The organism is Pseudomonas sp. JC1203, assembly GCF_056175065.1.
Genome location: NZ_JBWCAM010000029.1, coordinates 1 through 53,382 on the forward strand (window position 1 = coordinate 1; position 53,382 = coordinate 53,382).

A 53,382-nucleotide genomic window follows, 5' to 3' on the forward strand; every position below is an offset into this window, starting at 1 on the left:
GACTCGCTTCGATCTCTCGTTAGCGGGAGGCGAATTCTACAGCAACCTGCGTTACTGTCAACCACCTTTTTCACCGCTTTCGACGTTAAGATCGAAACCTTTCGGAGCTGCTTACTTCGGTTAACTCATTGAAACTCAAGGAGTTTTCCGTTTAGGTTGCGCCGGAAGTGGGGCGAATTATAGAGAGATTCGGAGGCAGGTCAAGGGTTAATTTCGAGGAATTGTCTTTAAAGTCAGAAGCTTCCCCGCGGGCGACCGTGTGAAGGCCACCAGGTGCATGCCTGGGAATCTTCAAGCCTCACCACACCGAGCGCCGCCCGCGCGGCGCGACCCGGCCTCTGGCCGGTGCTACCCATTTGTTTCGGGCCAGTTATGTCAGTGGTATCTCCCGGGGCCGCTCTGTTTGCACCAAAGGAGATTTGCAGTGGGCAAACAAAGCGGACCCGGGAGATGGCATTGGTGTGATTGGCCCGAAACAAACGGTAGGAGCGGCCTGCGGCCGCGAAGCGCCGCGCGGGCGGCGCGCGATTGCATGAACACCATCAAAACAACGGCATGCACCCGGTGGCCGTTACGCAATCCAACCCCATCACGGATAACTGAACCTGCGCACCAACGTCAGCTCCCCCGGCGCACGCATTGGCACCAGGAACGTTTCCATCTTCTCACTCGGCGTGCCCTCCTCCGTGATCATCGTAATCTGTGCAGTGGTCAAGGGCTTCACCGCACTTTCCCCCTCTTCCCCTTCGCGGTAGCCACCGCCGAAGTAGTTCACATATATAAGGTACTGGCCTTTCTGCGGCGCCGGCATGGCGAATATCTCCGGGCCGTAGCCGGTGGTCACGTCGACGTCCAGCGCGGCGCCGTTGGGGGCGGTGCGGTCGCCGTACCAGATGTGTGCGCCATCCGGGGTGATGACGTGCAGGTCGAGGTCGGTGTTATCGCTGTCCCATGACAGCAGGATGCGCAGCCTGGCCGGGCTGGCGCTGCCGGTGTTGAGGAATTGCACGCGGCGCTTCTGCTGGCCGTCGGGGCTGCGCACTTCGACGCTGTTGGTACCGCTGGGGAATGAGAAGGGCCGGTCGAAGTGGCCGTTGCCATCCAGCTTCAATGGCATGGCGACACCATTGACGATGACCTTGCCGGGCTGGTCGGCGCTTTTCGGCATGCCCTTGATGTCCCCCATGATGCGTGCGGTATCCGCCTGGTCCGAGGCTGTGTTCACCGACGAGGCCGGGTAGTTGACGGTCTGGCGAAAGTGCTCGCCCTCTGGCGTGCCGCTGCGCCAGCCGCCCACAGGTGTATCCATGCTGATGGGATTGCCCGCCTGGGCGGCCGGCAGTGCCAGCAAGGCACCCAGGAACAGGGCAGTGGTAGAGATGCGCGGTGTCATGGCCTAGTCCAGGAGCAGGTGGCGGGCGAGCCCTTCGATGTAGCTTTCATCCTGGCCGTTGGGGTGGGCCTCAAATGCCAGGTGCAGGTATTCATGAGTCAGGTCGAGGCGGTCTTGAAGGGTAAGCACGCCACGTACGTAGATACGCTGGCGTTCACGGTCCACATGAGGCCGCCCGTACGCCAGGCGGCAAACCGCGAACGTACTGATTTCGTTGTAGCCCACTTCGTTATCCAATGTAGGGCGCCACTGGCGGCGTTGAGTCACCAGCCAGGCCTGGGCGGCAGGCAGCGCCTCGCAGGAAGCCACGGGATTGTCCTAGCGGCTGAGGCTCGCGCGCGGATAGGCACGCTGCAGGATGGTGTCGTAGCGCAGGCCGCTGTTGGCCTGCTGCACCGCCTGGGCCCAGGACAGTTTGTCGGGCCCCGGCGTGTCGGAATGGTAAGTAACCGGGCTGCCAGCCAACACTAGGTCGCTGGTCCAGGCGACGATACGGCGCGCATCATCACTGGCCGCACCCGGCGCTACCCGTTGCCGGCTACTGCTGTCCTCGATGCTCAGGCAATCGCCATTGCGCCCGGCGTTCTGCAGCAGGTAGGTGCGAATCGCCACCGCCAACGCCTTCGCCGCTTCTGCGGGCTGGCTCCTGGCTTCGCGCTGTAGCACCCGGGCGACGTACTCTTCCCGATCCAACCGGGCGACAAGCCGGGGCTGGCCGTTGCCTTGTTGCAGGTATAGGTCGCCGCTGCTGTTGATGTCCAGGTTATTGCCGTTGCTAAAGACCGCGCGGTAATGCCCTTGCAATACCCCGTCAGGTGCAGGGCTACCGGCAGCAGCAAGCACACTCTTGAGAGGGTACCGTGCAAACAGGTCAACCTCCACGCAACGACCAGTGTCCCGGGCCCATGGCGCGGGCAGGAACGCACCGAGCACTTCGGCGTAATGACCAAGGACCATCTGGCTGGTGCCAGTGCCCCCGACCCACACCGGCGTGCCATCCTGCAACCACCCGGCAAAGCCACCCTGCCGCGCCTTGGCGTCGCCATCTGCCAGCCAGCTCCAGGTCTTGACCCTCAAGCGGCCACCGAGACTGCCCACTGCCTGGCCATCGCCAGCATTGAGTACTACGTCCAGCAACAACTGCCTGGCCTGTTGCTGGGCGGGCAGCACGCGAAGGCTATCGAGCAACTGCGTGACCGGTACGCGGGTTTGCGGTTGCAGCTGGGCAATGTCCGCAAGCCAGGCCGGCGCATTGCGCGCTTGCCAGTAGCTGCGCCATTTGGACGGGTCTATGTGCAACCGCGCAGGCGCAAAGTACAGGCCGCAGGAATGCACCAGTGCCTGGTCCCGAGCGACGTTGCCGCCCGGGGTGCAGCAGTAGACTTCATCGCGGTCATGGCCCTGGCAGTCGTAGGCAGCTTCATCCTGACCGGTGTCTACCAGCCAGGCGTAGACAAACAGTTTCCACAAGCTGCCCAACGGCGTTTGCAGGCCGCTGGGCAAAGGCTCGCGGCTGACGACTTGGGTGCGGTTGAACTGCACCAGCTCATACCCCTGCCCATTTGACCAGGCCAGGCGCAAGGGTGCCTCTTCTGCCTGCGACAGCAAAGAGCACAGGCACAGCAGCACACCTATATAGAAACGCATCACTTGACCGTGACCTGGCCAAGCGCAACTTTCTTCTCTTCGGCTTTGTGCTGGGGTGCATACAGCTGGGTGTAGCGCACTGGCGGCAGGTTGAACTGGCCCTTCTGGGAGAAGCGCACCAAATGGCGGAACCGCAGCTCACCGCTGAGACTATCCACGGCGATACCGTAGGCCAACTGCCCCGGCTCGAAGCGTGCCTTTTCCAGCGGCGCAGCATCGGCAGCGCCCTGCCCCGTCAACTTGATGCCCCAGGTGGTTCGCTCTATGTCGGCGCCCGGCGGCAACGGCACTTCGAGCATGCCGTAACGCAGCGGCTGGCCCTTGGTGCTGACTGTGATCTCGTCCAGGTAGAGGCTGTCACTGGCCAGTGGTTTGTTGCCAACCGCTTCCAGCTTGAAGGTGAAAGCCTGGTCGCCCGGCACCAGCCGCAACAAACGGCGCTTGACCATCACGGGCAGGTCGTCGGGTGCGGCCTGCTTGCTGTCGAAGGTCAACAGCGCTCGCACCGGCCGCTCGCTGCCACCGTTCAAGGTGAGCGTGGTCGGCACCGCCTTGCCCTGCCACTGCCAGAAACCGCTGCCGGAAACACCCTGCTCCGCGTGCCAATCCGTACTCGGCGTCAACGCGCTGCCTTTGGCCGGCTGGGCCAGGCCATTGTGCAACCAGGTCAGCGCCAGCGCGCGCTCCAGGGTGGACTGCTGTGGTAGCAGGCGTTGCAGCAAGTCGCGCGTCTGCTCGGCATTGGCGGGTTTCAACGACAGGTCTAGCGCCGCGGCAAACGGCTGGCCGCTTGTAGCCACCCGCTGACGGGCATCCTCCAGTTGCCGGGTAAACGCTTCGGGCTGGGCAACCTTGCTCTGTTGCGCCAACGCGGCGGTCAGCACGCGAGCGCAGGCCAATCCCAACGCCGAGTCCGGGGCTTCCATCACCACGCTGTCTTCACCATCATCCAGCAGGTTGGCATTGGCACCCGGGCCCGCCTTGGCCAGGTCATCCATGAGGCCGCTGACCAGCGTGGCGACCGGCAGCTGCATTTCCCTGGCGAACGACAGGACCAGCGCCCGTTGCAGCAGCGGCGTATTGGCCGCCTGTTTGCCATACACGTCCATCACCCGCTGCCAGTGGCCCGGCGGCAGGGCCAGGCCCAATGCCTTGCTGGCGTGCCAATCGGCATAGTAGGCGTAGGCGGTGAGGAAGGCGTCCGGTGCCAGGTCCTCGCCCCACCAGGTGAACGCCGCTTCCGGGCCGGCCATCTGGATAAGGCGCAGGCGGCTGTTCTGCAGGATCAGGCGCAAGCGGTCACGCACGCTGGTATCGGCCGAGAGCGACGGATAAGCGATGCTCAAGGGCAGCAGCTGGCTGGCAGTCTGCTCCACCCCGCCCCACGGGTATTCCAGCAGGTCGTCGAGGCTGGCGCGGAACAGCGCTTGCGGGCTGTCGTCCAGGCGCAGCCGCAGGTTGCTGGCGTCCAGGGGCAGCGTCAGCGGTACGTCCCCGGCGCTCACATCCAGCGCTTGGGTATGTACCGTCTGCCAGCCGTCGGCGACGGTGTCGATGCGCACAGCCAAAGCGTCCTGGGGTTTGCCGTCCTGGTGCAGCTCAGCGCTCAGGTCGGCACTGCCGGCCGTACCCGTGCTGGCAAAGGTTGGGAGCGGGATATAGTTGATGCCCTTGGCGAGTGTGAGTGGCACCCGCTGCTCCTGGCCAAAGGCATGCACCAGCAGCTCGGCCTTGACTGGCTGCTCGGCCTCACTGAAAGCAAACAAGCCAAGGTCTGGATGATCACCGGCGCGGAAACGAGTGGGTCCGCTCCATTTCAGGTACAGCGGTTTTTCCGAGCGCAGGAACTGCTGACGCTGCCCGACCTGGCCATCATCGGCAATGGCCCGCGCAGTGATGCGCCAACGGGTCAGCGAGTCGGGCATGCGGAAGGTGAAGCGTGCGTGGCCGTTGGCATCGGTCACCAGCTCCGGCTGCCAAGCTGCGGTATCGACGTCTTCACGGCGCGGACGCTCCAGCACCTTCACTCCGCGTTCACTGCGGTTGGCCTTGCCCGGCGCCGCGGGGCTGCCGGGTAACGCCACGTCGTAGCTTATAAAGGAAAGGCTGGCGCTGGTGCGCACATTGTTACGGCGCGGATGGTAGAAGAACTGGTCAATACCCGGGGCAATTTCCGGCTGCAGGGCATAGACCATTTCATCGACGACGCTGACAGTAAGGTGCGCCGAAATCGGCTTGCCGACGAACCGGGTACCCAGGTCGACGGTGACGGTGTCACCTGGCTGGTACTGCGCCTTGTCGGTAGCAATGGCGATATCGATCTGCGGCGCCACTACCTTGATACCGGCGTTCTGGAAACTGTATTCCCCACCCTTGGTGTAGAGCACCGAGAAGGTCAGGTTTGGCGCAAAGCTGTCTTTAACCGGGATGTGCACGCGGTACTGAGTGGGGCTGATGGTGTCGACTTTCAGCCAATCGCCGCCTTTGGTGAGCAGCGCGGTAGCCTCGACCTTGTCGCGCTCCAGTGACAGCAGCGCATCACTGACCGGTTCAGGGAAAGTGACCAGCGCCAGCGCCTCATCACCCGCCTTGTACTCGGGCTTGTCGAGGACGATTTCCACGGTGCCGGGCACTGCCTTGACGCCATCGCCGGTCACCGAATGGCCGGTGGCGCCGAGGATGCGCTGGTGCTCGTCGACCAGGCTGAGGTTGTAGGTACCCGGCCGGTCGAAGGCCAGGCTGAAGCCGTTGTCGCCAGCCGCCAGCTTGCCGCCGCCGGAGGTCTGGTCTTCCAGGCGCACCCAGGTGTAGGCCGAAGGCTTGATAGGGGTAGGCTGCTCAGCTTGGTAGCTGAAGGCAACCTTGCCGCCCACGGCGCTGAAGCGCTCGGGCGCGGCAAGCCGGTACTGGGCGGCACCACGCTCGATGAGGATTTCCTTGGTGGTCTTGACCCGGTAGGCGGCGCCGTCGCTGGCAAACACGGTGAGCATGTAGCGGCTGGGTTTCTCGGCGGCCGGCAGCTCGATACTGGCATAGCCGTTGGCGTCGGTGGTCAGCTCGGTGCTGGTCAGCTCCACCGGGAACTGGCCCAGGTACTGCAGCTCGTTTTCCACCATGGACAACTGCTGGGCCCGCAGGCTGAGGGTCAGGCGTGCGTTGGCCACCGGCTTGCCGTCGGGATACATCAGCAGCAGCTTGCCTTTCACGGGTTCATTGGTGCGGAAGTCCTGCTTGACCAGGTCGAGGGAAATCTCGAAGTGCGGCTTGATGTACTCGGCAACCCGGAAGGCGCTGCTGTAAGCCTGGTCGCGGTAGGTGAACCGCAGCTCGTAACCGCCGGCCACGGCATTATCCGGCAGTTGGAAGCGGCCTTGGCTGCCAGCCTTGCCGTCCAGGTTCAAGTCCATGCCTTGCAGGGCGGTGCCAGCAGCATCAATGACGCTGACGTGCACCGCACCGGCAGTAGGCGATACCGAATCGCGAGCGTTCTTGAACTCACGGCCGACGATTTTCATCGACACCCAATCACCCGGCCGGTACAGCGGCCGGTCGGTGAAGGCGTAGAGCTTGGTGTCGTAGATCTCGCTGTCGTAATAGAAGTTTTCGGAGACGAACACGCCACCCTCGGTGTCCTCGCCAATCACGTAGGAACGTTCCGGGCTGGCGTGCTTGAGCCGCAGCAGGCCATCGGCATCGGTCTCGCCACTGCTCATCACGCCAAGGCCGTCAGTCCACAGCACCTTGACCTTGGGTACCGAGCTGCCTTCGTGCTTGCGCGCCGACCACACCAGCAATTCATCACCGGCGATCTTGCTGACTGCCACCGTATTGGAGACGAACACCACGGTGGTGGCGCGGTACTTGCCGATAAGCGCCTCCACCAGGTATAGCCCCGGCTTCAGCTTGCCCAACGGGATGTACACATTGCCCGGCGCCACGCTGATGAACTCGCTGGACGAGCCGGCCAGGTCCACGCCCTTGGGCGGCTGGATCGGCTTGGCTTGCCACAACGGGTAGCGGAATTGGGTGACCAGCGGCAGGCCCGGAATAGGCGCGTACTGCGGTTGCGCATCGTATTGGGTGGGAGCGGCGATGACGTTGCCCATCTTCAGTTCCGGCACCTGGTCGGTGACTTCCTTGCGCGACTCATAGGTAAACGCCCGTTGCATCACACGGCGAGACTTGCGGTACCAGTTGTCCCACAGGTAGGCCAGGGTGTTGGACAACCCTTCGCCCTTGAACTGGCCTTCGCTGGCAACGCGGTGCAGGTTCTTCTGGCGTTTCAAAAACTCCAGCGGCTGGTCGATGCGGTACACACGAATGTCGGCGCCGCCGTAGGGCTCCATGCGAAACCTGCGGTAGTCACGGCCCGGTGCTTCCAGGCGAACCATGGCCTGCTCATTGGTGGCGAAGCTGCTGTCGGCCAGCAGGAAGAAACTTTCACCGGCCAGGGGCGCATAGTCACTGCCCGGCACCGAATCTTCGGCACGCGCCACATTCAAGGGCGCCAGCAGGCACAACAGCCACAGGCACAGGCGCACCACCAGAGCAGCCTTCATCGGAGGAAATTGAGCCGATAGACACCGATGAAATTCGGGTTGGCTGCGTCGGGTATCCATCGGGTGTCCTTCCATGTCATGAGTTGCTGCACGCTTGCCGAGCGCATGCCGTTGTCGGTGGGGGTGGTGGTGCCGGTGTGATAGGCGATGTTGCGGCCCATCCAGATCATCAGGTGCTGGTCGTCGCCCTGGTCGAAGAACATCAGGTCGCCGGGGCGCGCCTGGTTCAGGTCGCGGCCGACCAGGTGGCTGTTGAACTGGATCAGCTTGATGGCGTTGACGTAGGGCCCGACCTTGCCGCCGCCTTGCTGCCACTGTTGCGCCAGGACGCGCTGGGCGTCGCTGAGCGCCAGCTCCGGCGGCAGGTAGCGGTTGGACAGGCCGTTGGCGCGCAGCCATTTGTCGTCATGCACTTTCAGCGCCTCATTCGCAGCGAAGCGCACCAGGCCCGCGCAGTCCTGCTGATACCAGCGCGGGCTGGGGCCCTGGGTCAGTTGCTCCTGGGCGATACGCACGAACCAGGCGCGAAACACCTGGGACTGCTGGGCATCCAGCCCGGGCGTTGGGGCGGCCAGCAACCGGGCACTGAACAATAGCGCCAGCGCCATCACGCCTATGCCTTTCACAAGGCACGCCATTGCAGCGGCAGCCATTGCCAATGCCCGTCGGGCTCACTGCCCTTGGGCAAGGTCAGGGCGTACCGACCATACCCGGCCAGCTTCTGCAGCTTGGGAAGCAGGTGGGTCTGGGCGGCATTGCGAAACACCGGCTCCATGTCCTGGGGCAGGCTGTCGAGGGTCTCCTGCTGCATCAATTGCGCCAGGGAATCGGGCCCCAGGTAAATGGACATCAGCGCGTCTTTGGGCGCTATGTCGGCCAGCGGCGCGACGTGTTTGTCCAAGGCGCCCATCGCCTTGCCCACCAGTGTGTCATCGAGGGAAAACAGCAGCGTCGAGCCATGCCGCGCCAGGCTGACCTTGAAGAAGCCCTTGCCGGTGATGCTGTCGGGCTGTTCGGCATCACGATTGCGATACTGACCGAAGTTGGAGCTGACCAGGCGCTGCCACTGATGGCCCTGGGGTGGCGTCTGTTCGCTGACCGGGAATTGGCCACCAGGTACCTTGCTTTCCCAGGCACCCACCATGCCGCCGAACAGCGCGCCCAGGTTGGCGTCGAGCTTGCTGCCGTCCGCCGTGTCCAGGCCGGCCACGAGTAACGGCGTGTACAGGTGGGAATCCGGGTACCAGCACAGGCCGGCGGCTCCCGTCATGTGCTCGGTCAGTGCCTTGGCGGTTTGCTCGTCGGCACCTAGCTTAACCAACAACGGCTGCTGTTGCTCGGTAGCCAACGGCAAGGCCACGCATGCACTGGCACCTACGGGCATGGCCTGCCAGATGGGATTGAAGTCCAGGTCGGGGGCGTTGTCGGTCTCGTCCAGCGCCAGGTAGCTGTGCCAGCCCTTGTCATCCATGTCCAGGCGGATGCCGGCGAAGGTCGGGATGAAACGCTGGTAGCCCATCGCAAGCACGCTGGCGTTGATGGCGATACGTTGCTTGAGCGCCGCGGCCATGGGCTGCAGGCCGAAGGCTCCAGGGAACAATTGGTTACCGCCGAGCAACGCCGCCAGCGCCTGGTTGGAGACAGCACCCGGGGCTACTTCACCATCGGCTTCCACGTCATGGAGTTTGTCCGGGTTGGACAGCACCACCAGCTTGTCGCCGCGGGACGCAAACAGCAGCGACTTGCTGGCGTTGTACGCCAGGCGGTAAAGCGGCACGTTTTCACTGCCCACCTTCAGTTCACCGACTTTGCTCAACTGCTGGTCATCCAGCGCCACGTGGGCCAACGGTTCAAGCAGCTTGGCCAGCCCGCCGCGGTCCATCACCAGCAAGAAATCCTTGAGGCGGCCATCGCCGCCACGCCACAGCGCCACGGTTGCCGGCTGATCGAAAAGCGCTTCGATGAGGTCATCCTGCAACTTGAGGTCATGTTCGTAGATGATCCGCCGCAGGCTGCCGACCAGCCCCAGGCGGTCACCGTGGGTTTCGTAATAGAAGACGAAGTCTTCGGTCAGCGTCTCGCGCAGGAACGGCACGCTGAGCAGGTCCCGGGGCAACTGGCTGAGCGCGCGGGTTTCCAGTAGCGCGTCGGGGCGGCTGAGGCCCAACCGGTCCATCGCCAAAGCCGCGGCTGGCAATGTGGGCCTGTGCAGGTACCAACCCAGGCCGCCAGCAACGGCAGCTACCAGGCACAAGCCGATAGCCAGCCACGCGTTGCGGCGTCTGCCGGGGGAAGGTGCCGGGGCCGCCGGAATGGCGGCCGGTGTAGCGGTCGTTTCGCTCATGTTCGCAAAGCCCGATTCATCCATGCGGTGCAGGGTTCAATAAGTGAAGGTCTTGACCAGCAGCAGGTCGCCGATGGCTCGCAAGGGCACGATGAAGCTCTCGCGCTTTTCGTTGACGGTGTTTTCGTTGAGCACCAGGTTGATCTGCGAGGTGATGACCTCGTTCTGATTGGCGTGCTCCTCAAAGTTATAGCCACCATTACTGTAGTTGCCCCAGTAGTTGACGTAGACCAGATAGGTGCCGTGCATCGGTGCAGTCATGGTGAACATCTCCGGCCCCGGTCCGTCGACGCTGTCGGTGTCCAGGCCGCCACCATTGCTCAGCACCGGGTTGGCGTAGAACGCGTGCTGGCCGTCCGGGGTGATGATGTGCAGGTCGAGCTCGGCCTTGGGGTCGTCCCAGGCCAGGAAGATGCGAATGCGCGCCGGGGTACGCTGGTCATTGGCTTCGTAGAACTGCACGCGTTTGAGGGATTTGCCTTCGCTACTGCGCACCTCAACGCTGTTGGAACCGGCGCCAAAGGCATAAGGCCGGGCGAAACGTCCGTCTTCGTCGGTGTACAAACTCAACGCATTGCCATTCACCGCAAGTGTGTGCGGCTGACGCTGCGCCGAGGTGGCCTTGATCTGGCCTTCGATCATGCTGCGGTTGCGCTGGATGCCACGGTCGATGGGCGGCGTGGGGTACGCCACGCGCGGGTTTTCGCTGCGGTCGAGCAGGCCGAAATAGCGCCAGCCGCCGGCGGGGCCATCAAGCGTGGCGGACGTGTCCGCAAGGGCGGCAGACGCCCAGAGCACAGCGTTCAACCCGATAAGAAATCGCATATGTGCTTCCTGCAATGCGTGGGAACAGGTGTCAGGTCCGTCGACACATTTTATAGCCCGTCTTCAAGGCGCGCGAAGAGTAGCTACCAGGCGTGGGTTTAACAATCAGCCGCAACGTGGAAATGCCAACCAGTGCTCATCGCCCAGGCAGGATACGCTTGCCCTGTCGGTTACCGATGGCGCTCGCCTGCCCGTCACGCTGCTTGCCCGTGCGCGCCTCGCTGATCAGCCCTGGTATCAATACCCCTTCCGGCAGGTGCTTCCAGAACCGGCTGGGCAAATGCCCCTGCATGGCGCGGGTGTTGAGCCGCGCCGGGTTGAAGATATGGCTGTAATACGTCAACCACAGCTCCCCGTGAGGGTCTTCGGCCTGCTGCGCCAGTTGTTGCCAGGCAGGGGGGCACTGGCGCTGGTAGTGCATGGCCTCACCATCGTAGTACACGCCGTCGCGCGGGGTGGCGATCAACCAGCGGTGGCGGCCCATGCGGCCGATGAAATGCGTACTGGCACTTTCCAGGATGTCATGGGCCGGCTCGTGCCAGGCCACGTATTCGGGCTGGCCGGCACTGTTGTCAGCGCCGGTCAGTGCCACGAAGCGCACGAAGGCGTGCAGGTGGTGGGCTTCGCGGGACACCTGCTTGATGCGCCGGTGCAGTTCGCTGCCCAGCCGGTCACCCGCCAGCATGGCCGTGCGGTCGCCGTGGCTCACCCGCCACAACACCTCGTACAGCAAGCTCCAGCGCTGCTCGCCGCGATACCGTGCGGCCGTTTCCAACTGTTCGGCCAGGGCCAGCGGCACCCGCGCCTGAACCGCACCGAGCGAGGCCGGTAGCTCCCGATCAGAGGCGAACAGGTCCGCCACCTCCCAGCTGACTTCACTGGGGTCTACTTGATGACTCAGCAGCCAGCGCGCCTGTTGCCGCCACGTGGCGAACAGGTCGTCGCAGTCGAGGGTGATCATCCCCACAACCCCATCTGCTGAGGCGCAGGCCGATCACGCAGTTGCTCACGCAGGGCCAGGCTGCTGCTTTCCGCCTGGCGTGGATGATAGTCACTGGTGATCAGGAACGGCTTGGCCTTGGCCAGCACGCAGCGCAGGCGCGTCAGGTCCTCGTAGCGAATGCGCCGCTGGCGGCGCAGCTCCACAAGCCGCTGGGTGGTACGGATGCCGATGCCGGGAATGCGCGCAATCAGCGCGGGCTCGGCGCGGTTGAGGTCCAACGGAAACACGTCGCGGTGCTCCAGCGCCCAGGCCAGCTTGGGGTCGATGTCAAGCGCCAGGTGGCCCGGCCCCTGGAATAGCTCGCCGGCCTTGAAGCCATAACCGCGCAGAAGGAAGTCGGCCTGGTACAGCCGGTGCTCGCGCATCAGCGGCGGCGCCGCCAGCGGCACGCTCTTGGGGCTGTTGGGGATGGGGCTGAACGCGGAATAGTAGACGCGCTTGAGCTTGAAATTGCCGTACAGGCTCTCGGCGCTATGCAGGATGGTGCTGTCGTCGGTGTCGTCGGCGCCGACGATCATCTGCGTGCTTTGCCCTGCCGGCGCGAAGCTGGGCGCCTTGGGTTCGTTGGCCACGGCTTCGCGGCCCACGTGGATGGTGTTCATGGCCTGGCGAATGGAAACCACCTGTTTTTCCGGCGCCAGGGTCTGCAGGCTGGCGTCGGTGGGCAGTTCGATATTCACGCTGAGACGGTCGGCGTACCGCCCTGCTTCTTCGATCAGCAACGGATCGGCTTCAGGGATGGTCTTGAGGTGGATGTAACCACGAAACTGATGTTCCTCGCGCAGCAGCTTGGCCACGCGTATGAGTTGCTCCATGGTGTAGTCTGCCGAGCGGATGATGCCCGAACTCAGGAACAACCCGCTGATGCAATTGCGCTTGTAGAAATCCAGGGTCAGGGTGACCACTTCTTCCGGGGTGAAGCGTGCCCGGGGCACGTCGCTGGAGCGGCGGTTGACGCAGTACTGGCAGTCGAACAGGCAAAAATTGGTCAGCAGAATTTTCAGCAGCGACACGCAACGGCCATCTGGCGTATAGCTGTGGCAGATACCCATGCCATCGGTGGCCCCAAGCCCGGCCTTGCCTTCGGAGCTGCGCTTGGGCGCGGCGCTGCTGGCGCAGGAAGCGTCGTACTTGGCGGCGTCGGCGAGGATGCTGAGTTTCTCGATCAGCTGCATGGGGTTTTTCTCTACACTGGTTTTATATACAGTAAAGCCAGAATTGATGCTTCACAAGCGCGTTGCGACAGCCGGAACGGTAAACGACCTCCTGTAGGGGCGCTGCCACGGGGAAACGCAACAGTGTTTTGCACCCACTGATTTGCCCGCGCCGCGCGGCTCTGCTAGTGTCGCGCGGTTTCAACTCCTGTCGAGAGAGCCGCCATGGCCCGTAAGAAAGCTTCCGTGGATTTCGAGCAATCGCTGGCCGATCTGCAAACGCTGGTCGAACGCCTGGAAAACGGCGAATTGTCGCTGGAAGATTCCCTGGCCGCCTTCGAACAAGGCATTGGCCTGACCCGCGACTGCCAGGCCGCCCTGGCCCAGGCCGAGCAGAAGGTGCAAATCCTGCTCGAGCGCGACGGGGAGCTGACGCAAGAGCCCTTTGACGCGGAACAACCTGAATGATCAGCACTTACCAGGCCAGCTGCCAGGCGCGCGTCGATAGCGCCCTGGACAGCCTGTTCGCCGCCCCGATGCCCGAGATGGCGCGCCTCTACCAAGCCATGCGCTACAGCGTGATGAATGGCGGCAAGCGCGTACGCCCGCTGCTGGTGTACGCCGCCTGCGAAGCGCTGGGCGCGCCGGCCGAACAGGCCAACGGCGCCGCCTGCGCGGTGGAACTGATTCACGCCTACTCGCTGGTGCACGATGACCTGCCGGCCATGGACGATGACGACCTGCGTCGCGGCCAGCCCACTACCCACAAGGCTTTCGACGAGGCCTGCGCGATCCTGGCCGGCGATGGCCTCCAGAGCCTGGCGTTCGAAGCCCTGCTGGACGAGCGCCTGAGCCCCCAGGGTGAAGCCGTGCGCCTGCAGATGGCCATGGCCCTGGCCAAGGCCGCAGGCCCCGCTGGCATGGTGGGCGGCCAGGCCATCGACCTCGGTTCGGTTGGCAAGAAACTCGACCAGGGCGCGCTGGAACTGATGCACCGCCACAAGACCGGTGCACTGATCGAGGCCAGCGTGCAACTGGGGGCCCTGGCCAGCGGCTGCGCCACCCCGGCGCAGCGCCAGGCGCTGAAGACTTATGCACAGGCGATCGGCCTGGCATTCCAGGTCCAGGACGATATCCTCGACGTGGAAAGCGACACCGCCACCCTGGGCAAGCGCCAGGGCGCAGACATCGCCCGTGACAAACCGACTTACCCGGCCCTGCTGGGCCTGGGCATGGCCAAGGCCTACGCGCTGCAGTTGCGCGACCAGGCACTGGAAGCCCTGCAGCCATTCGATGCGGCGGCCGAACCGCTGCGCGAACTGGCCCGCTACATTGTCGAACGTCGCAGTTGAACAGCAGCGCTGACCACCCGACGCGTCATCGCGTGGGCAGCCGGCGCTGCATAGGTTAAACTGCCGCCACTTCATATTTATAACGATTCGCCTGATGCCCACGACGTTTCAAGAGATTCCCCGCGAACGCCCGCTGACGCCCCTGCTGGACCGTGCCGACACGCCGGCAGGTTTGCGCCGACTGGGTGAAGCCGAGCTGGAAACCCTGGCCGATGAACTGCGCCAGGAGTTGCTCTATACCGTTGGCCAGACCGGCGGGCACTTCGGTGCCGGCCTGGGCGTCATCGAACTGACGATTGCACTGCATTACGTCTTCGACACGCCGGACGACCGCCTGGTGTGGGACGTGGGCCATCAGGCCTACCCGCACAAGATTCTGACCGGGCGTCGTGAGCGCATGGCCAGCCTGCGCCAGAAAGACGGCCTGGCCGCCTTCCCGCGTCGCAGCGAGAGCGAATACGACACCTTTGGCGTCGGCCACTCCAGCACCTCCATCAGTGCCGCCCTGGGCATGGCTATTGCCGCACGCCTGCAGAATAGCGGGCGCAAGGCCATTGCCGTGATCGGCGACGGCGCCTTGACCGCCGGCATGGCCTTCGAGGCGCTGAACCATGCGCCCGAAGTGAACGCCGACATGCTGGTGATTCTCAACGACAACGACATGTCGATCTCGCGCAACGTCGGTGGCCTGTCCAACTACCTGGCCAAGATCCTCTCCAGCCGCACTTACGCGAGCATGCGCGAAGGCAGCAAGAAAGTGCTGTCGCGCCTGCCCGGCGCCTGGGAGATCGCCCGCCGTACCGAAGAGTACGCCAAGGGCATGCTGGTACCCGGCACCCTGTTCGAAGAGCTGGGCTGGAACTACATTGGCCCCATCGACGGCCACGACCTGCCCACCCTGGTTGCCACGCTGCGCAACATGCGTGACCTCAAGGGCCCGCAGTTCCTGCACGTGGTGACCAAGAAGGGCAAGGGCTTCGCGCCGGCCGAGGTCGACCCGATCGGCTACCACGCCATCACCAAGCTGGACCCCCTGAACGCGCCTGCCGCGCCGAAAAAAGCCACGGGGCCGAAGTACTCCGCGGTGTTCGGCCAGTGGCTGTGCGACATGGCGGCTGCCGATCAACGCCTGGTGGGCATCACCCCGGCGATGAAAGAAGGCTCGGACCTGGTCGATTTCAGCGAACGCTACCCTGAGCGCTACTTCGACGTGGCCATCGCCGAGCAGCACGCGGTAACACTGGCGGCGGGCATGGCCTGCGAAGGCGCCAAGCCGGTAGTGGCGATCTATTCCACCTTCCTGCAGCGCGCCTACGACCAGCTGATCCATGACGTGGCGGTGCAGAACCTCGACGTGCTGTTCGCCATCGACCGCGCAGGCCTGGTGGGCGAGGACGGCCCGACGCATGCCGGCAGCTTCGACCTGTCGTACCTGCGTTGCATCCCGGGCATGGTGATCATGACTCCGAGCGACGAGAACGAACTGCGCAAGATGCTCAGCACCGGCCACCTGTATCAGGGCCCGGCTGCCGTGCGTTACCCGCGTGGCACCGGCCCGAACGCGACCATCGAGGCCGGGCTTGAACCGCTGGAAATCGGCAAGGGCGTCATTCGCCGCGAAGGCAGCAAGACTGCCCTGCTGGTGTTCGGCGTGCAACTGGCCGAAGCACTGAAAGTGGCCGAGAAGCTGGACGCCACAGTGGTCGACATGCGCTTCGTGAAGCCGCTGGATGAAGCGCTGGTGCGCGACATCGCCGCGCGCCATGAGCTGCTGGTGACCCTTGAGGAAAACAGCATCATGGGCGGCGCCGGCGCTGCAGTGGGCGAGTTCCTGGCGGCTGAAAACCTGCTCAAGCCTATGCTGCACCTGGGCTTGCCGGACGTGTACGTCGAGCACGCCAAGCCTGCGCAAATGCTGGCGGAATGCGGCCTGGACGAGGCCGGCATCGAAGCGGCGATCAGCAAGCGCCTGGGCCAGATCGGCCTCTGACCGCATCACCCCATCGCGACCTTGGTCGCGATGGGGTGATCATTGATTCACGCGTTCACACAATCGCGTCAACGCCTCCAGCATCTGCCCGCTCGGGCGCTCTACCCCCGGGTCACCCACTACCACCCTGCCCTTGATCGGCCACTTGCGCCAGGCATCGGCCTGCGCCTGATTGGGCACCACGATCACCTGCGGATCACGTTGCAGCACGCCCTCCAGGCTCACCTGCGGCGCCGGCAGCGCCAGGTCGGCGAAGACGTTGCGCCCACCACAGACGCTCAAGCCATCACTGATGATCTGCCCACCACCCACGGTGTACAGCGGCGTATCCCATACCTGATAGAACACCCGCAACGGCGCGGCCCGGCGGTAGCGCTCGCGCAACGCCGCCAGGCGCAAGCGGAAAGCATCGGCAAGCTGGCGCCCGCGCTCGGCCTGGCCCAAGGGCACGGCGATCTGTTCCAGCGCGGTGGCCAGGTCTTCGAGGGAATGCGGTTCGGCGGTAATCAGCGCGATACCCAGGCGTCGCAGTTGCTCGCGCTGGGCCGGGCCGACACTGCCAGGCCACAGCAGGATCAAGTCGGGTTTCAGCGCCAGCAACTGCTCCATGTCCAACTGCCCGTAATGCCCTACCGACTGCAGGTGTTCCAGGCCAGCAGGCCGCGGCCCGGCATCGAGCACGCCGACCAGGCGGCCTTGGCCACCTACTTCAACTGCAATTTCAGTCAGGGAGGGCGCCAGGCTGACCACCCGCTGCGCCGCGTGGGCAGGCGCGCACAGCACCAGCAGCAGGCACGCGAGCCAGCGAGCCATCAGCTCAGCTGGCGCGGAATACGGTAGAGGCAGAGCAGCAGCACGCTGGACAGCGCCAGCAGGCACAAGGGCACCGCTTCCAGCCCGAACAGCACCGCCAGTGCGGCGATCCAGGCCGGCAGGCCGGCGAACAGGAAGGCCATGCGCCGGGTGGCCGCCAGGGCGATCCAGGCCGCCGGTTCCTGAGCAGTGTCGAGAGCTTGCTGGGTGGTGATCAGCCTGCGCTTGTAGGCGCCGAAGCGCGGCAGGCTGAGGAACATCGAGGCGGCGCCGGCTATGAACATGGGCATGGCCAGCACGGGCATCAGGTCGTCACTCTGGCCGAAAGCCCAGCTCATGACGAACAACGGCAGCAGGGTCAGCGCCAGCTGCTGCCACCAGGCTACCGCCAACCGGCGGCGCACCTGCGAACGGGTCACGCCCGATCGGCCTCGCTTTGGTGTTCGTTGCCCATCATGTGCCCCAGCTTGCCGGCCTTGGTGGCCAGGTAATGCTTGTTGTGCGGGTTATGGCCGGTGTGCAGTGGCACGCGCTCGGCGACCACGATGTTCATGTTGGTCAGGGCCTTGACCTTGCGTGGGTTGTTGGTCATCAGGCGCAACGACTTCACGCCCAGATGCTCCAGCATTGGCAGGCACATGGCGTAGTCACGCTGGTCGGCGGCGAAGCCCAGGCGCTCGTTGGCCTCGACGGTGTCGGCACCGCCGTCCTGCAGCTCGTAGGCGCGGATCTTGTTCAGCAGGCCGATACCGCGGCCTTCCTGACGCAGGTACAGCAGCACGCCACGGCCTTCACGGGCGATGGCCTGCAGGGCGGCTTCCAGTTGCGAGCCGCAGTCGCAGCGCTGGCTGAACAGGGCATCGCCCGTCAGGCATTCGGAGTGCAGGCGGCCCAGCACGGGTTCGCCATCGGCGACATCGCCCAGGCTCAGCACGACGTGCTCGCGGCCAGTGGCCTCATCGAGGAAACCGTGCATGGTGAATTGCGCAAAAGGCGTTGGCAGCTTGGAAGCGGCGACGAAAACGACGGGCACCGGGTGCTCCTATCAAATATCTGACATGAATATTGACCAAGGCCTGCATTGTAACAGCAGCTTACTGGCGGCGCTTAGGCTGAATTTCGCGGCATAAAGATCAGGAAGTTTGATCGCTTATGGCGTAAAGGGATAAGGCTGCTTCCAGCGTTCGAACACTGGCCGCAGTTCACCGCTGGGCACCAGCTTGTCCATGCGCTGGTCGAACAGCGCCAGCAGGGCCCGCCCATTGGGGTTATCGGCGAACCCCACGAACAATGGCAGTTCGGCAATGTGGGTCAGTTTGAACCTGGCCGGTTGCTCGACCTGTTTGAGCACACCGAGAATTTCTGTTTGGGCGTCGATGTAATAGTCGGCACGATCGTGGAGCAGCATCGGCAGGATACCGGTGCGGCGTTGCACTTCGTTGAACTGGTGAATGCCCGGCAAATAGCGCTCGTAGCCGTAGCCGCGTACCCAGGCCAGGCGGTAGTGGCCAAGGGTGCTCAAGACAGGCGCTGGCTTGTCGGCCAGGCCCAGCGCGTAGATATGGTCGGTGTCGTAGTGCCAGCGCGGGTAGAGGGTGTTGGCGACTTCATCATGGTAGGAACCCACCCAGGCATCGGCCTCGCCGCGCTGCACCAGGCCCACCGAGCGCATGTAGAGCGTGGTGCGGGTCTGCACCTTGACCCCGGCAGGCTCGAATACCTTGCGCAGGATATCCCAGGCCAGGCCGCTGCCGTCGGCATTGGTGTAGTCGCTCCACTCCTCGCTGGCCACATGGACCTGCGCCGGGAGCGGCTCGGCAGCCGCGTTGGCGCAGGTGGCCAGCAGGCCGACCACCATCATCAGCATCCTTCCGATCATGACCCGCTCCTTGTCAGCCCCCAGCCGGGATCAAACGAAATGCCACCCCCACACCACCACCTGCATCGCCAGCCAAGCAAACACCCCGGCCAGTACGTCATCGAGCATGATGCCGACGCCGCCATGCACATGCCGGTCGATCCAGCGGATCGGCCACGGCTTGAGTATGTCGAAGAAACGGAACATCAGGAAGCCGACCAGAATCCACCCCCAACCTTCGGGCACCAGCCAGAGAGTGATCCACATGCCGACCATTTCGTCCCAGACGATACCTTCGTGGTCGTGCACGCCAAGGTCCTTGGCCACCTTGCCGCACAGCCAGAAGCCGAACAGCATGGTCACGCCCAGCATCAGCCAGTAGCCCCAGTCGGGCAACATCTGCCACAACGGGATGAACGGGATGGCGACCAGCGAACCCCAGGTACCGGGCGCCTTGGGCATGGTGCCCGAGCCGAAACCGAATGCCAGGAAATGCCAGGGGTTGCGCCAGACGGACGGCGGCACGTTCTCTGCCGGTACCTGGTTGGGGTGGTCTGTCACGGTGTCTCCCGAAAATGTTGATAACCCCGTACAGCCGGGGTGATGTCGCAGCCGTTGCCATCGTGCAGGGTAACGCCCTGCCCTTCGCGAACCTGGCCGAGCACATGGATTGGCCAGCCACCGGCACGCAGGCCGGGCAAATGCCCGGGCGGCAGGCTGAACACCAGCACGTAGTCGTCACCACCGGTCAGGGCTGCCGTTTGCGCCGCTTTCCGGCCCAGCAGGCCAAGCAGTGCATTCGACAGCGGCAGGGCGTCCAGTTCCAGTGCAAGGGCCACGCCGGAAGCCGACGCAATGTGTCCGCAATCGGCCAGAAGCCCGTCGGAAATATCCATTGCAGCCGTAGCCTTGCCCCGCAACGCCTGGCCCAGGCCGAACTGCGGCGGTGGTGACCAGTAGTGCGCCAGCAAAGGGTCGGCGATGGCTGCCTCGGCCTGCGCCTGCCCCAGCACCAGCGGCAAGGCGCCAGCGGCGTCACCCAGCACGCCCCCCACGCATAACAGATCGCCAGCGCGGGCGCCCGAGCGCAGCAGCGCCTGGCCGGCCGGCACGCCGCCGAACACGGTCATGGTCAGGCTCAGCGGCCCACGGGTAGTGTCGCCGCCGATCAGGCTCAGGCGGCATTGCGTGGCCATGCGGTTAAGGCCTTCGGCAAATGCCTGCAGCCAGCCTTCAGCCACTGACGGCAAGGTCAGGGCAAGGGTGAAACCGATGGGGTCGGCGCCCATGGCCGCCAGGTCACTGGCCGCCACCGCCAGCGCGCGCTGGCCGAGCAGGAAGGGGTCGGCGGCGTCGGGAAAATGCACCCCGGCCACCAGGGTGTCGGTCGACACGGCCAACTGCTGGCCGGCTGGCAGGGCCAGCAGGGCGCAGTCGTCACCGATGCCGAGCGCCACCCCGTCGCCAGCCTGCGCACAGGGCGCGGCGGCGAAGTAGTGTCGTATCAGCTCAAACTCGCCCATGGTATGCAAGCGCGTGGATCAGCGCTTGAATGCCTGCACTTCGGCGGCACGCACGTTCGGCGCGACCTTGTCGAGCACACCGTTGACGAACTTGTGGCCGTCGGTGGAACCGAACACCTTGGCAAGCTCGATACCTTCGTTGATGACAACGCGGTACGGCACATCGACGCGCTTCAGCAGTTCCCAGGTGGACAGGCGCAGCACGGCCAGCTCCACAGGGTCCAGCTCTTCCAGGGCCAGGTCCATGCACGGCTTGAGCACGGCATCGATCTCGGTCTTGCTGGCAGGCACGCCGTGCAGGATCTCGCGGAAGTAGGCACCGTCGACGTCAGTGAAGTCGTTGTCGACCCGGAACTGCGCTTCGATCTCGTTCAGCGAGTGGCTAGCCATGTGCCATTGGTACAGGGCTTGGGTGGCCAGCTTGCGGGCTTCGCGACGCTTCATGCTCTTGGAAGGTTTGCCAGCATCCGCAGGTTTTGGATCGCGCGGGTTGAAACGATCGCTTTCGTCGGAAATCACTTGGCCTCCAACTGCGACAGCAGGCTGACCATTTCCAGGGCGGACAGGGCAGCTTCGGCGCCCTTGTTGCCAGCCTTGGTGCCGGAACGCTCGATGGCCTGTTCGATGGAGTCGACGGTCAGCACGCCAAAGGCGACCGGCACACCGAATTCCATGGAAACCTGGGACAGGCCCTTGGTGCACTCACCGGCCACGTATTCGAAGTGCGGGGTGCCGCCACGAATGACCGCGCCCAGCGCGATGATCGCGTCGTACTCACCCTGCTGGGCGACTTTCTGCGCTACCAGCGGGATTTCGAAGGCGCCAGGGGCGCGGATGATGGTGATGTCGCTTTCGCTGATACCGTGGCGAACCAGGGCGTCGACGGCGCCGCTGACCAGGCTTTCGACGACGAAGCTGTTGAATCGGCCAACCACCAGGGCATAGCGACCTTTGGGGGCGATGAAGGTACCTTCGATGGTCTTCAGGGTCATTCGGGTGTGTCTCGTATTAAAGAGCAGGGGCGCCAAGGGCGCCCCATGGGGGTAATGGGCCACGAACAAGAACGTGCGGGGTCACTGAAAACCATAGCGCTGGCCTGGCAATCTGGCGACCCGTTACCGGTGTTTATTCGGAGGGCACGTATTCTACTACTTCCAGGTCGAATCCGGATATCGCATTGAACTTCATTGGCGAACTCATCAGGCGCATTTTGCGCACGCCCAGGTCGCGAAGGATCTGCGAACCGGCCCCGACGATGCTGTAGGTGGTGGGTTTTTTCACCGGCACGCTCTCGCTGGTTTCACGAATATGCGCCAGCAGCACGTCGCCATCCACCGGGTTGCCAAGCAGCAGCACCACACCGCTGCCGGCCTCGGCCACGGCGCTCATGGCGGCCCGCAGGCTCCAGCGGCCGGGCTGCTTGACCATCAGCAGGTCGCGCAGCGGGTCCATGTTGTGCACCCGTACCAGGGTCGGTTCCTCGGCGCAGATGGTGCCCAGGGTCAGTGCCATGTGCACGTCGCCTTCCACCGCATCGCGGTAGGTCACCAGGTTGAACTGGCCCAGTTCGCTGTCCAGCGGCTGCTCGGCAATCCGCTGAACGGTACGTTCGTGGATCATGCGGTAGTGGATCAGGTCGGCGATGGTGCCGATCTTGATGTTGTGCTCGGCGGCGAAGGTTTCCAGTTCCGCCCGGCGCGACATGGTGCCATCGTCGTTCATCACCTCGCAGATGACCCCGCTTGGCTCGAAACCGGCCATGCGCGCCAGATCACAGGCAGCTTCGGTGTGGCCGGCCCGGGCCAGGGTGCCCCCGGCCTGGGCCATCAGCGGGAAGATGTGGCCCGGGCTGACGATATCCTCGGCCTTGGCGTCCCTGGCTGCGGCAGCCTGCACGGTACGCGCGCGGTCGGCGGCGGAGATGCCGGTGGTCACGCCCTCGGCGGCCTCGATGGACACGGTGAACTTGGTGCCGAAACCCGACCCGTTGCGCGGCGCCATCAGCGGCAGCTTCAGCAGCTCGCAGCGCTCGCGGGTCATGGGCATGCAGATCAGGCCGCGGGCGTGCTTGGCCATGAAGTTGATGTGCTCTGGCTGGCAGCACTCGGCGGCCATGATCAGGTCACCTTCGTTCTCGCGGTCTTCGTCATCCATCAGGATGACCATCTTGCCCTGGCGAATGTCTTCCACCAGTTCTTCGATCGTGTTGAGCGCCACGCGGCACCCCCTATATCAGGACTTGAGGTAGCCGTTGGCGGCCAGGAAGCTTTCGCTGATGCCGCCGGCAGTCGGCTCGGCAGCCTTGTCGCCCAGCAGCAGGCGCTCCAGGTAACGGGCCAGCAGGTCCACTTCCAGGTTGACCTTACGACCGGCCCGGTAGTCGGCCATGATGGTCTCGGCCAGGGTGTGCGGGACGATGGTCAGTTCGAACTCGGCGCCGTTGACGGCGTTCACGGTCAGGCTGGTGCCATCGACGGTGATCGAGCCCTTGTGGGCGATGTACTTGGCCAGCTCCTTGGGCGCGCGCACGCGGAACTGGATGGCACGGACATTCTCCTCACGGGAGACCACTTCGCCGACACCGTCGACGTGGCCGCTGACCAGGTGGCCACCCAGGCGCGAGCTTGGGGTAAGGGCCTTTTCCAGGTTAACGCGGCTGCCGGCCTTGAGTTCGTGGAAGGCGGTGCAATCCAGGGTTTCGCGGCTGACGTCAGCCCAGAACCCGTCGCCCGGCAGTTCCACTGCAGTCAGGCACACGCCGTTGACGGCGATGCTGTCGCCCAATTTGACGTCGGCAAGGTCCAGCTTGCCGGTCTCTACGTAAACACGCACGTCACCGCCCTTGGGGGTCAACGAACGGATGCTGCCGATGGATTCGATAATGCCGGTGAACATGGAACCTCCTGGGGAACCGGGCCTGCGCTGGGCGCGAGGCAAAAATTATACGCTTGCCGCCGGGGCAGGTATTGCGATGACTCGCCAGTCATCCCCCACCGCGCGCATTTCAATGATTTTCAGCCGTGGCGCCTCGCTCATGCGCGCCAGCGGCCAGTCCAGCAACGGCCGCGCACTGGAGCCGAGGAACTGCCCGGCGACGAACAACTGGTACTCGTCCACCAGGCCCTGGCGGGCGAAAGCGCCGGCCAGGATGGGGCCGGCTTCCACGAGAATTTCGCTGGCGCCACGGGCGGCCAGCAGTTTCAGCAGCTGGGGCAGGTCAACGTGGCCGTCGACGGCACTCACCAGCAGCAGCTCATGGCCGTGCTGCTGATAAGCGCTGGTGTCCGCACCCTCGGCACAGGTGACCACCAGCGCTGGGCCAGCCTGGAAGAACGGCGCGTCCAGCGGCACACGCAGGCGGCCGTCGATCAGCACGCGCAGCGGTGGGCGGCTGAGCGCCAGCGCCGTGGTCTCGGCGTCCAGGCCCAACTGCTCGGCGCGCACGGTCATGCGCGCGCCGTCGGCCAACACGCTGTCGGCGCCGGTCAGCACGATGCTGGAACGCGCACGCAGGCGTTGCACGGCTGAACGGGCGGCCGGGCCGGTGATCCACTGGCTTTCGCCGCTGGCCATGGCTGTGCGGCCGTCCAGGCTCATGGCCAGCTTGACCCGCACGAACGGCACGCCGTGCTCCATGCGCTTGAGGAAGCCGGGGTTCAAGGCCCTGGCTTCAGCCTGCAGCACACCACTCAGCACTTCGATGCCGACATCGGCCAGGCGCTTCAGGCCACGCCCGGCGACTTCCGGGTTAGGGTCCTGCATGGCCGCAACCACCCGCGCCAGCCCGGCATTCACCAGCGCATCGGCACACGGCGGGGTGCGGCCATGGTGGCTGCACGGCTCAAGGGTGACGTAGGCGGTGGCGCCACGCGCCAGCTCGCCGGCCTGGCGCAAGGCATGCACCTCGGCGTGGGGCTCGCCGGCGCGCACGTGCCAGCCCTCGCCCACCACCTGGCCATCGCGCACGATCACGCAACCTACCCGCGGGTTGGGGTGCGTGGTGTACAGGCCACGGCGCGCCAGCTCGATGGCGCGTGCCATGTAGTGGGCGTCGAGGACGGCTTGCTCGCTGGGCATGGTCACTCCTTGGCGGGTTCGCGGGCCAGGCGGTCGATTTCCTCGCGGAACTCGTCCAGGTCCTGGAAGCGGCGGTACACCGAGGCGAAGCGGATGTAGGCAACCTCATCAAGCTTCTGCAACTCGGCCATCACCAGCTCGCCGACGACCAGCGACTTGACCTCGCGCTCGCCGGTGGCGCGCAGCTTGTGCTTGATGTGGGCCAGGGCCGCTTCCAGGCGCTCGACGCTGACCGGGCGCTTTTCCAGCGCCCGCTGCATGCCGGCGCGCAATTTTTCTTCGTCGAAGGGCTGGCGGCTACCGTCCTGCTTGATCAGGCGCGGCAAAACCAGTTCGGCGGTTTCGAAGGTGGTGAAACGCTCACCGCAGGCCAGGCATTCGCGACGGCGGCGGACTTGCTCGCCCTCGGCGACCAGTCGCGAGTCGATGACCTTGGTGTCGTTGGCACCGCAGAAGGGACAGTGCATGGTGGCAGGCAACAAAAAATGGGAGGGCCATGGTAGCGCATCCCACTGGCAAGACAAGCCAAAGGCTTTACGGTATACAGAGGTTATTTATTGCGATGGATCTGCCGATGCCCCTACGCCCCCTGATTTTGCTGAGCCTGGTAGCCTTGCTCGCGGCTTGCAGCAGCGACAAGCCCAAGCCGGTGGCGCCCGTTGCGCCAGCCCCGAAAGCCGCCATCGGCGCCCAGCAGCCATTGGGCCCGCTGCCCGCCTACCAGCGTGAACTGACCGGCACCGTGCTGGGCGCCCCGGCCGGTGCCGAGGTGGAGCTGGCCCTGCTGGCGGTGGATGAGCGCGGCCGCCCGCAGCAACTGCTGGCCAGTGGCAAGTGGAATAGCACCGGCAAGCCACTGGGCTTCCAGCTGCGCTTCAACCCCGAGGCCTTCCCCGCCAACCTGCGGGTTGAACTGCGCGGCCGCGCCAGCCAGTCTGGGGTATTGATCCTGCACCTGCCGGCCGTGCCGGTGGCCCAACCTGCGACCCAGGCACTGGGCAACCTGCAGCTGCTGCAAGCGCCATGATCCACCTGCAACACGCCTTGAGCGAACTGCTGGGCGACGCGCAATTGGTCAGCACCGCGCTGCCCGAAACCGATATCCGCCTGTGGCTGATCGACGGCGACAACATGGACCGCGCGTTCAGCCCCGAGGAAACCCGGCGCATCCTGCACGAGCCGCCGTACTGGAGTTTCTGCTGGGCCAGCGGCCTGGCCATGGCGCGCTTCCTGGCCGAGCAGCCGCACTGGGTAGCCGGCAAGCGCGTGCTGGACTTCGGCGCAGGTTCGGGGGTGGTCGCCATTGCCGCCGCCAAGGCGGGTGCCGCCGAGGTGGTAGCCTGCGACCTTGACCCGTTGGCCCTGGCCGCCTGCCGCGCCAACGCCGCGCTCAACGGTGTGGAGCTGGGCTACTCGGCGGACTTTTTCGCCGAGGCCGACCGCTTCGACCTGATCCTGGTGGCGGACGTGCTTTACGACCGCGCCAACCTGCCACTGCTCGACCATTTCCTCAGCCGCGGGCGCCAGGCGCTGGTCGCCGACTCACGGGTGCGCGACTTCAGCCACCCGGTCTACCGCCCGCTGGGCCAACTACACGCCTGCACCCTGCCGGACCTGGCCGAGCCCCATGAATTTCGCCACGTCAGCCTCTATCACGCGCAGCGCGGCTGAGGCGCTTTCGGCCAGCGGCGCCAGCCTTTATAGTGCGGGTATTACCGCTTTTTTCGAGATGCACGATGAGCCAGTCCACGCCGTATATTTTCGATGTCACCACCGCCACCTTCCAACAGGACGTCATCGACAAGTCCTTCGAACAGCCAGTGCTGGTGGACTTCTGGGCCGAATGGTGCGCCCCCTGCAAAGTGCTGATGCCGCTGTTGGAAAAGATTGCCGAGAGCTACCAGGGCGAGCTGCTGCTGGCCAAGGTCAATTGCGACGTGGAGCAGGACATCGTTGCCCACTTCGGCATTCGCAGCCTGCCCACCGTGGTGCTGTTCAAGGAAGGCAAGCCGGTGGATGGTTTCGCCGAAGCGCGCCCGGAAGCTGAAATCCGCGCCATGCTCGAACCCCATGTGCACATGCCCGAACCTGCTGCCGCCGACCCGCTGGAAGCGGCGCAGGCGCTGTTCAACGAAGGTCATTTCGCCAAGGCCGAAGAGATCCTGCGCGTGCTGCTGGGCGAGGACAACAGCAACGCCCGCGCGCTGATTCTGTACGCCCGCTGCCTGGCCGAGCGCAATGAACTGACCGAGGCCCAGGCGGTGCTGGACGCGGTCAAGAGCGACGAGCACAAGGCTGCGCTGGCTGGTGCCAAGGCGCAGTTGACCTTCCTGCGCCGGGCGGCCGATTTGCCTGATGCTGCCGATCTGAAGACGCGTATCGCGCAAAACCCGGGCGACGACGAGGCGGTATTCCAACTGGCCATCCAGCAGCTGTCGCGCCAGCAGTACGAAGCGGCGCTGGATGCCCTGCTGAAACTGTTCGTGCGCAACCGCAGCTTCAACGAAGGCGTGGCGCACAAGACCCTGCTGCAAGTATTCGAGCTGCTGGGCAATGACCACCCGCTGGTCACCACCTACCGCCGCAAGCTGTTCGCCGCGCTGTACTGAGTTATTCCACCCAGCAATACAGCGGCGCATCGGCGCCGCTTTCCACCCGCACTTCACGGCAGTGACGCAGGCGCACCAACAGGCGCTTGCCCGCCGCCGTGCTGCCCGCCAGGCCTTCCAGCTGCCCCAGCAGTTCCGGGCCGCTGACCTGCCCCGCCTGCCGCACCAGTTGCAACGTTGCCTGCCATACCGCGTCGTCCTGCCCGGCGGGTTTGGCTGCCGGGGCAACCGGTGCCGGCGCTTGGGCCTGCACGTTCAACTGTGCGCCCAGGTGCTGCCAGTCGGCGGCGTCCATTTCGATGGTCAAGTCAACCGGCCAGGCGCCGATGGTTCCGCGAATTCGTAGCATGGTAAGTCCTCGTCTGCGAATGACCATGTTCCCATACATCTGTGGATAAATTTCATCTGGGCCTTTATGGTGCTGGCACTTTAAAGTTGTTATAACGTTACAATTATTCATTCTCCATCAGGACATTTTCATGCGCCGACTTCTGCTCGCCCTGCCCTTCGCGCTGCTGCCACTGGCCGTTGCCCACGCCGACGACACCCCGGTGAAACACGGCAGCCTGGGCACGCATGAACACGGCACCGCCCGCGTCAACGCCGCGCTGGACGACCAGACCCTGGCGCTGGAGCTGCAAAGCCCGGCCATGAACATCGTCGGTTTCGAACACCTGGCCACCACCGACGCCGACAAGGCTGCCGTGGCCAAGGCCCGCGCCCTGCTGGAGAAACCCCTGGCGCTGTTCAACCTGCCTGCCGCCGCCGGTTGCAGCGTGGCCAGCCAGCACCTGCAAAGCCCATTGTTCGGTGACGTGATGCCCGCCGAAGACGGCGACGATGACGACCACGATCACGACGAGCACGCAGCAGGCGCCGAGCACCACCACAGCGAGATCCACGCCGGCTACGAATTCACCTGCACCGCGCCGGACAAGCTCAAGGGCCTGGACCTTGCGCAGGTGTTCAAGACCTTCCCGGCTACCCACAAAGTGGTGGTGCAGATGATCGGCCCGGCCGGCCAGAAAGGCCTTGAAGCCACCCCGGACAACAGCACCCTGAGTTTCTGATGGCCAGCACAGCCCTGATCGAACTGCGCGACCTGCACTTTGCCTGGCCGCGCCAGCCGGCGCTGCTGGACATACCCGCGTTTCGCCTGGAAGCCGGCGAGACGCTGTTCCTCAAAGGCCCCAGCGGCAGCGGCAAGACCACACTTCTGGGCCTGCTGGGCGGTGTGCAGAAGCCCGTCAGCGGCAGCGTGCAGGTGCTGGGCCAGGAACTGGGCGACATGAGCCAGGGCCGCCGCGACCGTTTCCGCGTCGACCACACCGGCTACATCTTCCAGCAGTTCAACCTGCTGCCGTTCCTGTCGGTGCGCGAAAACGTCGAGCTGCCCTGCCATTTCTCGCGCCAGCGCGCCGCGCGGGCCAAGCAGCGTCACGGCAGCATCGACCAGGCCGCGGCCACCTTGCTGGCACACCTGGGGCTTACCGACCCGGCGCTGCTGCAACGCCGCGCCGACACCCTGTCCATCGGCCAGCAGCAACGCGTGGCCGCAGCCCGCGCGCTGATCGGCCAGCCGGAACTGGTGATCGCCGACGAGCCCACCTCGGCGCTGGACTATGACGCCCGCGAAGCCTTCATTCGCCTGCTGTTCGCCGAATGCCGCGAGGCCGGCTCCAGCCTGCTATTCGTCAGCCACGACCAAAGCCTGGCACCGCTGTTCGACCGCAGCCTGTCGCTGGCCGAACTCAACCGGGCCGTGCGCCCCGCCGCCCCTGGGGAAGTCTGATGTACCTGTTCCGTCTAGCCGTGGCCAGCCTGGCCAACCGGCGTTTCACCGCCTTCCTCACCGCGTTCGCCATTGCCCTGTCGGTGTGCCTGCTGCTGGCCGTGGAGCGCGTGCGCACCGAGGCACGCACCAGCTTTGCCAGCACCATCAGCGGCACCGACCTAATCGTCGGCGCCCGCTCGGGGTCGGTGAACCTGCTGCTGTACTCGGTGTTTCGCATCGGCAATGCCACCAACAACATCCGCTGGGACAGTTTCCAGCACTACGCCCACGACCCCCGGGTGAAATGGGCCATTCCCATGTCCCTGGGCGATTCGCACCGTGGCTACCGGGTGCTGGGCACTGACCAGTCATACTTCGAGCACTACCAGTACGGCCATCACCAGCCACTGGAAATGGCCGCCGGGCGCTTCTTCGCCAGCGACCCGTTCGAAGTAGTGCTGGGCGCCGAAGTGGCCGATGCGCTGCACTACAAGCTTGGCGACACCCTGGTGCTGGCCCACGGCACTGCGGCCATCAGCCTAGTCAAGCATGACGACAAGCCGTTCACCGTGGTCGGTATCCTCAAGCGTACTGGCACACCGGTGGACCGCACGCTGCACATCAGCCTCGGCGGCATGGAAGCCATCCACATCGACTGGCATAACGGCGTGCCGGCCCGTGGCGCCGGGCGCATCAGCGCCGACCAGGCACGCAACATGGACCTCACCCCCACCGCCATCACCGCGGTGATGCTGGGCCTGAACAACAAGATCTCGACCTTTGCCCTGCAACGCGAGATCAACGATTTTGTCGGCGAGCCGTTGCTGGCGATCCTGCCCGGGGTGGCCCTGCAAGAGCTGTGGGGGTTGATGGGCACAGCGGAAAAGGCCTTGTTCGTGGTGTCGCTGTTCGTGGTGTTGACCGGGCTGATCGGCATGCTCACGGCCATCCTCACCAGCCTCAACGAGCGGCGCCGGGAGATGGCGATCCTGCGGTCGGTGGGTGCGCGGCCCTGGCATATCGCCAGCTTGCTGATACTTGAAGCGTTCTCGCTGGCGTTGTGTGGCATCGGCGCCGGGGTGGCGCTGCTGTACGCCGGTATTGCCGCCGCACAGGGCTACGTACAAGCCAACTATGGGCTGTACTTGCCGTTGTCGGCACCCACGGCCTATGAATGGTCGCTGCTGGGGATTATCCTCGGCGCAGCCCTGGTCATGGGCGCCGTACCGGCCTGGCGTGCCTACCGGCAGTCACTGGCCGATGGCCTGTCCATTCACCTGTGAGCCGTGCCCGATGAAAGCTGCCTTGCTGTTTGTAATGATGATTGCCGCCCCCAACCTATGGGCGGCTGCCGGGCCACGCGAGCTGACCTGGGCGGAGATGATTCCGCCCGACGCGCCGAAAATCGCCCCGCAGATGACACCCCTGCACGACCTGTCGAAGATGGGCACGGACATGGAGTCGGCGCCAGCGGTGAAACAGCAACAGCCTGATGCCCCGGTGGTGAAGGCGCTGGACGGCCAGCAGGTGAAAATGCCGGGGTTCATCGTGCCGCTGGAGGTCAGCGATGACGGCCGCACCACCGATTTCCTGCTGGTGCCGTACTACGGCGCCTGCATTCACGTGCCACCGCCGCCTTCGAACCAGATCGTGCACGTCACCAGCCAGGTTGGGGTCAAGCTCGACGACCTGTACCAGGCGTTCTGGGTGGAGGGCACCCTGCGCGTGAAGCGCTCTGACAGCGAACTTGCCGATGCCGGCTACCAGATGGAAGCGGACAAGATCACCATCTACGAACTGCCCGAGTAACTCGCCAAGTAAAAAGTTACAGTTTTATTGAGCTGGGTCAAAACCCTTGATCCAGAGCGTTCCTACCATTGGCCAAGACTTTTTCCCCTTGTCCGATGGAGACCCGATGAACACCAAATTGCTGGGGGCCTCGCTTGTCAGCGCCGCCCTTTTCACCCCGCTCGCCCACGCTCACCAGGCAGGTGATTTCATCGTACGCGCGGGCGCGATCGAGACCGCGCCCAACGAGGACAGCGGCAACCTCAAGCTCGACGGCGCCAAGGTCTCCGGCACCAAGGCCACCTTGGGCAACGACACCCAGTTGGGCCTTACCTTCGCCTACATGCTCACCGACCACGTCGGCGTGGAACTGCTGGCCGCAACCCCCTTCCAGCACAAGGTTGGCGTCAAGGGCGTAAGCGCCGCTACCGGCGTGGCCGGCCTGGACGGCAAGCTGGCCGACATCAAGCAGCTGCCACCCACCCTGTCGCTGCAGTACTACCCCATGGAGCCCAGCTCCAAATTCCAGCCTTATGCGGGCGTGGGCCTGAACTACACCTGGTTCTACGGCGAAGACCTGACCAGCGACCGCAAGGCTGAAGGCTTCAGCAACCTCAATCTGAAAAACTCGTGGGGCTGGGCGGCGCAGATCGGCGCGGACTACATGCTGACCGACCACATCATGGTCAACGCCGCGGTGTGGTACGTGGACATCGACACCCAGGCCAGCGTCGACGGCCCGACCGCCCTGGGCGTGGGGCGCACCAAGGTCAACGTGGATGTCGACCCGTGGGTGTACATGGTTGGCGTGGGCTACAAGTTCTGATTTGAAAGGCCACATGACCATCGCGTAGCCGCTGCCGGCAGGCTGCGGCAGCGGCTACGGGGTCACAGGCCGAGCAGGTTGCGCAGGCCGGTGGCCATTGGGGTGACTTCCGGCAGCGTGAAGCGCTGCAGCAGGCGTGCATTGTTCGCCCGCGAGTGCTTGATATCGCCAGGGCGCGCTTCGCCGTAGCTGACTTCGGGCAGGCTGCCCAGCACCGACTGCAACTCAGCCAGCAACTGGTTGAGGCTCATGGCCTGGTTCAGGCCCACGTTGATTGCCCCTTCCTCGACGCCCGGCGCTTCCAGCGCCTGCATCAGCACCGCCACCAGGTCGCCCACGTAGATGAAGTCACGCGTCTGCTCGCCATCGCCATATAGGCTGATGGGCAGGTTCTGCTGCGCGCGTTCACAGAAGATGCTGATAACCCCGGAATACGGCGAGGACGGGTCCTGGCGCGGCCCAAAGACGTTGAAGAAGCGGAAGATCACCGGCTCCAGGCCATGCTGGCGGCGGTAGAAGTCCAGGTAGTGCTCACTGGCCAGCTTGTCCGAGGCGTACGGCGTCAGCGGCGCCTTGGGCGTGTCTTCGGCGATGGCTTCACCTTCGCCATTGTTGCCGTACACGGCTGCGCTGGAGGCGAACACCACGCGCTTGATACCCGCCACGCGCATCGCTTCGCAGACGTTCAGGGTACCGATGAAATTGGCCTGGTGGGTCTTGACCGGGTCATCCACCGACGCTTGCACCGAGGCCACGGCGGCCAGGTGCACGACCGCCTGGCACCCCCGGGCGGCGCGCGCCACCAGGGCGGCGTCGGCGACGTCGCCTTCGATCAGCTCTACCCGCGGGTTGTCCAGCGGCAGGTTGCTGCGCTTGCCCATGGAAAGGTCGTCGAGAATGCGTACGGCATGGCCCTTTTCCAGCAGCGCGTCCACAAGGTTCGAGCCGATGAAGCCGGCGCCCCCGGTGATCAGTACAGGTGCATCAACCATGTCGGTAATATCTGTCCAGTAAGCTTGGGAGGCCAGAGCGCCAGGCGCGTGGCTTGATCCCGAAGGTATGAAGGATTTTCTTGCAGGCCAGCACCGCATGCTGCGGTTCGTCGGCGGCGTCGGGCCGCGCGGCGTGGGCCTGGGCAGTGGGCGCCTCGATGGCCAGCGGGTGCAGGCTGGCCGCCTCGCTGATGATGGCCTGGCCAAGCGCCAGCGGCGTTGTCGCCTCGTTGCCGGCGTAGTGGTAGGTGCCCCACAGCGGCGCAGCGCAATCGAGCTGCTTGAGCACCGAAATAATCACCCGCGCGGCATCGTCCACCGGCGTCGGGTTACCACGACGGTCGTCCGCCAGGTGTATTTCCTGGGGTTGCTCGGCACGGGTGAGGAAACGGCCCAGCACGCCATCGACGCTGTCATCCAGCAACCAGCCGAAACGCAGCAGCACATGCTGCGGGCAGGTGGCGCGCACGCTCTGCTCGATTCGCCACAAGGCCTGGCCGCGCAGCCCCAACGGCACCGGCTCGTCCTTTTCGCTATACGCCGTGGCACGCGAACCGTCGAAGACGCGATAGCTGGAAGGCTGCACGAGGATGATCTGGTGGTGCTGGCACAATTGCGCCAGGCGCTCCACCGAGCGCTCCTGCTGGGCCAGCCGGGCTTCGCTGACGCTTTCGGCCTGGAACCAGTCGAAATAGTAGGCAAGGTTGATCAGTGCGTCGGGGCGGGTGTCATCGAGCAGCTGGGTCAGGCTCGCCGCATCCCAACCGTTTTCCGGTGGGCGCGGAGCAAGGAAGCCGATGTCTTCCTCCGCCCCGAGACGAATCAGCGCTTGCCCAAGGGCATTACCGCCGCCCAACAGCATAAGGCGCATTCGCATAGAGTCAGCAGGTCCGGTCCGTTAAGTCTGTGAGCCAGGGATTGCCAGGGGCCAGGGCCACGAGGCGATCGGTCAAGAGGCCTATGTTATTGCATTTTGCGGATTTGTGCTGCGGGGATCAATCGGCAATTGGCTGGGGTGAAGAGGACTGTAGCAGCCCCTCGCCAGGCCGCTCCGCTAACAAGCTAGCCGCCGAGAGGGAAATAGTTCCATAGTTACTCAGGCCTTATTATCTCGCAACAACACCTTACATATCCCTTCCCCTAGCGAAGTTGCAACACTGGATCCGATGCAATAAGTTCAAGTCGGTTCCACAGCACACAAACCTATAAAAGCTAGCAAAGGCACCGCCAATGAATAGCAATAAAAAAAACATCAGCACCTTGAAGCTCGCCCACATCACAATCAGCGCGAAGCAAGCGGAGGCCATTGACCGTTACGCCCGGCGCCTGGCATTGGAAGGTGGGCCTCATGCTGCCGGCTCAGCCATCAGAGCGAAAACTTATGCTTCTGTGATAAGCGACACACTAACAAAAGGCCAATCCAGCGTTTTAGATCAATACGCTGCTGGCAAGCTCCCCGCTTTATTATTCACCGGGCTCAAGCCTGACACGGATGATACCCCACCTGATGAAGCACTAAGCATCGAAAAACTGGAATTGCACCCAACCTGCATCTTATTGGCGGCTAGAAACCAGCTGCTTCTTAGCCTGCTACAGCATGTAGCATTTGCCTACGACATTGACAACGAAGGCAAAACAACTCGACTTGTCGCAAACTTTCGAGGTGGAGGCGCTAGTCCGATCGTCTCCGAGCCCTACGCGGACGACGTTGAGCTCAGTTCTCATGCTGGCTTGTCCTTGGGCCCACATACTGAACCGCCCTACTACTGCGCACGCTCTGCACATGAAGATCACTCTCCCGCGCCCTGCGCGCTAATTTTGACCGCTCGTTGGAACCCACTTAACGAGCCGACACGCATTATCCCAATGAGGCCTGTCATCGATAGTCTGCCAGGGTGTTGCGTTGTCGAACTTACATCTCACTCGTTTCAGTACACTCGCAGTGACTGTTTTGTCTCCGGCGCTGGCGAACCCGATGGGCTCATCCCAATCCTGCAGCATGACAATGCTGGCACCTTTGCAATACGTTATAACGATTATCGCTTTTCGACCTGCGCAAACTCTTATCCTGAAGCTCATGCCGCCCTATCGCTACTGAGAGATCAAATTCATAGCTCTAAACAAATTGAAGTAAATATACAACCTCACAATACGCTGATAATCAACAACACCCTGACCCTGCATTGCCGCGACACCGTCACAGACAATCGCAGGCTACTTATCAGACTGTTTGGATATTCCCGTCACGCCCAACCAATCATCATCAACAACGACCCTTTGATTGTTAAGGGTTAAAAGACCCGGGGTGCATAATGTTAGAAGCAGATCTGAGCCTTATCCTGACCATGGCAACAGTGGCCTTGGCTGCCGGTTTTCTGGACGCGATCGCGGGGGGCGGGGGGCTGATCACGCTTCCAGCCTTATTGGTAGCCGGTATCGAGCCTGTCGCCGCCATTGCTACCAATAAACTGCAAGCCTCCTGCGCCAGCGTGTCTGCGACGGTGAGTTTCGCGCGAAAGGGGCTCTTGTCATGGCGGACCGCCCTGCCCATGGCCGGCGCTTCATTTATCGCAGGTTGCACAGGCGCGCTCATCGCCGGCCTTCTTCCAAGCGGCCTGTTGGAAAAGGTCATCCCTCCCCTGTTGATTATGGTGGCCTGCTACTTTGCCTTCGTTCGCACACCAGGCAATGCCGGCACTGCGCCTAAGTGCTCTGCACTGGTATTCGGCGCGGTGGCGGTGCCTGCCATCGGCTTCTACGACGGGGTGTTCGGCCCAGGCACCGGTTCTTTTTTCCTGATAGCTTTCGTAGCGCTCATGGGTCAAGGATTGATGCAGGCCTTATCGAGCAGCAAGCTGATGAATGCTTCGTGCAATGTTGGCGCACTGCTTGTGTTCTCCATGACGGGTAAGATTCTGTGGCCCCTCGCGCTCGCCATGGCCGTCGGCGCCTTCCTCGGCGCCCAGTTGGGAGCCCGCTGTGCCATGCGATTTGGCCCTGGGCTCGTAAGGCCTTTGCTGATCACCGTATGCCTGGCGATGGCGGCAAAACTCCTGCTTGGCGGGGCAACGACCCCAGGAGCTGAGCAACCCCTGGTTGAAAATGAAGGACCTTCAATGACCGCGGTTTCATCTTCGGAGGCCTGATTGGCTTTATCATCCGACGCGGTCTTTGCTCGCCTGTCTGAAGCAGAGACTGCGAACCGGATGGAACTGAAAGATGAAACTGCGCCACCTACTCACCACCTGCACCGCTGCCCTGCTGCTGGCCGGCACCCAAATGGCCAGCGCCACCACCATGAAGGTCAGCACCGACGCCTTTGCCGAAGGCGGCAAGGTCAATGCCAGCGCCGCCGATACCCCTGCCGAGTGCGGCTCGGGCAAGCGCCACAACCCGCAGGTGTCGTGGAGCGACCTGCCGGCGGGCACCCAGTCGATGGCGGTGCTGATTCTCGACGTGGACGGGCATAACGGCCTTGGCGTCAGCCACTGGGTGACCTACAACATTCCTGCCCAGCGTGGCGGGATCAAGGAAGGCGAGGCGCTGGTCAGCGTGCCGGGCATCACGGTGGGCAAGAACATTGCCGGCACTGCCGATTTCCGCGGTTTTTGCCCGGCACCGGGGGATCAGCCGCATCACTACGTGCTGACGGTGATTGCCACCGACCTCAAGCCTGGCGCGCTGCCTGAAGGGCTGACCCGGGAAGAGCTGATGGCGCGCCTGGCGGGCCATGCGCTGGCGGGCCGTAACGTGGTTGGCCTGTACGGGCATTGACGCTGTAGCAGCGGCGGGGCGGCCATCCGCCGCCAGGCCGCGTCACCGTCGCTGCAGGCCCACCCCGGCGTTGCCGGACGCAGCCTGTGGCACCATAAAAAAAGCCCCCGCAATGCGGGGGCTTTTTCATCAGCAGCAATCAGAACGGGATATCGTCGTCGAAGCTGTCGAAGTCGGCAGCAGGTTGCGGCGCAGCCTGTTGCGGAGCTGGGCGCGACTGTTGTGGCGCGGCCTGCTGAGGACGTGGCGCTTGCTGGCGCGGAGCCGACTGCTGGTAGTTGTTGCCGCCCTGGCCTTGGTCGCCCTGTTGTGGACGGCCGCCCAGCAGCTGCATGGTGCCCTGCATGTCGACAACGATTTCAGTGGTGTAGCGCTTGATGCCGTCTTTTTCCCACTCGCGGGTCTGCAGCTTGCCTTCGATGTACACCTGCGAACCCTTGCGCAGGTATTCGCCGGCGATTTCGGCAACCTTGCCGAACATCGAAACGCGGTGCCACTCGGTGCGCTCGACCTTCTGGCCGCTTTGCTTGTCGGTCCACTGCTCGCTGGTAGCCAGGCTCAGGTTGGTGACAGCGTTGCCGTTGGGCAGGTAGCGGACTTCAGGATCCTGACCGCAAGTACCGACCAAAATGACTTTGTTAACCCCACGGGCCATAACATTCTCCTAGGCTTGGCACGTCTCTGGGCCCGGGTTGACCAGGCGCTCCAGGGAAGCACGATCCAAAATTTCTGTGTCCAATTTGATATAGATGGCGGCTTCTTCTGCCACCACCACTGCATCTGTTACACCCGGTACTGCCTTGAGGCGCTCGGTGAGGCCCGCTTCGCGTATCGCCTCTGGCGACAGGGGCAAGCGCAGGCTCGTCACGTACGGTGGTTCACGCATAGTAACAGCTATGGCCAACCAAATCGCCAACAGCCCGGCGCAGCCGATGAATACCACATTCAACCCGCCGTGCTGGAACAGCCAGCCACCGAGGATACCGCCCAGTGCCGCACCCAGGAATTGACTGGTGGAATACACGCCCATGGCCGTGCCCTTCCCGCCCGCCGGCGACACCTTGCTGATCAGCGAAGGCAAGGATGCTTCCAGCAGGTTGAACGCGGTGAAGAACACCACGATGCCAACCACCAGTTCCGTCAGGGTGTTGCCCGATACCCAGAAATACAGCTCAGTGAGCATCAGAGTGGCAACCGCCCCTATGAGGACGCGTTTCATCTTGCGCTTTTTTTCACCATAAATGATGAACGGAATCATCCCGAAAAAAGATACCAGCAAGGCGGTCAGGTACACCCACCAGTGCTGCTCCTTCGGCAGGCCGGCGCGCTCCACCAGTGCCAGGGGCAAGGCCACGAAGCTGGCCATCAGGATGGCGTGCAGCACGAAGATGCCCACGTCCAGGCGCAGCAGGTCCGGGTGCTTGAGGGTCGGCAACAATGCCTGGCGTGCCACGCCCGATTCGCGGTGGGTGAAGTGGCTGGAGGCCTTGGGCACCACGAAGGCGATCAGGGCGATGCCCACCACCGCCATCACCGCGGTGACGATGAACAACCCGGACAGGCCGAACATGCGCGTCACCAGCGGTCCCACCACCATGGCCACGGCGAACGACACACCGATGCTCATGCCGATGGTAGCCATGGCCTTGGTGCGATGCTGCTCGCGGGTCAGGTCGGACAGCAGTGCCATCACCGCTGCGGAAATCGCCCCCGCACCCTGCAGGACACGTCCGGCAATCACGCCCCAGATAGAGTCGGCATGGGCGGCCAGCAGGCTGCCAAGCGCGAAGATGACCAGGCCCACATAGATCACCGGGCGGCGGCCAATGCGGTCGGAAATGATGCCGAATGGAATTTGCAGGAAAGCCTGGGTCAGGCCGTAGGCACCAATGGCCAGGCCGATCAGGGCCGGGCTGGCACCGGCCAGGTCCATGCCGTAGGTGGCCAGTACTGGCAACACCATGAACATGCCCAGCATACGGAACGCGAACACCAGGGCCAGACCGCCAGCCGCGCGGGTCTCGCTGCCACTCATGCGTTCGCTGTGGAGATCGTGCATGGAAAAACCTCGTGTGAACCGGCGGCGATTCTACCAGTCCCATCGATAGAGGGGGTATATGGCGACGCTTTGCCGCGCAGTTGTCATGTATGGCATCAGTGATGTCATCCGATAGTGTGCATCCATCCAGTATTTGGCTTTATACTCCTGTGTTTACGCCCGCCGTGCGAGGCCACTCTTGGACAAGATCCTGATTCGTGGGGCTCGAACCCACAACCTGAAGAACATCGACCTGACCCTGCCACGGGACAAGCTGATCGTCATCACCGGGCTGTCCGGCTCCGGCAAGTCATCGCTGGCGTTCGACACGCTGTACGCCGAAGGCCAGCGCCGCTACGTCGAGTCGCTGTCCGCTTACGCCCGCCAGTTCCTGTCGATGATGGAAAAGCCGGACGTCGACACCATCGAGGGCCTGTCGCCGGCTATCTCCATCGAGCAGAAGTCGACCTCCCACAACCCGCGCTCCACGGTCGGCACCATCACCGAGATCTACGACTACCTGCGCCTGCTGTACGCGCGGGTGGGCACCCCGCGCTGCCCGGACCACGACATTCCCCTGGAGGCGCAAACCGTCAGCCAGATGGTCGACCTGGTGCTGGCGCAACCCGAAGGCAGCAAGCTTATGCTGCTGGCCCCGGTGATTCGCGAGCGCAAGGGCGAACACCTGGCCATCTTCGAAGAGCTGCGCGCCCAGGGCTTCGTACGGGCGCGCATTAACGGCCGCCTGCACGAACTGGACGAACTGCCGAAGCTGGACAAGCAGAAGAAGCACACCATCGAAGTGGTGGTGGACCGTTTCAAGGTCCGCGAAGACCTGCAGCAGCGCCTGGCCGAATCGTTCGAGACTGCGCTGAAGCTGGCCGACGGCATCGCCCTGGTGGCGTCCATGGACGAAGAACCGTTCGAGGAAATGATCTTCTCGGCACGCTTCGCCTGCCCCATCTGCGGCCACGCCATCAGCGAGCTGGAACCCAAGCTGTTCTCGTTCAACAACCCGGCCGGTGCCTGCCCGACCTGCGATGGCCTGGGCGTGAAGCAGTTCTTCGACGCCAAGCGCCTGGTGAACGGCGAACTCACCCTCGCCGAAGGTGCCATTCGCGGCTGGGACCGGCGCAACGTCTATTACTTCCAGATGCTGGGCTCGCTGGCCTCGCACTACAAGTTCAGCCTGGAAAAACCGTTCAACGACCTGCCCGTCGACAAGCAGAAGATCCTGCTGCACGGCAGCGGCACGCAGAACGTCGACTTCAAGTACCTCAACGACCGCGGCGACATCGTCAAGCGCTCGCACCCCTTCGAAGGCATTGTCCCGAACCTTGAGCGGCGCTACCGCGAGACCGAGTCGGCGACCGTGCGTGAAGAGCTGGCCAAGTTCCTCAGCACCCAGCCCTGCCCGGACTGCCGTGGCACGCGCCTGCGCCGCGAAGCGCGGCACGTGTGGGTGGGCGAGAAAACCCTGCCAGCGGTCACCGGCCTGCCGATTGGCGATGCCACCGACTACTTCGAAGGCCTGAAGCTGACCGGCCGCCGGGGCGAGATCGCCGACAAGATCCTCAAGGAAATCCGCGAGCGCCTGCAGTTCCTGGTGAACGTGGGCCTGGACTACCTGACCCTGGACCGCAGCGCCGACACCCTGTCGGGCGGCGAGGCCCAGCGCATTCGCCTGGCCAGCCAGATCGGCGCGGGCCTGGTGGGCGTGATGTACATCCTCGATGAGCCCTCCATCGGCCTGCACCAACGCGACAACGATCGCCTGCTGGGCACCCTCAAGCACCTGCGCGACATCGGCAACACAGTGATCGTGGTGGAGCACGACGAGGACGCCATTCGCCTGGCCGACTACGTGGTGGATATCGGCCCCGGCGCCGGCGTGCACGGCGGCAACATCGTCGCCGAGGGCACCGCCCAGGAAGTCATGGACCACCCGGATTCGCTGACAGGCAAATACCTGTCGGGCCGCGTGAAGATCGCCGTGCCGGCCAAGCGCACACCGCGCAACAAGAAGCTGCAACTGACCCTCAAGGGTGCCCGCGGCAACAACCTGCGCAACGTCGACCTGGAAATTCCGATCGGCCTGCTGACCTGCGTTACCGGCGTGTCCGGCTCGGGCAAGTCGACGCTGATCAACAATACCCTGTTCCCGCTCAGCGCCACCGCCCTGAATGGTGCCACCACGCTGGAAGCCGCCGCACATGACAGTTGCGACGGCCTGCAGCACCTGGACAAGGTGGTGGACATCGACCAGAGCCCCATCGGTCGCACGCCGCGCTCCAACCCGGCCACCTACACTGGCCTGTTCACGCCTATCCGCGAACTGTTCGCCGGCGTGCCGGAATCCCGTTCGCGCGGCTACGGCCCGGGGCGTTTCTCATTCAACGTCAAGGGTGGCCGCTGCGAAGCGTGCCAGGGCGACGGCCTGATCAAGGTGGAGATGCACTTCCTGCCGGACATCTACGTGCCCTGCGATGTGTGCAAGAGCAAGCGTTACAACCGCGAAACCCTGGAGATCAAATACAAGGGCAAGAGCATCCACGAGGTGCTGGAAATGACCATCGAGGAAGCGCGGGAGTTCTTCGATGCCGTGCCGGCACTGGCGCGCAAGCTGCAGACGCTGATGGACGTGGGCCTGTCGTATATCAAGCTGGGCCAGTCGGCCACCACGCTGTCGGGCGGCGAAGCGCAACGGGTCAAGCTGTCGCGCGAACTGTCCAAGCGCGATACCGGCAAGACCCTGTACATTCTCGACGAGCCCACCACCGGCCTGCACTTCGCCGACATCCAGCAGCTGCTGGACGTGCTTCACCGCCTGCGCGACCACGGCAACACCGTGGTGGTGATCGAGCACAACCTGGACGTGATCAAGACCGCCGACTGGATCGTCGACCTGGGCCCCGAAGGGGGCTCCAAGGGGGGCATGATTATCGGCTGCGGCACCCCGGAGCAGGTGGCAGAGATGAAGCAGTCCTACACAGGGCACTACCTCAAGCCATTGCTGGAGCGTGACCGCGCGTAAGTGCGGCCGCTGCTACACCATCTCGTAGCAGCGGCCGCAGGCCGCGTCAAAGACCTTCACAGAATGAAAAAAGCCCCGCCATCGTGAGATGGCGGGGCTTTTTTCATGCCGTGTCGCTTAGAACTGCGACTGCAGGTAGTTCTGCAAACCGATGGATTTGATCAGGCCCAACTGCTTCTCCAGCCAGTAGGTGTGATCTTCCTCGGTGTCGGACAGCTGCAGGCGCAGGATGTCGCGGGTAACGTAGTCCTTGTGCTGCTCGCACAGGGCAATGCCCTTGCACAGCGCTGCCCGAACCTTGTACTCCAGGCGCAGGTCGGCTTCGAACATGCTCGGTACATCAGTGCCGATGTCGAGGTCGTCAGGGCGCATGCGTGGCGTGCCCTCGAGCATCAGGATGCGGCGCATCAGAGCGTCGGCATGACCTGCCTCTTCTTCCATCTCGTGGTTGATGCGCTCGTAAAGCTTGCTGAAACCCCAGTCCTCGTACATCCGCGAGTGGATGAAATACTGATCACGCGCAGCCAGCTCGCCGGTCAGCAGCGTGTTCAGATAATCGATTACGTCCGGGTGCCCTTGCATCGCCTTACATCTCCTTGCTTGAAAGTAGATAGTTTGAACCAACGCGGCTTGAACGTCACGGACAGAAAGCTGAAAAATCGCAAAAAAGCAGAGAAAACCAGATGATTGGCAGCGAAAAACCGCCCAAATGAGGGCGGTTCTCCTTAGCATTTCGACTTAGCCGCGTTTTGCTTCCAAAGCGCGTGCCACGCCTTCGCCATAAGCCTGGTCGGCCTCGTAGAAGTACGGCAACTGGCGCTCTATAACGTCGCCGGAAACGCTACTCATTGCGTTGGCAATGTTGTCGATCAGCAGCGCCTGCTGCGCTTCGTTCATCAGGCGGAACAGCGCGCCGGCCTGGCTGAAGTAGTCGCCATCGGTGCGATGATCGTAGCGGTCGGCCGCACCCCTCAGTGCCAGCGGTGGCTCTGCGTACTGAGGCGCCTGCTTGGGTGCATCGCTGTAGCTGTTCGGCTCATAGTTGGGTGCCGCACCGCCATTGCTGCCAAACGCCATGGCACCATCGCGCTGGTAAGAGTTCACCGGGCTGCGTGGCGCGTTCACCGGCAGTTGCTGGTGGTTGGTGCCCACGCGGTAGCGGTGCGCATCGGCGTAGGCGAAGACGCGCCCTTGCAGCATGCGGTCAGGTGACAGGCCGACGCCAGGAACCATGTTGCTCGGGCCAAACGCCGCTTGCTCAACTTCAGCGAAGTAGTTCTGCGGGTTGCGGTTCAGCTCCAGAATGCCGACTTCAACAAGCGGGAACTCTTTTTGCGACCAGGTCTTGGTTACGTCGAACGGGTTCTCGCGGTGTGCGTTGGCCTGGGCCTCGGTCATCACCTGGATGCACACGCGCCATTGCGGATAATCGCCGCGCTCGATGGCCTCGAACAGGTCGCGCTGGGCGTAGTCCGGGTCGGTACCAGCGATGCGTGCAGCCTCGGCCGGCGCCAGGTTCTTGATGCCCTGTACGCTCTTGTAGTGCCACTTCACCCAGTGACGCTCACCCTTGGTATTGATCAGGCTGTAGGTGTGACTGCCGAAGCCGTGCATGAAGCGGTAGCCATCCGGAATGCCGCGGTCGGAGAACAGGATGGTGACCTGATGCAGCGCCTCTGGTGAGTGCGACCAGAAATCCCACATGGCTTGCGCGCTTTTCAGGTTGCTTTGCGGCAGCCGCTTCTGCGTGTGGATAAAGTCGGGAAACTTCAGCGGGTCGCGAATGAAGAACACAGGGGTATTGTTGCCGACGATGTCCCAGTTGCCTTCTTCGGTGTAGAACTTCAGGGCAAAACCGCGCGGGTCGCGCTCGGTGTCCGCCGAACCACGTTCGCCACCCACAGTGGAGAAGCGCAGGAAAGTCGGGGTCTGCTTGCCGACCTCGGAGAACAGCTTGGCGCAGGTCAGGCTGCTGATGTCGCGAGTGACGGTGAAGGTGCCGTAGGCACCCGAGCCCTTCGCGTGCACGCGGCGTTCTGGAATGTTCTCGCGGTTGAAGTGCGCGAGCTTTTCAATCAGGTGGAAGTCGTCGAGCAACAGAGGCCCACGAGGCCCGGCGGAACGCGAATTCTGGTTGTCGGCTACAGGTGCGCCGCTGGCGGTAGTGAGAATCTTGCTCTGGCTCATGCTGTTTCTTCCTCTGTCAGACCTGATATGACCGGGCTAATCGGCTTCGGTGTTCAGTATCATTTAGAGGGGTTACAACATCTAATTTATAGATCTTTTGTGCTCGATAGATTTTCACAATGCCTGGCAATGCAACGATAGACGCGCATAAAAAAACCGGGCGCTAGGCCCGGTTTTCTTGAACAGCTTTTTCGTCTTACTCAGCAGCTTCTACAGCGCCGCCGACAGGACGATCAACCAGCTCGACGTACGCCATTGGTGCGTTATCGCCAGCGCGGAAACCGCACTTGAGGATACGCAGGTAGCCGCCTTCACGGGTGGCATAGCGCTTGCCCAGGTCGTTGAACAGCTTGCCAACCATTTCTTTCGAACGAGTACGGTCGAAAGCCAGACGGCGGTTAGCAACGCTGTCTACCTTGGCCAGGGTGATCAGCGGCTCGGCAACGCGGCGCAGTTCCTTGGCTTTCGGCAGGGTAGTCTTGATCAGCTCGTGCTCGAACAGCGACACCGCCATGTTCTGGAACATAGCCTTGCGGTGAGAGCTGGTACGGCTCAGGTGACGTCCACTTTTACGATGACGCATGGTTCATTCCTTACCAAACTTACGTTCGGTGATTACGACGATCAGGCAGTCGCCTTGTCGTCCTTCTTAAGACTTGCAGGCGGCCAGTTGTCGAGGCGCATGCCGAGGGACAGACCGCGGGAGGCCAGAACGTCCTTGATTTCAGTCAAGGATTTCTTGCCCAGGTTCGGAGTCTTCAACAGTTCTACTTCGGTACGCTGAATCAGGTCGCCGATGTAGTAAATGTTTTCCGCCTTAAGGCAGTTAGCCGAACGTACAGTCAGTTCCAGATCGTCAACCGGGCGAAGCAGGATCGGGTCGATCTCATCTTCTTGCTCGATTACAACAGGTTCGCTGTCACCTTTGAGGTCCACGAACGCAGCCAGCTGCTGTTGCAGGATGGTTGCGGCGCGACGGATAGCCTCTTCAGGATCCAGGGTACCGTTGGTTTCCAGATCAATTACCAGCTTGTCCAGGTTGGTACGCTGTTCGACACGGGCGTTTTCCACCACGTATGCGATACGGCGAACCGGGCTGAACGAAGAGTCGAGCTGCAAGCGACCAATGCTGCGGCTTTCGTCTTCATCGCTCTGACGCGAATCGGCCGGTTCATAACCACGACCACGAGCTACAACGAGCTTCATGTTCAAGGCGCCGTTAGACGCCAGGTTGGCGATTACGTGATCGGGGTTAACGATCTCGACATCATGATCCAGCTGAATATCGGCAGCGGTAACCACCCCCGAACCCTTCTTCGACAAGGTCAGCGTAACTTCGTCACGACCGTGCAGCTTGATAGCCAGACCTTTCAGGTTCAACAGGATTTCGATTACGTCTTCCTGTACACCTTCGATGGCGCTGTACTCGTGGAGCACACCGTCAATCTCGGCCTCGACTACTGCACAGCCGGGCATTGAGGACAACAGGATGCGGCGCAGCGCGTTGCCCAGGGTATGGCCGAAACCACGCTCGAGAGGCTCGAGCGTAATTTTAGCGCGGGTTGGACTGACGACCTGCACATCAATGTGGCGGGGCGTCAGGAACTCATTTACCGAAATCTGCATGGATGCACCTATTTTCTAGCCCTTACTTGGAGTAGAGCTCGACAATCAGGCTTTCGTTGATGTCGGCGGACAGATCACTGCGAACTGGAACGTTCTTGAAAACGCCCGACTTCTTCTCAGTGTCAACGTCTACCCACTCAACGCGGCCACGCTGGGCGCACAGCTCAAGGGCCTGAACGATGCGCAGCTGGTTCTTCGATTTCTCGCGAACCGCGACCACGTCACCCTGACGAACCTGGTAGGACGGAACGTTTACAGTCTTGCCATTAACGCTGATCGCTTTGTGCGAAACCAGCTGGCGGGACTCGGCACGGGTAGCGCCGAAGCCCATACGGTAAACGACGTTGTCCAGACGGCATTCGAGCAGTTGCAGCAGGTTCTCACCAGTAGCGCCTTTCTTGCCGGCTGCTTCTTTGTAGTAACCGCTGAACTGACGCTCGAGAACGCCGTAAATACGACGGACCTTCTGCTTTTCACGCAGTTGGGTGCCGTAGTCGGACTGGCGACCACGGCGCTGGCCGTGGATACCTGGGGCTGCTTCGATATTGCACTTCGATTCCAGAGCGCGAACGCCACTTTTCAGGAACAGGTCAGTGCCTTCACGACGAGCCAGTTTGCATTTTGGACCAATGTAACGAGCCATTATCTATCGTCTCCTGAATTACACGCGGCGCTTCTTCGGCGGACGGCACCCGTTATGCGGGATTGGCGTCACGTCGGTGATGCTGGCGATCTTGTAGCCACAGCCGTTCAAAGCACGGACAGCGGATTCACGACCTGGACCTGGACCTTTGACGTTTACGTCGAGGTTTTTCAGGCCATATTCCAGCGCAGCTTGACCAGCACGTTCAGCAGCTACTTGAGCAGCGAACGGGGTGGACTTGCGAGAACCGCGGAAACCCGAACCGCCGGAAGTAGCCCAGGACAGGGCGTTACCTTGACGATCGGTAATGGTCACGATGGTGTTGTTGAAAGACGCGTGGATGTGGGCGATGCCATCAACCACTGTCTTTTTTACTTTTTTACGAGGACGAGCAGCAGGTTTTGCCATGACTAAATTCCTGTCGATTCGCTGGTGCGATTACTTGCGGATCGGCTTACGCGGACCTTTACGGGTACGCGCGTTGGTCTTGGTACGCTGACCGCGCACTGGAAGACCACGACGATGACGCAGGCCACGGTAGCAGCCCAGATCCATCAAGCGCTTGATTTTCATGTTGATTTCGCGGCGCAGATCACCTTCAGTGGTGAACTTCGCCACTTCGCCACGCAGCTGTTCAATCTGCTCGTCGCTCAGATCCTTGATCTTTGCGGCTGGGTTGACCCCAGTGTCTGCACAGATCTTCTGTGCAGTTGTGCGACCAACACCATAGATGTAGGTCAGCGAGATAACAGTGTGCTTGTTATCTGGAATGTTGACGCCTGCAATACGGGCCATTCAGTGGGACTCCAATTGACAGCTACCTACGCCCCGGAAGCCAAGAAATGGGGCGCGAGATAATATCGCTGTAATACAAAATAATCAACCCAGCAGCGCACTAGCTGCTGGGCTTGTAGCACAGATCACACTCAGCCTTGGCGCTGTTTGTGACGTGGTTCCGCGCTGCAAATTACTCGAACGACACCTTCGCGGCGAATAATTTTGCAGTTGCGGCACAGCTTTTTCACCGATGCACGAACTTTCATCACCAACTCCTCGAACCTTATGGGTCTTCAGCGCAGCAAGCTGCTGCTGCCGTAGCCCTTCAGGTTGGCTTTCTTCATCAGGGATTCGTACTGGTGTGAAACGAGGTGCGATTGTACTTGGGACATGAAGTCCATCACAACCACTACCACGATCAGCAACGAGGTCCCGCCAAGGTAGAACGGTACGTTTGCCGCGACCACCAGGAACTGGGGAAGCAGACAGACGGCCGTCATGTAGAGAGCACCGAACATGGTCAAACGGGTCAGAACGCCATCAATGTAGCGCGCCGACTGCTCGCCAGGACGGATGCCCGGAATAAAGGCACCGGACTTCTTCAGGTTTTCCGCTACGTCTTTCGGATTGAACATCAACGCCGTATAGAAGAAGCAGAAGAAAATAATCCCTGCACTAAACAGCAGAATATTCAACGGCTGACCAGGAGCGATCGACTGCGAGAGATCCTGCAGCCAGCCCATACCAGCAGACTGACCGAACCAGGCACCCAGCGAAGCCGGGAACAGCAAAATGCTGCTCGCGAAAATAGCAGGAATGACGCCCGCCATGTTCACTTTCAGCGGCAAGTGGCTCGTCTGCGCAGCGAAAACCTTGCGGCCCTGCTGACGCTTGGCGTAGTGAACAGCAATACGACGCTGACCACGCTCGATGAACACCACGAAGCCGATAATCGCTACTGCCAGCACACCGACAGCTACCAGGGCGAAAATGTTGATATCACCCTGACGCGCAGACTCGAAAGACTGCCCGACTGCTCTCGGAAGACCGGCGACGATACCCGAAAAAATCAACATCGAGATACCGTTGCCAACACCGCGCTCGGTAATCTGCTCGCCCAGCCACATCATGAACATTGCACCCGCCACAAACGTGGAGACCGCAACGAAATAGAAGCTAATGCCAGCAGAGAACGAAACACCCTGGTTGGCCAAGCCAATGGCCATGCCAGTTGCTTGAACCAAAGCCAGGATGACGGTGCCGTAGCGGGTGTACTGGCTGATCTTGCGACGGCCAGCTTCACCTTCCTTCTTCAACTGCTCCAGCTGCGGGCTGACGACGGTCATCAGTTGCATGATGATCGATGCCGAGATGTACGGCATGATCCCCAGTGCAAAGATGCTCATACGTTCCAGCGCGCCGCCGGAAAACATGTTGAACAAGCTAAGAATGGTCCCCTCATTCTGTCGAAACAGGTCCGCCAGACGGTCCGGGTTGATACCTGGAACTGGGATGTGCGCGCCGATTCGGTAGACGATAATCGCCAGGAACAGGAAACGCAGACGAGCCCAGAGTTCGGACAACCCGCCTTTGCCTAGCGCTGAGAGAGCACCTTGCTTAGCCATTTATTCCTCGAACTTGCCGCCAGCTGCTTCGATAGCCGCACGCGCACCTTTGGTGGCTGCGATGCCCTTGATGGTGACAGCGCGAGTAACTTCGCCCGACAGCATGATTTTCACACGCTGAACGTTCTGGTTAATCACGTTGGCGTCCTTCAGGGACTGAACGGTTACCACGTCGCCTTCCACTTTGGCCAGCTCGGACAGACGCACTTCTGCGCGGTCCATGGCTTTCAGGGAAACGAAGCCGAACTTCGGCAGACGACGGTGCAGCGGCTGTTGACCGCCTTCAAAGCCTGGAGCGATGGTGCCACCGGAGCGGGAGGTCTGACCTTTGTGACCACGGCCACCAGTCTTACCCAAACCGCTACCGATACCACGGCCCGGACGATGCTTTTCGCGACGGGAACCCGGCGCTGGACTCAGATCATTGAGTTTCATCGATTAGCCCTCAACGCGCAGCATGTAGTAAGCCTTGTTGATCATCCCGCGGTTCTCGGGAGTATCCTGGACTTCTACAGTGTGACCGATGCGACGCAGACCCAGACCCTTAACGCACAGTTTGTGGTTAGGGATGCGGCCGGTCATGCTTTTGATCAGCGTAACTTTAACGGTAGCCATGATCAGACGATCTCCTCAACGCTCTTGCCGCGCTTGGCAGCAATGGACGACGGGGATTGCATGGTTTTCAGACCCTTGAAGGTGGCGTGTACCACGTTCACTGGGTTGGTCGAACCGTAGCACTTGGCCAGGACGTTCTGAACACCAGCAACTTCCAGTACGGCACGCATTGCGCCGCCGGCGATGATGCCGGTACCTTCAGAAGCAGGCTGCATGTAGACCTTCGAAGCGCCGTGGGCGGATTTCAGGGCGTACTGCAGGGTGGTACCGTTCAGGTCCACTTGAATCATGTTGCGACGAGCAGCTTCCATAGCCTTCTGGATCGCAGCAGGCACTTCACGCGACTTGCCACGGCCGAAGCCTACACGGCCTTTACCATCACCAACCACGGTCAACGCGGTGAAGGTGAAGATACGGCCGCCTTTAACGGTTTTGGCTACGCGGTTAACTTGAACCAGCTTCTCAATGTAGCCTTCGTCGCGCTTTTGGTCGTTATTTGACATAACTTAGAACTCCAGCCCAGCTTCACGAGCAGCATCAGCCAGCGCTTTCACGCGGCCGTGGTACTTGAAGCCAGAGCGGTCGAAAGCCACCTGCGAGACGCCTGCGGCTTTCGCACGCGAAGCGACCAGCTGGCCAACCTTAGTGGCCGCGTCGATGTTGCCAGTGGCGCCATCACGCAGTTCTTTGTCCAAAGTCGAGGCGCTTGCCAGGACTTTGCTGCCGTCGGCCGAGATGACCTGGGCATAGATGTGCTGCGAAGAGCGGAACACGCAGAGACGCACGACTTCGAGTTCGTGCATTTTCAGGCGTGCTTTGCGAGCGCGACGCAGTCGAGTAACTTTTTTGTCGGTCATTTGCTATGCCCTACTTCTTCTTGGCTTCTTTACGACGGACGACTTCGTCCGCGTAACGCACACCCTTACCTTTGTAAGGCTCTGGTGGACGGAAATCGCGGATTTCAGCGGCCACTTGACCCACCAGCTGCTTGTCGATGCCCTTGATCAGGATATCGGTCTGGCTAGGAGTCTCAGCGGTGATGCCTTCCGGCAGTTCGTAGTCCACTGGGTGCGAGAAGCCGAGAGCCAGGTTCAGCACTGTGCCTTTTGCTTGTGCCTTGTAACCAACACCGACCAGCTGGAGCTTGCGCTCGAAGCCTTGGCTTACGCCTTGCACCATGTTGTTGACCAGGGCACGAGTGGTACCGGCCATTGCACGGGTCTGTTGATCGCCATTGCGAGCAGCGAAACGCAGCTCACCAGCTTCTTCAACGACTTCAACGGACGAGTGAACATTCAGTTCCAGAGTGCCCTTGGCACCCTTCACCGAAAGCTGTTGGCCGACGAATTTGACTTCGACACCAGCCGGCAGCTTTACGGGGTTCTTAGCGACGCGAGACATGCTTATCCCCCCTTAGAACACTGTGCAAAGAACTTCGCCGCCGACACCGGCAGCGCGCGCAGCACGATCCGTCATCACACCTTTGTTGGTGGAGACGATGGATACGCCGAGACCGCCACGAACTTTTGGCAGCTCATCGACGGACTTGTACTGACGCAGACCTGGACGACTTACGCGTTTGACTTCTTCGATGACTGGACGGCCTTCGAAGTACTTCAGCTCGATGGAAAGCGACGGTTTTGCTTCGCTGCTTACCTGATAACCCGCGATATAACCTTCGTCCTTCAGAACTTTGGCTACAGCTACCTTCAACGTGGAAGACGGCATGCTTACGACGGACTTTTCAGCCATCTGGGCATTACGGATTCGAGTTAGCATGTCCGCTAACGGGTCCTGCATACTCATGGGCTAGACGCTCCTGTTACAGAAAATTTTAACCTTGCGGCTACTACGTCGCCGAGCAGACTGCGGTCCGAAAACCCAGGCTCAGGCGAGCCGGTCATTCTAGACATACCCCAGAAATGAATCAAGCCCCGTGAGGGGCTTGATTCGATCTCAAGGTCACCGGCGGTCGGCTGATTGCTCAGCTGCCCGCCAGGACTTTGGGAGTACGGCTTACCAGGAGGCTTTAACCAGACCTGGTACGTCACCGCGCATTGCTGCTTCACGCAGCTTGTTACGGCCCAGGCCGAACTTGCGGTAAACGCCGTGTGGACGACCAGTGATGCGGCAGCGGTTACGCATGCGCGAGGCGCTTGCGTCACGTGGCTGCTTCTGCAGAGCTACGGAAGCATTCCAACGGTCTTCGTCACTTGCGTTCAGATTCACGATGATAGCTTTCAGCTCAGCACGCTTCTTGGCGTATTTTGCTACCGTCAGCTGACGCTTCAGCTCACGGTTCTTCATGCTCTTCTTGGCCATTTTCCTACTCCAATCAGTTGCGGAACGGGAAGTTGAAAGCACGCAGCAGAGCGCGGCCTTCTTCATCCGAACGAGCAGTGGTGGTCAGGGTAATGTCCAGACCGCGCAGAGCATCGATCTTGTCGTAATCGATTTCCGGGAAAATGATCTGCTCTTTCACGCCCATGCTGTAGTTGCCACGACCATCGAAGGACTTGGCATTCAGGCCGCGGAAGTCGCGTACCCGAGGCAGGGAGATCGCCAGCAGGCGGTCCAGGAATTCGTACATACGATCGCGACGCAGGGTAACCTTGACGCCAATCGGCCAGCCCTCACGGACCTTGAAGCCTGCAATCGACTTACGAGCGTAAGTAACGACAGCCTTCTGGCCGGTGATTTTTTCCATGTCGGCAACAGCGTGCTCGATGACTTTTTTGTCGCCGATCGCTTCGCCCAGACCCATGTTCAGGGTGATTTTGGTAACGCGCGGAACTTCCATCACGTTCGCCAGCTTAAGTTCTTCCTTAAGCTTGGGAGCGATTTCCTTCCGATAAATCTCTTTCAGTCGTGCCATGGTCTTCTACCTAGCAGTGTTCAAGCATCAACCGCTTTTTGGGTCGACTTGAAGACACGAATTTTTTTGCCTTCTTCTACTTTGAAACCAACGCGGTCAGCCTTGTTGGTTTCGCCGTTGAAAATGGCGACGTTGGAAGCGTGCAGAGGCGCTTCTTTCTCGACGATACCGCCCTGTACGCCCGACATCGGGTTAGGCTTGGTATGACGCTTCACCAGGTTGATCCCACCAACGACCAGACGGTCGTCAGCGAGCACCTTCAGCACCTTACCGCGCTTACCTTTGTCTTTGCCGGCGATCACGATGATCTCGTCGTCACGACGAATCTTTTGCATGTCGGATCTCCTTACAGCACTTCTGGGGCGAGCGAGACGATCTTCATGAACTTCTCAGTACGAAGTTCACGGGTCACTGGCCCAAAGATACGGGTGCCGATCGGCTCTTGCTTGTTGTTCAGCAGAACAGCAGCGTTGCCATCAAAGCGGATAATGGAGCCGTCAGCGCGACGAACACCGTGGCGAGTGCGGACTACGACAGCAGTCATCACTTGGCCTTTTTTCACCTTACCGCGAGGAATTGCTTCCTTCACGGTAACTTTGATGATGTCACCGATACCAGCGTAACGACGATGCGAGCCACCCAGCACCTTGATGCACATAACGCGACGAGCGCCGCTGTTATCGGCCACATCGAGCATGGATTGAGTCTGAATCATATAATTTCTCCGACCCCTAGCCCTTAGACTTCCACAGCGCGTTCGAGAACTTCAACCAGTGCCCAGGACTTAGTCTTGGCCAGCGGACGAGTTTCACGAATCGAAACTTTGTCGCCGATGTGGCATTGGTTGGTTTCGTCGTGCGCGTGCAGCTTAGTCGAACGCTTAACGTATTTACCGTAGATCGGGTGCTTAACGCGACGCTCGATCAATACGGTGATGGTCTTGTCCATCTTGTCGCTGACAACACGGCCAGTCAGCGTACGGACGGTTTTTTCGGCTTCAGCCATGATCACTTACCTGCCTGCTGGTTGAGCACAGTTTTCACGCGAGCGATGTCACGCTTAACTTGCGAGAGCAGGTGAGACTGCCCCAACTGGCCAGTTGCTTTCTGCATACGCAGATTGAACTGGTCGCGCAGCAAGCCGAGCAATTGCTCGTTCAGTTGCTGTGCTGATTTTTCACGAAGTTCATTCGCTTTCATCACATCACCGTCCGCTTAACAAAGGAGGTGGCGAGAGGCAGCTTTGCAGCTGCCAAGGCGAATGCCTCACGCGCCAGCTCTTCAGAAACACCCTCGATTTCGTACAGGACTTTGCCTGGCTGAATCTGGGCAACCCAGTACTCGACGGAACCTTTACCTTTACCCATCCGCACTTCGAGAGGCTTCTTGGAGATCGGCTTGTCCGGGAATACACGGATCCAGATCTTGCCGCCACGTTTTACGTGACGGGTCAGAGCACGACGTGCCGACTCGATCTGACGGGCGGTGAGACGACCGCGGGCAACAGCTTTCAAGGCGAACTCGCCGAAGCTGACTTTGCTACCGCGCAGTGCCAGGCCACGGTTGTGGCCAGTCATCTGCTTGCGGAACTTCGTACGCTTAGGTTGCAACATTTGGCGTACCCCTTACTTAGCAGCTTTTTTACGAGGCGCTGGTGCTTGT

Annotated in this window: 62 protein-coding genes and 1 pseudogene (1 of these 63 only partly in view); 15 read left to right on the forward strand and 48 right to left on the reverse strand. The window is 62.2% G+C overall.

Annotation, left to right across the window (positions count from 1 at the left end; all coding sequences use genetic code 11):
- Positions 1–589 precede the first annotated feature (589 nt).
- From AC0SZ7_RS29670 to AC0SZ7_RS29705, 8 genes and pseudogenes are all read right to left on the reverse strand, one after another.
- Positions 590–1,393, reverse strand: coding sequence for a YfaP family protein (locus AC0SZ7_RS29670; protein ID WP_475507701.1), 804 nt, complete (start codon positions 1,391–1,393; stop codon positions 590–592).
- Between the two features lie 3 nt (positions 1,394–1,396).
- Positions 1,397–3,043: pseudogene (locus tag AC0SZ7_RS29675) on the reverse strand (DUF2300 domain-containing protein).
- A complete protein-coding gene (locus AC0SZ7_RS29680; RefSeq protein ID WP_475507702.1) occupies positions 3,040–7,599 on the reverse strand; it encodes an alpha-2-macroglobulin family protein in 4,560 nt (1,519 codons plus the stop codon). Before AC0SZ7_RS29680 ends, AC0SZ7_RS29675 begins: the two are co-directional and overlap by 4 nt.
- Positions 7,596–8,207: a DUF1175 domain-containing protein gene (locus AC0SZ7_RS29685; RefSeq protein ID WP_475507750.1), complete on the reverse strand. Its 612-nt coding sequence runs from the start codon at positions 8,205–8,207 to the stop codon at positions 7,596–7,598. Before AC0SZ7_RS29685 ends, AC0SZ7_RS29680 begins: the two co-directional genes overlap by 4 nt.
- 14 nt (positions 8,208–8,221) lie before the next feature.
- Positions 8,222–9,943: a DUF2138 domain-containing protein gene (locus tag AC0SZ7_RS29690; RefSeq protein ID WP_475507703.1), complete on the reverse strand. Its 1,722-nt coding sequence runs from the start codon at positions 9,941–9,943 to the stop codon at positions 8,222–8,224.
- A gap of 36 nt (positions 9,944–9,979) precedes the next feature.
- Positions 9,980–10,768, reverse strand: a complete 789-nt coding sequence (locus AC0SZ7_RS29695) for a YfaP family protein (RefSeq protein WP_475507704.1) — start codon at positions 10,766–10,768, stop codon at positions 9,980–9,982.
- 136 nt (positions 10,769–10,904) lie between these two features.
- Complete coding sequence (locus tag AC0SZ7_RS29700; protein WP_475507705.1) at positions 10,905–11,729, reverse strand: TIGR03915 family putative DNA repair protein; 825 nt, start codon at positions 11,727–11,729, stop codon at positions 10,905–10,907.
- Positions 11,726–12,946 carry a putative DNA modification/repair radical SAM protein gene (locus AC0SZ7_RS29705; protein WP_475507706.1) on the reverse strand — a complete coding sequence of 407 codons (1,221 nt, stop codon included), beginning with the start codon at positions 12,944–12,946 and terminating at the stop codon, positions 11,726–11,728. Before AC0SZ7_RS29705 ends, AC0SZ7_RS29700 begins: the two co-directional genes overlap by 4 nt.
- A 204-nt stretch (positions 12,947–13,150) precedes the next feature.
- Between AC0SZ7_RS29705 and AC0SZ7_RS29710 the strand changes: the two genes are divergently transcribed.
- The 3 genes from AC0SZ7_RS29710 to dxs all read left to right on the forward strand — a co-directional run bounded on the left by AC0SZ7_RS29710 (position 13,151) and on the right by dxs (position 16,267).
- A complete protein-coding gene (locus AC0SZ7_RS29710; protein WP_008374063.1) occupies positions 13,151–13,393 on the forward strand; it encodes an exodeoxyribonuclease VII small subunit in 243 nt (80 codons plus the stop codon).
- Positions 13,390–14,277 (forward strand): polyprenyl synthetase family protein, encoded by an 888-nt coding sequence (locus AC0SZ7_RS29715; protein WP_475507707.1) that lies wholly within the window; start codon positions 13,390–13,392, stop codon positions 14,275–14,277. The genes AC0SZ7_RS29710 and AC0SZ7_RS29715 overlap by 4 nt, the downstream gene beginning before the upstream one ends.
- A gap of 94 nt (positions 14,278–14,371) precedes the next feature.
- Complete coding sequence (gene dxs, locus AC0SZ7_RS29720; protein WP_475507708.1) at positions 14,372–16,267, forward strand: 1-deoxy-D-xylulose-5-phosphate synthase; 1,896 nt, start codon at positions 14,372–14,374, stop codon at positions 16,265–16,267.
- Positions 16,268–16,306: 39 nt separating this feature from the next.
- Here dxs and AC0SZ7_RS29725 read toward each other — a convergent pair whose 3' ends face one another.
- The 12 genes from AC0SZ7_RS29725 to nrdR form a co-directional block, all read right to left on the reverse strand.
- Positions 16,307–17,080 (reverse strand): cobalamin-binding protein, encoded by a 774-nt coding sequence (locus AC0SZ7_RS29725; RefSeq protein ID WP_475507709.1) that lies wholly within the window; start codon positions 17,078–17,080, stop codon positions 16,307–16,309.
- Positions 17,080–17,499, reverse strand: a complete 420-nt coding sequence (locus tag AC0SZ7_RS29730; RefSeq protein ID WP_475507710.1) for an MFS transporter — start codon at positions 17,497–17,499, stop codon at positions 17,080–17,082. Before AC0SZ7_RS29730 ends, AC0SZ7_RS29725 begins: the two co-directional genes overlap by 1 nt.
- Positions 17,496–18,113: a GTP cyclohydrolase II gene (ribA, locus tag AC0SZ7_RS29735; RefSeq protein WP_475507711.1), complete on the reverse strand. Its 618-nt coding sequence runs from the start codon at positions 18,111–18,113 to the stop codon at positions 17,496–17,498. The genes AC0SZ7_RS29730 and ribA overlap by 4 nt, the downstream gene beginning before the upstream one ends.
- A gap of 117 nt (positions 18,114–18,230) precedes the next feature.
- Positions 18,231–18,959 (reverse strand): substrate-binding periplasmic protein, encoded by a 729-nt coding sequence (locus tag AC0SZ7_RS29740; RefSeq protein WP_475507712.1) that lies wholly within the window; start codon positions 18,957–18,959, stop codon positions 18,231–18,233.
- Between the two features lie 30 nt (positions 18,960–18,989).
- Complete coding sequence (locus AC0SZ7_RS29745) at positions 18,990–19,499, reverse strand: phosphatidylglycerophosphatase A family protein (RefSeq protein WP_475507713.1); 510 nt, start codon at positions 19,497–19,499, stop codon at positions 18,990–18,992.
- Positions 19,496–20,461, reverse strand: coding sequence for a thiamine-phosphate kinase (gene thiL / locus AC0SZ7_RS29750; RefSeq protein ID WP_475507714.1), 966 nt, complete (start codon positions 20,459–20,461; stop codon positions 19,496–19,498). Before thiL ends, AC0SZ7_RS29745 begins: the two co-directional genes overlap by 4 nt.
- 18 nt (positions 20,462–20,479) lie before the next feature.
- Positions 20,480–20,980, reverse strand: a complete 501-nt coding sequence (gene nusB, locus AC0SZ7_RS29755) for a transcription antitermination factor NusB (protein ID WP_475507715.1) — start codon at positions 20,978–20,980, stop codon at positions 20,480–20,482.
- Complete coding sequence (gene ribH / locus AC0SZ7_RS29760) at positions 20,977–21,453, reverse strand: 6,7-dimethyl-8-ribityllumazine synthase (RefSeq protein ID WP_008374078.1); 477 nt, start codon at positions 21,451–21,453, stop codon at positions 20,977–20,979. The genes nusB and ribH overlap by 4 nt, the downstream gene beginning before the upstream one ends.
- A 133-nt stretch (positions 21,454–21,586) precedes the next feature.
- Complete coding sequence (ribBA, locus tag AC0SZ7_RS29765; RefSeq protein WP_475507716.1) at positions 21,587–22,678, reverse strand: bifunctional 3,4-dihydroxy-2-butanone-4-phosphate synthase/GTP cyclohydrolase II; 1,092 nt, start codon at positions 22,676–22,678, stop codon at positions 21,587–21,589.
- Between the two features lie 15 nt (positions 22,679–22,693).
- Positions 22,694–23,356, reverse strand: coding sequence for a riboflavin synthase (locus tag AC0SZ7_RS29770; protein ID WP_475507717.1), 663 nt, complete (start codon positions 23,354–23,356; stop codon positions 22,694–22,696).
- Positions 23,357–23,401: 45 nt separating this feature from the next.
- Entirely contained in the window at positions 23,402–24,538 is a 1,137-nt protein-coding gene (ribD, locus tag AC0SZ7_RS29775; RefSeq protein ID WP_475507718.1) for a bifunctional diaminohydroxyphosphoribosylaminopyrimidine deaminase/5-amino-6-(5-phosphoribosylamino)uracil reductase RibD, read from the reverse strand.
- Positions 24,539–24,540: 2 nt separating this feature from the next.
- Positions 24,541–25,005: a transcriptional regulator NrdR gene (gene nrdR, locus AC0SZ7_RS29780; protein WP_166363187.1), complete on the reverse strand. Its 465-nt coding sequence runs from the start codon at positions 25,003–25,005 to the stop codon at positions 24,541–24,543.
- 107 nt (positions 25,006–25,112) lie between these two features.
- Here nrdR and AC0SZ7_RS29785 point away from each other — a divergent pair, with 107 nt between their 5' ends.
- From AC0SZ7_RS29785 to trxA, 3 genes are all read left to right on the forward strand, one after another.
- Positions 25,113–25,565 carry a YbaY family lipoprotein gene (locus AC0SZ7_RS29785; RefSeq protein ID WP_475507719.1) on the forward strand — a complete coding sequence of 151 codons (453 nt, stop codon included), beginning with the start codon at positions 25,113–25,115 and terminating at the stop codon, positions 25,563–25,565.
- On the forward strand, positions 25,562–26,209 hold the full coding sequence (locus tag AC0SZ7_RS29790) for a class I SAM-dependent methyltransferase (RefSeq protein WP_475507720.1): 648 nt from the start codon (positions 25,562–25,564) through the stop codon (positions 26,207–26,209). The genes AC0SZ7_RS29785 and AC0SZ7_RS29790 overlap by 4 nt, the downstream gene beginning before the upstream one ends.
- A gap of 65 nt (positions 26,210–26,274) precedes the next feature.
- Positions 26,275–27,147 carry a thioredoxin gene (gene trxA, locus AC0SZ7_RS29795; RefSeq protein WP_475507721.1) on the forward strand — a complete coding sequence of 291 codons (873 nt, stop codon included), beginning with the start codon at positions 26,275–26,277 and terminating at the stop codon, positions 27,145–27,147.
- A gap of 1 nt (position 27,148) precedes the next feature.
- On the opposite strand, the gene AC0SZ7_RS29800 is transcribed toward trxA, so the two are convergent.
- On the reverse strand, positions 27,149–27,496 hold the full coding sequence (locus AC0SZ7_RS29800; protein WP_475507722.1) for a hypothetical protein: 348 nt from the start codon (positions 27,494–27,496) through the stop codon (positions 27,149–27,151).
- A 130-nt stretch (positions 27,497–27,626) separates the two neighbouring features.
- On the opposite strand from AC0SZ7_RS29800, the gene AC0SZ7_RS29805 reads away from it, so the two are divergent.
- From AC0SZ7_RS29805 to AC0SZ7_RS29825, 5 genes are all read left to right on the forward strand, one after another.
- Positions 27,627–28,217, forward strand: a complete 591-nt coding sequence (locus AC0SZ7_RS29805) for a DUF2796 domain-containing protein (protein WP_475507723.1) — start codon at positions 27,627–27,629, stop codon at positions 28,215–28,217.
- Entirely contained in the window at positions 28,217–28,939 is a 723-nt protein-coding gene (locus AC0SZ7_RS29810) for an ABC transporter ATP-binding protein (RefSeq protein ID WP_475507724.1), read from the forward strand. Before AC0SZ7_RS29805 ends, AC0SZ7_RS29810 begins: the two co-directional genes overlap by 1 nt.
- Positions 28,939–30,204, forward strand: a complete 1,266-nt coding sequence (locus AC0SZ7_RS29815) for an ABC transporter permease (protein ID WP_475507725.1) — start codon at positions 28,939–28,941, stop codon at positions 30,202–30,204. The genes AC0SZ7_RS29810 and AC0SZ7_RS29815 overlap by 1 nt, the downstream gene beginning before the upstream one ends.
- A gap of 10 nt (positions 30,205–30,214) precedes the next feature.
- Positions 30,215–30,730, forward strand: a complete 516-nt coding sequence (locus AC0SZ7_RS29820) for a DUF3299 domain-containing protein (RefSeq protein WP_475507726.1) — start codon at positions 30,215–30,217, stop codon at positions 30,728–30,730.
- A 106-nt stretch (positions 30,731–30,836) separates the two neighbouring features.
- A complete protein-coding gene (locus AC0SZ7_RS29825) occupies positions 30,837–31,535 on the forward strand; it encodes an OmpW/AlkL family protein (protein WP_475507727.1) in 699 nt (232 codons plus the stop codon).
- Between the two features lie 62 nt (positions 31,536–31,597).
- On the opposite strand, the gene AC0SZ7_RS29830 is transcribed toward AC0SZ7_RS29825, so the two are convergent.
- Together AC0SZ7_RS29830 and AC0SZ7_RS29835 are read right to left on the reverse strand one after the other, a co-directional pair.
- The gene (locus AC0SZ7_RS29830) at positions 31,598–32,527 is read right to left on the reverse strand and encodes an NAD-dependent epimerase/dehydratase family protein (RefSeq protein WP_475507728.1); all 930 of its coding nucleotides are present in this window, start codon (positions 32,525–32,527) and stop codon (positions 31,598–31,600) included.
- Positions 32,520–33,404, reverse strand: coding sequence for a sugar nucleotide-binding protein (locus AC0SZ7_RS29835; protein WP_416427110.1), 885 nt, complete (start codon positions 33,402–33,404; stop codon positions 32,520–32,522). The genes AC0SZ7_RS29830 and AC0SZ7_RS29835 overlap by 8 nt, the downstream gene beginning before the upstream one ends.
- A 353-nt stretch (positions 33,405–33,757) precedes the next feature.
- Here AC0SZ7_RS29835 and AC0SZ7_RS29840 point away from each other — a divergent pair, with 353 nt between their 5' ends.
- From AC0SZ7_RS29840 to AC0SZ7_RS29850, 3 genes are all read left to right on the forward strand, one after another.
- Positions 33,758–34,822, forward strand: coding sequence for a Fe(II)-2OG oxygenase family protein (locus AC0SZ7_RS29840; protein WP_475507729.1), 1,065 nt, complete (start codon positions 33,758–33,760; stop codon positions 34,820–34,822).
- Positions 34,823–34,839: 17 nt separating this feature from the next.
- Entirely contained in the window at positions 34,840–35,673 is an 834-nt protein-coding gene (locus AC0SZ7_RS29845) for a TSUP family transporter (protein WP_475507730.1), read from the forward strand.
- A gap of 73 nt (positions 35,674–35,746) precedes the next feature.
- Entirely contained in the window at positions 35,747–36,301 is a 555-nt protein-coding gene (locus AC0SZ7_RS29850; RefSeq protein ID WP_475507731.1) for a YbhB/YbcL family Raf kinase inhibitor-like protein, read from the forward strand.
- Between the two features lie 139 nt (positions 36,302–36,440).
- Here AC0SZ7_RS29850 and AC0SZ7_RS29855 read toward each other — a convergent pair whose 3' ends face one another.
- Positions 36,441–36,956, reverse strand: coding sequence for a single-stranded DNA-binding protein (locus tag AC0SZ7_RS29855; protein ID WP_475507732.1), 516 nt, complete (start codon positions 36,954–36,956; stop codon positions 36,441–36,443).
- Between the two features lie 9 nt (positions 36,957–36,965).
- Complete coding sequence (locus AC0SZ7_RS29860; RefSeq protein ID WP_475507733.1) at positions 36,966–38,360, reverse strand: MFS transporter; 1,395 nt, start codon at positions 38,358–38,360, stop codon at positions 36,966–36,968.
- A gap of 178 nt (positions 38,361–38,538) precedes the next feature.
- On the opposite strand from AC0SZ7_RS29860, the gene uvrA reads away from it, so the two are divergent.
- Positions 38,539–41,373 carry an excinuclease ABC subunit UvrA gene (gene uvrA / locus AC0SZ7_RS29865; protein WP_475507734.1) on the forward strand — a complete coding sequence of 945 codons (2,835 nt, stop codon included), beginning with the start codon at positions 38,539–38,541 and terminating at the stop codon, positions 41,371–41,373.
- A 117-nt stretch (positions 41,374–41,490) separates the two neighbouring features.
- Here the strand turns inward: uvrA and bfr are convergent, their stop codons facing one another.
- From bfr to rpsC, 23 genes are all read right to left on the reverse strand, one after another.
- Positions 41,491–41,955 (reverse strand): bacterioferritin, encoded by a 465-nt coding sequence (bfr, locus tag AC0SZ7_RS29870; RefSeq protein WP_416427115.1) that lies wholly within the window; start codon positions 41,953–41,955, stop codon positions 41,491–41,493.
- A 156-nt stretch (positions 41,956–42,111) separates the two neighbouring features.
- Entirely contained in the window at positions 42,112–43,560 is a 1,449-nt protein-coding gene (locus tag AC0SZ7_RS29875) for a catalase (protein ID WP_475507735.1), read from the reverse strand.
- A gap of 196 nt (positions 43,561–43,756) precedes the next feature.
- Positions 43,757–44,143 (reverse strand): 50S ribosomal protein L17, encoded by a 387-nt coding sequence (gene rplQ, locus AC0SZ7_RS29880; RefSeq protein ID WP_158154260.1) that lies wholly within the window; start codon positions 44,141–44,143, stop codon positions 43,757–43,759.
- 41 nt (positions 44,144–44,184) lie between these two features.
- Positions 44,185–45,186: a DNA-directed RNA polymerase subunit alpha gene (locus tag AC0SZ7_RS29885; RefSeq protein ID WP_007924176.1), complete on the reverse strand. Its 1,002-nt coding sequence runs from the start codon at positions 45,184–45,186 to the stop codon at positions 44,185–44,187.
- Between the two features lie 22 nt (positions 45,187–45,208).
- Entirely contained in the window at positions 45,209–45,829 is a 621-nt protein-coding gene (gene rpsD / locus AC0SZ7_RS29890) for a 30S ribosomal protein S4 (protein ID WP_475507736.1), read from the reverse strand.
- An 18-nt stretch (positions 45,830–45,847) separates the two neighbouring features.
- Complete coding sequence (rpsK, locus tag AC0SZ7_RS29895; RefSeq protein ID WP_002555466.1) at positions 45,848–46,237, reverse strand: 30S ribosomal protein S11; 390 nt, start codon at positions 46,235–46,237, stop codon at positions 45,848–45,850.
- Positions 46,238–46,267: 30 nt separating this feature from the next.
- Positions 46,268–46,624, reverse strand: coding sequence for a 30S ribosomal protein S13 (gene rpsM, locus AC0SZ7_RS29900; protein ID WP_008374135.1), 357 nt, complete (start codon positions 46,622–46,624; stop codon positions 46,268–46,270).
- 131 nt (positions 46,625–46,755) lie between these two features.
- Entirely contained in the window at positions 46,756–46,872 is a 117-nt protein-coding gene (rpmJ, locus tag AC0SZ7_RS29905; protein ID WP_002555468.1) for a 50S ribosomal protein L36, read from the reverse strand.
- Between the two features lie 27 nt (positions 46,873–46,899).
- Complete coding sequence (gene secY / locus AC0SZ7_RS29910; RefSeq protein ID WP_475507737.1) at positions 46,900–48,231, reverse strand: preprotein translocase subunit SecY; 1,332 nt, start codon at positions 48,229–48,231, stop codon at positions 46,900–46,902.
- A complete protein-coding gene (gene rplO, locus AC0SZ7_RS29915) occupies positions 48,232–48,666 on the reverse strand; it encodes a 50S ribosomal protein L15 (protein ID WP_010220318.1) in 435 nt (144 codons plus the stop codon).
- Positions 48,667–48,669: 3 nt separating this feature from the next.
- A complete protein-coding gene (rpmD, locus tag AC0SZ7_RS29920) occupies positions 48,670–48,846 on the reverse strand; it encodes a 50S ribosomal protein L30 (RefSeq protein WP_003176408.1) in 177 nt (58 codons plus the stop codon).
- Between the two features lie 2 nt (positions 48,847–48,848).
- Entirely contained in the window at positions 48,849–49,349 is a 501-nt protein-coding gene (gene rpsE, locus AC0SZ7_RS29925; RefSeq protein WP_416427118.1) for a 30S ribosomal protein S5, read from the reverse strand.
- A gap of 3 nt (positions 49,350–49,352) precedes the next feature.
- A complete protein-coding gene (gene rplR, locus AC0SZ7_RS29930; protein ID WP_008374147.1) occupies positions 49,353–49,703 on the reverse strand; it encodes a 50S ribosomal protein L18 in 351 nt (116 codons plus the stop codon).
- A gap of 10 nt (positions 49,704–49,713) precedes the next feature.
- Positions 49,714–50,247 carry a 50S ribosomal protein L6 gene (gene rplF / locus AC0SZ7_RS29935; protein ID WP_043861928.1) on the reverse strand — a complete coding sequence of 178 codons (534 nt, stop codon included), beginning with the start codon at positions 50,245–50,247 and terminating at the stop codon, positions 49,714–49,716.
- Positions 50,248–50,259: 12 nt separating this feature from the next.
- The gene (rpsH, locus tag AC0SZ7_RS29940; RefSeq protein ID WP_475507738.1) at positions 50,260–50,652 is read right to left on the reverse strand and encodes a 30S ribosomal protein S8; all 393 of its coding nucleotides are present in this window, start codon (positions 50,650–50,652) and stop codon (positions 50,260–50,262) included.
- A gap of 210 nt (positions 50,653–50,862) precedes the next feature.
- Positions 50,863–51,168 carry a 30S ribosomal protein S14 gene (rpsN, locus tag AC0SZ7_RS29945; RefSeq protein ID WP_249679520.1) on the reverse strand — a complete coding sequence of 102 codons (306 nt, stop codon included), beginning with the start codon at positions 51,166–51,168 and terminating at the stop codon, positions 50,863–50,865.
- A gap of 13 nt (positions 51,169–51,181) precedes the next feature.
- Positions 51,182–51,721 carry a 50S ribosomal protein L5 gene (rplE, locus tag AC0SZ7_RS29950; RefSeq protein WP_475507739.1) on the reverse strand — a complete coding sequence of 180 codons (540 nt, stop codon included), beginning with the start codon at positions 51,719–51,721 and terminating at the stop codon, positions 51,182–51,184.
- A 20-nt stretch (positions 51,722–51,741) separates the two neighbouring features.
- Positions 51,742–52,056 carry a 50S ribosomal protein L24 gene (gene rplX / locus AC0SZ7_RS29955; protein ID WP_008374158.1) on the reverse strand — a complete coding sequence of 105 codons (315 nt, stop codon included), beginning with the start codon at positions 52,054–52,056 and terminating at the stop codon, positions 51,742–51,744.
- 11 nt (positions 52,057–52,067) lie between these two features.
- Positions 52,068–52,436, reverse strand: a complete 369-nt coding sequence (gene rplN / locus AC0SZ7_RS29960) for a 50S ribosomal protein L14 (protein ID WP_002555479.1) — start codon at positions 52,434–52,436, stop codon at positions 52,068–52,070.
- A 23-nt stretch (positions 52,437–52,459) separates the two neighbouring features.
- A complete protein-coding gene (gene rpsQ, locus AC0SZ7_RS29965; RefSeq protein ID WP_008374160.1) occupies positions 52,460–52,726 on the reverse strand; it encodes a 30S ribosomal protein S17 in 267 nt (88 codons plus the stop codon).
- A 2-nt stretch (positions 52,727–52,728) separates the two neighbouring features.
- Entirely contained in the window at positions 52,729–52,920 is a 192-nt protein-coding gene (gene rpmC, locus AC0SZ7_RS29970; RefSeq protein WP_002555481.1) for a 50S ribosomal protein L29, read from the reverse strand.
- On the reverse strand, positions 52,920–53,333 hold the full coding sequence (gene rplP / locus AC0SZ7_RS29975; RefSeq protein ID WP_003255479.1) for a 50S ribosomal protein L16: 414 nt from the start codon (positions 53,331–53,333) through the stop codon (positions 52,920–52,922). Before rplP ends, rpmC begins: the two co-directional genes overlap by 1 nt.
- Positions 53,334–53,345: 12 nt before the next feature.
- Positions 53,346–53,382, reverse strand: the 3' portion of a protein-coding gene (gene rpsC, locus AC0SZ7_RS29980) for a 30S ribosomal protein S3 (RefSeq protein ID WP_003176422.1). Its footprint extends 650 nt past the window's final position; the window shows 37 of its 687 coding nt (coding positions 651–687); its start codon lies beyond the right edge, outside the window — the gene reads right to left on this strand; it ends in the stop codon at positions 53,346–53,348.

Excerpts from the sequence above, each read along its gene's own strand:
- AC0SZ7_RS29785 (WP_475507719.1), top strand. The coding sequence starts at position 25,113 with ATGCCCCTACGCCCCCTGATTTTGCTGAGCCTGGTAGCCTTGCTCGCG.
- AC0SZ7_RS29790 (WP_475507720.1), top strand. The coding sequence starts at position 25,562 with ATGATCCACCTGCAACACGCCTTGAGCGAACTGCTGGGCGACGCGCAA.
- AC0SZ7_RS29835 (WP_416427110.1), bottom strand. The coding sequence starts at position 33,404 with ATGCGAATGCGCCTTATGCTGTTGGGCGGCGGTAATGCCCTTGGGCAA.
- rpsK (WP_002555466.1), bottom strand. The coding sequence starts at position 46,237 with ATGGCAAAACCTGCTGCTCGTCCTCGTAAAAAAGTAAAAAAGACAGTG.
- AC0SZ7_RS29700 (WP_475507705.1), bottom strand. The coding sequence starts at position 11,729 with ATGATCACCCTCGACTGCGACGACCTGTTCGCCACGTGGCGGCAACAG.
- AC0SZ7_RS29855 (WP_475507732.1), bottom strand. The coding sequence starts at position 36,956 with ATGGCCCGTGGGGTTAACAAAGTCATTTTGGTCGGTACTTGCGGTCAG.
- rplO (WP_010220318.1), bottom strand. The coding sequence starts at position 48,666 with ATGAAACTCAATGATCTGAGTCCAGCGCCGGGTTCCCGTCGCGAAAAG.
- rpsN (WP_249679520.1), bottom strand. The coding sequence starts at position 51,168 with ATGGCCAAGAAGAGCATGAAGAACCGTGAGCTGAAGCGTCAGCTGACG.
- rpmC (WP_002555481.1), bottom strand. The coding sequence starts at position 52,920 with ATGAAAGCGAATGAACTTCGTGAAAAATCAGCACAGCAACTGAACGAG.
- AC0SZ7_RS29820 (WP_475507726.1), top strand. The coding sequence starts at position 30,215 with ATGAAAGCTGCCTTGCTGTTTGTAATGATGATTGCCGCCCCCAACCTA.
- trxA (WP_475507721.1), top strand. The coding sequence starts at position 26,275 with ATGAGCCAGTCCACGCCGTATATTTTCGATGTCACCACCGCCACCTTC.
- rplN (WP_002555479.1), bottom strand. The coding sequence starts at position 52,436 with ATGATTCAGACTCAATCCATGCTCGATGTGGCCGATAACAGCGGCGCT.
- AC0SZ7_RS29770 (WP_475507717.1), bottom strand. The coding sequence starts at position 23,356 with ATGTTCACCGGCATTATCGAATCCATCGGCAGCATCCGTTCGTTGACC.
- AC0SZ7_RS29690 (WP_475507703.1), bottom strand. The coding sequence starts at position 9,943 with ATGAGCGAAACGACCGCTACACCGGCCGCCATTCCGGCGGCCCCGGCA.
- secY (WP_475507737.1), bottom strand. The coding sequence starts at position 48,231 with ATGGCTAAGCAAGGTGCTCTCTCAGCGCTAGGCAAAGGCGGGTTGTCC.
- AC0SZ7_RS29725 (WP_475507709.1), bottom strand. The coding sequence starts at position 17,080 with ATGGCTCGCTGGCTCGCGTGCCTGCTGCTGGTGCTGTGCGCGCCTGCC.
- dxs (WP_475507708.1), top strand. The coding sequence starts at position 14,372 with ATGCCCACGACGTTTCAAGAGATTCCCCGCGAACGCCCGCTGACGCCC.
- rpsM (WP_008374135.1), bottom strand. The coding sequence starts at position 46,624 with ATGGCCCGTATTGCAGGCGTCAACATTCCAGATAACAAGCACACTGTT.
- AC0SZ7_RS29810 (WP_475507724.1), top strand. The coding sequence starts at position 28,217 with ATGGCCAGCACAGCCCTGATCGAACTGCGCGACCTGCACTTTGCCTGG.
- AC0SZ7_RS29805 (WP_475507723.1), top strand. The coding sequence starts at position 27,627 with ATGCGCCGACTTCTGCTCGCCCTGCCCTTCGCGCTGCTGCCACTGGCC.
- AC0SZ7_RS29710 (WP_008374063.1), top strand. The coding sequence starts at position 13,151 with ATGGCCCGTAAGAAAGCTTCCGTGGATTTCGAGCAATCGCTGGCCGAT.
- rpmJ (WP_002555468.1), bottom strand. The coding sequence starts at position 46,872 with ATGAAAGTTCGTGCATCGGTGAAAAAGCTGTGCCGCAACTGCAAAATT.
- thiL (WP_475507714.1), bottom strand. The coding sequence starts at position 20,461 with ATGGGCGAGTTTGAGCTGATACGACACTACTTCGCCGCCGCGCCCTGT.
- AC0SZ7_RS29670 (WP_475507701.1), bottom strand. The coding sequence starts at position 1,393 with ATGACACCGCGCATCTCTACCACTGCCCTGTTCCTGGGTGCCTTGCTG.
- AC0SZ7_RS29740 (WP_475507712.1), bottom strand. The coding sequence starts at position 18,959 with ATGATCGGAAGGATGCTGATGATGGTGGTCGGCCTGCTGGCCACCTGC.
- rpsE (WP_416427118.1), bottom strand. The coding sequence starts at position 49,349 with ATGTCAAATAACGACCAAAAGCGCGACGAAGGCTACATTGAGAAGCTG.
- AC0SZ7_RS29705 (WP_475507706.1), bottom strand. The coding sequence starts at position 12,946 with ATGCAGCTGATCGAGAAACTCAGCATCCTCGCCGACGCCGCCAAGTAC.
- AC0SZ7_RS29840 (WP_475507729.1), top strand. The coding sequence starts at position 33,758 with ATGAATAGCAATAAAAAAAACATCAGCACCTTGAAGCTCGCCCACATC.
- AC0SZ7_RS29800 (WP_475507722.1), bottom strand. The coding sequence starts at position 27,496 with ATGCTACGAATTCGCGGAACCATCGGCGCCTGGCCGGTTGACTTGACC.
- rpsH (WP_475507738.1), bottom strand. The coding sequence starts at position 50,652 with ATGAGTATGCAGGACCCGTTAGCGGACATGCTAACTCGAATCCGTAAT.
- AC0SZ7_RS29685 (WP_475507750.1), bottom strand. The coding sequence starts at position 8,207 with ATGGCGCTGGCGCTATTGTTCAGTGCCCGGTTGCTGGCCGCCCCAACG.
- AC0SZ7_RS29875 (WP_475507735.1), bottom strand. The coding sequence starts at position 43,560 with ATGAGCCAGAGCAAGATTCTCACTACCGCCAGCGGCGCACCTGTAGCC.
- rplF (WP_043861928.1), bottom strand. The coding sequence starts at position 50,247 with ATGTCTCGCGTCGCTAAGAACCCCGTAAAGCTGCCGGCTGGTGTCGAA.
- rpsD (WP_475507736.1), bottom strand. The coding sequence starts at position 45,829 with ATGGCTCGTTACATTGGTCCAAAATGCAAACTGGCTCGTCGTGAAGGC.
- AC0SZ7_RS29695 (WP_475507704.1), bottom strand. The coding sequence starts at position 10,768 with ATGCGATTTCTTATCGGGTTGAACGCTGTGCTCTGGGCGTCTGCCGCC.
- rplX (WP_008374158.1), bottom strand. The coding sequence starts at position 52,056 with ATGCAAAAGATTCGTCGTGACGACGAGATCATCGTGATCGCCGGCAAA.
- AC0SZ7_RS29680 (WP_475507702.1), bottom strand. The coding sequence starts at position 7,599 with ATGAAGGCTGCTCTGGTGGTGCGCCTGTGCCTGTGGCTGTTGTGCCTG.
- rplP (WP_003255479.1), bottom strand. The coding sequence starts at position 53,333 with ATGTTGCAACCTAAGCGTACGAAGTTCCGCAAGCAGATGACTGGCCAC.
- AC0SZ7_RS29850 (WP_475507731.1), top strand. The coding sequence starts at position 35,747 with ATGAAACTGCGCCACCTACTCACCACCTGCACCGCTGCCCTGCTGCTG.
- rpsQ (WP_008374160.1), bottom strand. The coding sequence starts at position 52,726 with ATGGCTGAAGCCGAAAAAACCGTCCGTACGCTGACTGGCCGTGTTGTC.
- AC0SZ7_RS29845 (WP_475507730.1), top strand. The coding sequence starts at position 34,840 with ATGTTAGAAGCAGATCTGAGCCTTATCCTGACCATGGCAACAGTGGCC.
- ribD (WP_475507718.1), bottom strand. The coding sequence starts at position 24,538 with ATGCCCAGCGAGCAAGCCGTCCTCGACGCCCACTACATGGCACGCGCC.
- AC0SZ7_RS29885 (WP_007924176.1), bottom strand. The coding sequence starts at position 45,186 with ATGCAGATTTCGGTAAATGAGTTCCTGACGCCCCGCCACATTGATGTG.
- AC0SZ7_RS29825 (WP_475507727.1), top strand. The coding sequence starts at position 30,837 with ATGAACACCAAATTGCTGGGGGCCTCGCTTGTCAGCGCCGCCCTTTTC.
- rplE (WP_475507739.1), bottom strand. The coding sequence starts at position 51,721 with ATGGCACGACTGAAAGAGATTTATCGGAAGGAAATCGCTCCCAAGCTT.
- bfr (WP_416427115.1), bottom strand. The coding sequence starts at position 41,955 with ATGCAAGGGCACCCGGACGTAATCGATTATCTGAACACGCTGCTGACC.
- ribH (WP_008374078.1), bottom strand. The coding sequence starts at position 21,453 with ATGACCCTGAAGACCATCGAAGGTACCTTCATCGCCCCCAAAGGTCGC.
- AC0SZ7_RS29830 (WP_475507728.1), bottom strand. The coding sequence starts at position 32,527 with ATGGTTGATGCACCTGTACTGATCACCGGGGGCGCCGGCTTCATCGGC.
- AC0SZ7_RS29715 (WP_475507707.1), top strand. The coding sequence starts at position 13,390 with ATGATCAGCACTTACCAGGCCAGCTGCCAGGCGCGCGTCGATAGCGCC.
- rpmD (WP_003176408.1), bottom strand. The coding sequence starts at position 48,846 with ATGGCTACCGTTAAAGTTACGCTGATCAAAAGCATGACCGGCCGCATC.
- rplR (WP_008374147.1), bottom strand. The coding sequence starts at position 49,703 with ATGACCGACAAAAAAGTTACTCGACTGCGTCGCGCTCGCAAAGCACGC.
- nrdR (WP_166363187.1), bottom strand. The coding sequence starts at position 25,005 with ATGCACTGTCCCTTCTGCGGTGCCAACGACACCAAGGTCATCGACTCG.
- AC0SZ7_RS29860 (WP_475507733.1), bottom strand. The coding sequence starts at position 38,360 with ATGCACGATCTCCACAGCGAACGCATGAGTGGCAGCGAGACCCGCGCG.
- AC0SZ7_RS29815 (WP_475507725.1), top strand. The coding sequence starts at position 28,939 with ATGTACCTGTTCCGTCTAGCCGTGGCCAGCCTGGCCAACCGGCGTTTC.
- rplQ (WP_158154260.1), bottom strand. The coding sequence starts at position 44,143 with ATGCGTCATCGTAAAAGTGGACGTCACCTGAGCCGTACCAGCTCTCAC.